This is a genomic window from Herbiconiux sp. J20-20 (assembly GCF_057365085.1).
The window spans coordinates 1,300,282-1,357,289 of record NZ_CP195122.1 but is presented as its reverse complement, the minus strand read 5'-3'; the positions used below and the strand labels follow the sequence as shown (position 1 = coordinate 1,357,289).

The following is a 57,008-nucleotide window of genomic DNA, read 5'->3' as shown; positions in this document are numbered from 1 at the left end:
CGACCCCCAGCCCGAGCGCCACGGCCACGGGCGACGGAGTCCTGCGGATCGGCACGCTCTTCCCGACCTCCGGTGACCTGGAATACCTCGGCGACGGTCAGGTCGCCGGCGTCAACGCCGCCGTGCGCCAGATCAACGACGAGGGCGGGGTGCTCGGCGCCAAGGTGGAGGTCATCCACCGCGACTCCTCCGACGCCGGCGAGAAGAAACTCGAGAAGAGCTTCGCCGAACTTGTCGACAAGGGCGTTGACGTCATCATCGGCCCGTCGACCTCCGTGCTGACGCTCCGCATCCTCGAACTGGCCGAAGAGGCGGGGATCCCGATCATCACCCCCGCCGCGACGTCGCCCCAGCTGACGACGTACGACACGGCCAACTGGGTGTTCCGCACCATCGCGAGCTACGACCACCAGGGCGTCGTGCTCGGCCGCGTGCTCCCGGAGCGCGAGCAGGAGCGCGTCGCCCTCATCTACGTCGACGGGCCGTACGGGCAGTCGCTGGTGTCGCCGCTGGCCACCTCTCTCGAGGAATCCGGGGGCGAGCTGGTCGCCAGCATCCGAATCACGAGCGACTCGAAGGTCGCCGACGTCGTCGAGGCGATTGCGGAGGCCGAGCCGGATGCTGTCGTGCTGGCGACCACCGACAACGGGAAGGTGACCCGCAGCTACATCACCGCGCTCACCAAGGCGAAGCTCGGCGGTTCGAAGCTGTGGCTGACCAGCCTCAACATGGCTGACTACTCGCAGTCGCTCGACTCCGGCGTGCTGAAGGGCGCCAACGCGATTCTCGAGGGGGCGCCCGGTGACAAGGCGTTCAGCGCTCTCATCAAGCGCGAAGACCCCAAGGTGACCGAGTACCGCTACTCCGTGGAGGCGTTCGATGCCACGGTGCTCGCGGCGCTCGCCGCCCTCACCGCGGGCAGTGACGACTCGCTGGCGGTGCGCGGGGCCCTCATCGACGCGAGCGTCGGCGGAATCAAGTGCACCAGCTTCGGGGAATGCGCATCCGTGCTCCGGACCGAGCCGGATGCCGACTACGACGGACTGAGCGGCGTGCTCAACCTGGACGAGAACGGCGACCCGACGCGCGGCTCGTACGGCATCTACGAGTACGGCTCCAAGAACACGGTCACGCGAAAGAGCACCGAAATCGGCTGATCGCGACGGAAGTCGTCGAATATAACGATTCGGACCGCGTTACACGCTTGTAACAGTGATGAATTGTTCGTTGTTGCTTCGCGCCGTAGCGTGAAACCCAGCAGTGCTGCTCTCGCGGCACCGCCCTGTCCTGAACACGATGAGGAGCAACATGACCAGCACGAAGGCTCACGCCATTCGTTCCCGGTCGCTGAAGACGTCGATCGGTGGTGTCGCGATTCTGGCGACGACCGCCCTCGTGCTCAGCGGCTGCGCCACGACCGACGAGGGAACGACCCCCGCAGGCGACCTGACGCTCAAGATCGGCACCGCGCTTCCGCAGACCGGTAACCTCGCGTTCCTCGGCCCGCCCGAAGAGGCCGGCGTTGCCTACGCGGCTTCCGAGGTCGAGGCCTACGCCGAGACCACCGGACTCAGCCTCGAGGTCGTCTACGGCGACTCGGGTGACACCGACAACAAGGCCTACGAGACCGAGATCCCGCGTCTCCTCGGCGAGGACGTCTCGGCGATCCTCGGCGCGGCGTCCTCCGGCGTCTCGCTCCAGTTCATCGACCAGGTCACGGGCGCCGGAGTCATCCAGTTCTCGCCGGCCAACACGTCGGACGCCTTCTCGACCTACGACGACAACGGGCTGTACTTCCGTACCGCTCCGTCGGACGTCCTGCAGGGCGAGGTTCTCGGAAACCTCATCGCTGAAGACGGCAACCAGACGCTCGGCATGATCGTGCTGAACGACTCGTACGGCACCGGACTCGCGAAGTACGTCACGGAGGCCTTCGAGGCCGCCGGTGGCACCGTCGTCGCGGCTCCGACCTACAACACGGGTGACACCACCTTCGACGCGCAGATCTCGGAGGTGCTCGCGGCGGACCCCGACGCGATCGCCCTGATCACGTTCGCCGAGGTTTCGACGATCATCCCGAACATCGTGAGCGAATTCCCCGCGGAGAAGCTCTACTTCGTTGACGGCAACCTCGCCAACTTCGGCGACGAGTTCGCCGAGGGCACCCTCACGGGCGCCAAGGGCACCCTGCCCGGCCTCAGCGTCGACACCCTGGGTGACTTCACCTCGGCACTCGACGCCTTCCTTGAGGCCGAGGGCTCGGCTGCGCTCGACGAGTACAGCTACGCGGCGGAGTCGTACGACGCCGTCATCCTCCTCTCGCTCGCCGCTCTCGCGGCCGGCTCGACCGAGGGTGCCGACATCGCGGCAAAGCTGCAGGAAGTCTCCGGTGGTTCCGGTGATGGTGAGAAGTGCACGACCTTCGCGGCGTGCGCCGACATCATTCTCGGTGGCGGAGTTGCCGACTACGACGGCATCTCCGGTGCGATCACGTTCGACGAGGTCGGCGACCCGACCGAGGCGTCGATCGGCATCTACATCTACGGTGACGACAACACCTACACCGCGTACTAAGCGGTAAGCGAGGGGCCCCGGTCTTCGGACCGGGGCCCTTTCGCGTCCCCCGCGGGTTGAGTAGCCGCCTCCGGCGGCGTATCGAAACCGCAAGGTTCTGCGGGTTGAGTAGTCGCTCAGCGACGTATCGAAACCCGACTTCCCCACACCCCGCGACATCCCGCGCCTCCGACGGCCAGCCCACCGCACCATCGACGCATGATGGGCGTCTACATCCTCCAGTGCGGTGACGGCAGCTACTACGTCGGCAGCTCGCGCAACATCGAGCACCGGCTCTGGCAGCACTCGACGGGCGCTGGGGGCGTCTACACCGCCAAACGCCAGCCGGTCGAGCTGGTGTTCGTCCAGGAGTTCGACCGCATCGACGAGGCGTACGCGCGGGAGAAGCAGCTCCAGGGCTGGTCTCGTCGCAAGCGAGAGGCGCTGATCGAGTCGCGCTGGGACGAACTTCCGGAGTTGAGTCGGAAGGTGCTCGGGCGGGGGTAGGGGGGGCGGGGGACTGGGGTTTCGATACGCGCCCGGAGGGCGCTACTCAACCCGCAGAACCTTGCGGTTTCGATACGCGCCCGGAGGGCGCTACTCAACCCGCAGAACCTTGCGGTTTCGATACGCGCCCGGAGGGCGCTGTTCAACCCGCGCGAGCTTGGCGGTCGAGTAGTCGCGGAGCGACGTATCGAGACCTGGTGAGCGGCCTGGGTTTCGATACGCGCCCGGAGGGCGCTACTCAACCCGCAGAACCTTGCGGTTTCGATACGGCGCCGGAGGGCGCTGCTCAACCCGCAGGGGCTTGGGGTTTCGATACGCCGCCGGAGGCGGCTACTCAACCCGCAGGGGGCTTGGGGTTTCGATACGCCGCCGGTGGCGGCTACTCAACCCGCAGGGGCCGTCAGGCGCCGAGGGTGCCGAGATAGAGGCCGATGACCTTGGGGTCGTTCAGCAACTCGCGTCCGGTGCCGGTGTAGGCATCCCGGCCCTGATCGAGCACGTAGCCGCGGTCGCAGATCTGCAGGCAACGACGGGCGTTCTGCTCGACCATGATCGTCGTGACGCCGGCCTTGTTGATCTCGGAGACGCGGATGAACGCTTCGTCCTGACGCACCGGCGAGAGGCCCGCGGAGGGCTCGTCGAGCAGCAGCACCTTCGGGTCCATCATCAGCGCGCGGGACATCGCGACCATCTGACGCTCACCGCCGGAGAGCGAGCCGGCGCGCTGCTTCAGCCGCGAGCCGAGCTCCGCAAAGATGCTCGTCACGAACTCCAGGCGCTCGTTGTACGCCTTCGGTCGCTGGTAGATCCCCATCTGCAGGTTCTCTTCGATCGACAGCGTCGGGAAGACGTTGTTGTTCTGCGGAACGAACCCGACACCGCGGGCGACCAGCTTGTTCGCCTTCAGCCCGGTGATCTCGTCGCCCTCGAGCGAGATGCTGCCGCTGCGGATCTTCACCTGGCCGAAGATCGCCTTCAGCAAGGTCGACTTGCCGGCACCGTTCGGGCCGATGATGCCGATCAGCTCGCCCTGGTTGGCGACCAGATTGGCGCCGTTCAGGATGTTGACGCCCGGAAGGTATCCGGCGACGAGATCTTTGACGTCGACGACCGCGGTCTTCGTCGCGGATGCAGGAGTGGCCATGGTCTCGCTCACTTCTTCTTGCGCTTGGAGGCGGGGGCTTCGGCGTCGACTTCGGCCTCGTACTCGGCCTCGATCTGCTCGGCGGCCTTCTTGCCGGTGCCCTCGGGGTCGGGGATGCGTCCGGTGACGATGCCCAGGTCGACATCCTGGTGGGCGCCGAGGTAGGCGTCGATCACCGCGGGATCCTTCATCACCGTGTCCGGCGGGCCCTCGGCGACGACCTTGCCCTCGGCCATGACGACGACCCAGTCGGCGATGTGTCGCACCATGTGCATGTCGTGCTCGACGAAGAGCACCGTCATGCCCTCTTCCTTCAGGTCGAGGATGTGATCCAGCAGCGACTGGGTGAGCGCCGGGTTCACGCCGGCCATCGGCTCGTCGAGCATGACGAGGGTCGGGTCCGACATCAGGGCACGGGCCATCTCGAGCAGCTTGCGCTGTCCACCGGAGAGGCTCGCGGCGAAGTCCTCGCTCTTGGCGTCGAGCTTGAACTTCTTGAGCAGCACCTCCGCCTTCTTCTCGATCTGCTCGTCCTGGGAGCGCCAGAGGAACGGGAACAGGCTGGGCAGGAACCGCTCGCCCTTCTGGCCCTTCGCGCCGAGCTTCATGTTCTCGAGCACGGTGAGCAGTCCGAGCGCCTTGGTCAGCTGGAAGGTGCGCACCTGGCCGCGCTGGGCGACCTTGAACGCGGGCACGCCCGAGATCGAGCGGCCGTCGAACGACCACTCGCCCTGGTCGGGCTTGTCGAAGCCGGTGAGCAGGTTGAACAGCGTCGTCTTGCCGGCACCGTTCGGTCCGATGAGGGCGGTGATCGCGTTGCGCGGGATCTCCAGGTGGTCGACGTCGACCGCGGTGAGACCGCCGAAGCGTCGCTGGATGCCGTCCATCACGATGACCGGGTCGACCTTCGCCACGCCGGGCTTGATCTCGCCCGTGTGCAGGCCCGTCGTCTTCTCGCGCGCGACGGGAGGCGTCTGATCGCTACTTGACAAAGGTCAGCTCCTTCTTGTTCCCGAGGATCCCCTGGGGCCGGAAGATGACGATGAGCATCAGGGCCACACCGACCAGCACGAAGCGGAGCGTCTGAGCCTGGATCGACGACATGAACGGCAGCACGCCCGCCTGCACCATGGCCGGCAGCACGTTGCTGAGCAGGGTCTGGATGACCCAGAAGATGACCGCGCCGATCACCGGTCCGAAGACGGTCGCCGCACCACCCAGCAGCAGCGCCGTCCAGACGAAGAACGTCAGCGAGGTGACGTAGACGCCGGGACTGATCGCCGAGGGGAGGGCGTAGACGATGCCGCCCGCCGCCGCGATCACGCCGCCGATGATGAGGGCCTGCATCTTGTACGAGAAGACGTTCTTGCCGAGGGCGCGCACCGCATCCTCGTCCTCACGGATGCCCTTGATCACGCGGCCCCACGGGCTGCGCATGAGCGACCAGACGAGCAGGATCGCCAGCGCGAGCGTGATGAGGCCCATGATGCGCACCCACCACTGAGTCTCGTTGTACTCCCACGGACCGAAGCCGTAGGTGCCCTGCGGGATCGGGTTCGACTCGCGGAAGCTCGAGTGGTAGCCGCTGAGGCCGTCCGCCGAGCCGGTGACGTCGTCGAACGCGGTGGTGAGGAACAGCAGACGCAGCACCTCGGCCGCCGCGATGGTCACGATCGCGAGGTAGTCGCCGCGAAGCCGGAGTGTCGGGATTCCGAGGATCAGCGCGAAGATGACCGCACCGATCAGGCCGACGAGCACGCCGCCCCACCACGGGAATCCGAAGGTCAGGATGGAGATCGCGTAGCCGTAGGCGCCGATCGCCATGAAGCCGGCGATGCCCATGTTGAGCAGTCCGGCGTAGCCGAAGTGCACCGCGAGGCCGAGCGCCGCGAGCGCGTAGGCGAGGGTGGCCGGACTCAGAATCGACGAGCCGGTGTTCGAGAGGATTTGCAGCCAATCCATGGCGGGCGCCTAACCTATTCTCTCTCGGCGACCCAGGATGCCCTGAGGTCGGAACAGCAGAACGATGATGAGCACGCCGAGTGCACCGACGTACTTCAGGTCGGCCGGGATCCACAGGCTCGACACCTCGACGAGCATGCCGACGATGATCGAGCCGATGAGGGCGCCGAACGCGGTGCCGAGACCGCCGAGCGTGACCGCGGCGAACACGAGCAGCAGGATCTGCGCGCCCATGTCCCACTTGATGCCGGGGCGGAAGTAGGCCCACAGCACGCCGGAGAGCGAGGCGAGCGTGGCGGCGACGATCCAGACCACGCGCACCACGCGGTCCACGTCGATGCCGGAGGCCGCCGCGAGCGACGGGTTGTCGGAGACGGCGCGGGTCGCCTTGCCCAGCCGGGTGAACAGCAGCCACCAGGCGAAGACCAGGATGACGACGATCGACAGCCCCATGCTCGCCATGTCGATCACGCTGAGAGACACGACGCCGAACAGCGGGATCTTCGGGGCGTCGGCGCCGGGAAGCTGAATGGTTCCGCCGCCGATGAAGAACTGGAAGACGTAGCGCGCGGTCAGCGACAGGCCGATGCTGACGATCATCAGCTGGACGATTCCGACGCCCTTCTTGCGCAGCGGTCTCCATAGGCCCGCATCGAGGCCCCAGCCGGCCGCGGCGCCCATCACCACGGCGAGCGGAATCGCGAGCCAGATCGGGAAGTTGAACAGCGTCGAGAACATCAGCGTCATCACGGCGCCGAAGGTCACCATCTCGGCGTGCGCGAAGTTCGAGATGCCGGTCGTTCCGAAGACCAGCGACAGGCCGATCGCGGCGAGGCCGAGCATCAGGCCGAAGTTCAGGCCGTTCACGAGGCGCTGCACCAACTGGTCGAAGAAGCTGGTGACGTTGCGCTCGCCCTCACCGATGAAGAAGTTCACCGTGACACGACCGCCCGCCCCGACGGCGGCTTCGCGCACGTTCGGGGTCTCGGAGGTCTCATCCACGACGGCGATGCCCTCGGGCAAGGTGTCCTCGTTGAGGGTGACCGTGTAGCTCACATTGCGCTCGGGGACGCCGACGGCCCACTGGCCCTCGGCATCCGTCTCGACCACCGTGTCGATGCCGTTGCCGGAGACGGTGAGCTCGACATCCTCGAGAGGGTTGCCGTCGAGTTGAACGTTGCCGCTCACCCGATAGTCGTAGGTGTCCGTGTCGACTTCGTCGGCGTAGGCCGGGGAAGCGGCGAAGAGTGCCATGGCCGCGATCACGGTCGCGAGCACTCCTGTCACGATGCGCACGCGGCGGCGCGTGGGTCGGTCGGCGGCGAGAGCCACGGGACCTCCAGTTCTCGGGTGAAAAGCAGGCGCGACGAGCGCAGAGACACACGAACGTCGTCATTGACGTTACTGAGCCTATGTTGCGTGAGTGTTTCCGTGCGAACTCAGTTTCGCCGGAATTCTCGACCCGGCGAGCCGTTAAGCTTTGTACACCCGTCTCCAGTGTTGTAGTCGGCGACCACAATCACGCCTTGCAGGAGCGACATGGACCAGCACGACCCCTTCGCCTTCGTCGGACTCACCTACGACGACGTCATGCTTCTGCCCGGGCACACGGATGTGATCCCGAGCGAGGCCGACACCTCCTCGCGCCTCACCAAGCGCATCAGCGTGACCGCACCGCTGGTCTCCAGCGCGATGGACACCGTCACCGAGTCGCGCATGGCGATCGCGATGGCGCGCCAGGGCGGCCTCGGAGTGCTGCACCGCAACCTCTCGATCGAGGATCAGGCGCGTCACGTCGACAAGGTGAAGCGCAGCGAGTCGGGCATGATCACGAACCCGGTCACGACGACGCCGGATGCGACGGTCGCCGAGGTGGACGCGCTCTGCGGGCAGTTCCGCGTCTCCGGCCTCCCGGTGGTCGAAGGCGACGGCACGCTCGTCGGTATCATCACCAACCGCGACATGCGCTTCGTCTCCGAGTTCGAAGCCAAGAACACCCTCGTGCGCGACGTCATGACGTCGGCGCCGCTGATCACCGCCCCCGAGGGCATCGATCCGGACGACGCGATCGCGATCTTCGCCCAGCACAAGATCGAGAAGCTGCCGCTGGTCGACGGCGCGGGGCGGCTGCGCGGTCTCATCACGGTGAAGGACTTCGACAAGAGCGAGAAGTACCCGAACGCGACGAAGGACGACGAGGGTCGTCTGCGCGTCGGTGCCGCGATCGGCTTCTTCGGCGATGCCTGGGATCGCGCCGGGGCGCTGCGCGACGCGGGCGTCGATGTGATCGTCGTCGACACCGCCAACGGCGACTCGAAGGGCGTGCTCGAGATCATCTCCCGCCTCAAGTCGGATCCGGCGTTCGCGGCGATCGACGTCATCGGCGGCAACGTCGCCACCCGCTCGGGCGCGCAGGCGCTCGTCGACGCCGGGGCCGACGCCATCAAGGTGGGTGTGGGTCCGGGGTCCATCTGCACGACGCGCGTGGTCGCGGGGGTCGGGGTGCCGCAGGTGACGGCGGTCTATGAGGCATCCCTCGCCGCGCGTGCCGCGGGCGTGCCGCTGATCGCCGACGGCGGACTGCAGTACTCGGGTGACATCGCGAAGGCGCTCGTCGCGGGCGCTGACACCGTGATGCTCGGCTCGCTGCTCGCCGGCACCGATGAGAGCCCCGGCGATCTGGTGTACCAGAACGGCAAGCAGTTCAAGAACTACCGCGGCATGGGCTCGCTCGGCGCGCTCTCGGATCGCGGCAAGAAGACGTCGTACTCGCGCGACCGTTACTTCCAGGCTGATGTGCCCTCCGACGCGCAGCTGATCCCCGAGGGCATCGAGGGACGCGTGCCGTATCGCGGCGCGCTCGGCGCGACCGTGTACCAGCTGGTGGGGGGCCTGCGGCAGTCGATGTTCTACGTCGGGGCGCGCAACATCGCCGAGCTGAAGTCGCTCGGCAAGTTCGTGCGCATCACCCCCGCCGGGCTCAAGGAGTCCCACCCCCACGACATCCAGATGACCGTCGAGGCCCCCAACTACACCCGCTAGTTGCTCGCGGCGGGGATGCATCCCTGACGCTGGCGAGTGCCGCGCGCGGCACGCGGTTCGGTTGCGAGCAACTCGTTCGCAGGGTCGGCGCTCCCCGCGGCCTCCCCAGTTGTGCCGCGTGGGCGCGCGCTGGGGCGACGCGGTTGACAGCGTGGCGGGATGCGAATCCCACCCGATCTCTCCCTCGAGCTTGCGCTCGCCGCCGACGAGCACGGGCTGCTCACCGTCGCCCGCTACCGTGAACTGGGCGGTGACCCGCGCGCGCTGCGCGTCGCCTGCGCGGCGGGAGTGCTCACTCGTGTGCGGCTCGGCGTCTACTGCGACAGCGCGCTGTGGCGCTCGCTCTCGGCGCGTGAGCAGCACATCGTCCGCGTGCGCGCGGCGCTGTCGCAGGTCGGTCCCGAGTTCTGTGCGGCCGGGCTCTCGGCGGCGGCCGTCTGGGATCTGCCGATCCTCGGCAGCTGGCCGCCGGCGGTGACCCTGCTCGGACCGTATCGCGGAGGTGGCCGCAGCGACCCCGGCGTGCGACGGGTGACCGCCGGGGTTGAGACGGCGCAGACCGTGGACGTCGGCGGCGTCCGGGCGACGACCCGCTCGCGCACCGCACTTCAACTCGCCGCCCGGGGTGACTTCCTCTCCGGCGTCATGGCGATGGATGCGGTGCTGCGCGCCGGTGCACCGCGCGCCGAGCTGTGGCGCGAGTTCGACGGCGCCGGGCCGCGACTGGCGACGCGCGCCGCCGCGCGGGCGATCGAGTTCGCCGACGGTGCGGCGGAGAGCCCCGGCGAGTCGGCGGCGCGGGCCGCGATCTTCCTGGCCGGGTTCGAGCCGCCCGAGCTGCAGGTCGAGTTCGTCGATGCGGAGGGGGTGATGCGCGCCGACTTCGCGTGGGCGGACGGCCGCATCCTGGGCGAGTTCGACGGCAAGCAGAAGTACGAGCGTGAGCGCAACGGCGGTGAGGATCCGCAGGCGGTGCTGTGGCGGGAGAAGCTGCGCGAGGATCGGCTGCGGCGGCAGGCGGACGCGGTGGTGCGGCTCGTGTGGGCCGACGTGATGAGCCGTGAGCGGCTCGTTCGGGTGCTCGACGCGGGAGGCGTGCCCCGGCGCACCGGCCTCAGCCCCCAACCGCGTGACTCGCGCCCCCACCGCGTGCCGCACGCGGCACGCGCCGACGCCCGGGATGCATCCCCGCCACAAGACACGGGGGTGGGTAGGGTTGGGGGGTGAGCGACATCGAGATTGGACGGGCCAAGCGAGCCCGTCGCGCGTATGCCTTTGACGACATCGCGATTGTGCCCAGCCGCCGCACGCGTGACCCGAAGGACGTCAGCGTCAGCTGGACGATCGACGCCTTCACGTTCACCATCCCCGTTCTCGCGGCGCCGATGGACTCCGTGGTGAGCCCCGCGACCGCGATCGCGATCGGCAAGCTGGGCGGCCTCGGCGTGCTCGACCTCGAGGGCCTCTGGACCCGCTACGACGACCCCGAGCCGGTGCTCGCGCAGATCCGCAAGCTCGCGCCGCACGAGGCCACCGCCGCGATGCAGCGCCTCTACGCCGAGCCGATCAAGCCCGAGCTCATCAAGGCCCGCCTGGCCGAGATCCGCACCGCGGGGGTGCCGGTCGCCGGCGCGCTCAGCCCGCAGCGCACCCAGGAGCACTACAAGACCGTCGTGGATGCGGGAGTCGACCTCTTCGTGATTCGCGGCACCACGGTGAGCGCCGAGCACGTCTCCAAGACGGTCGAGCCGCTCAACCTGAAGGAGTTCATCTACGAGCTCGACGTTCCGGTGATCGTCGGAGGCGCCGCCACCTACACGGCCGCTCTCCACCTGATGCGCACCGGGGCCGCGGGCGTGCTCGTCGGCTTCGGCGGCGGTGCCGCCTCGACCACCCGCTCGAGCCTCGGCATCCACGCCCCGATGGCGACGGCGGTCGCCGACGTGGCGGGCGCTCGCCGCGACTACCTCGACGAGTCGGGCGGCCGTTACGTGCACGTCATCGCCGACGGCGGCCTCGGCACGAGCGGCGACATCGTCAAGGCGGTCTCGGTGGGAGCCGACGCCGTCATGCTCGGCTCCGCCCTCGCCCGCGCCGACGAGGCGCCGGGCGGCGGCTGGCACTGGGGTGCGGAGGCGCACCACGCGGAGCTTCCGCGTGGGCATCGCGTCGAGGTCGGCACCGTGGCCCCGCTCGAGCAGATGCTGTTCGGGCCGTCGGACACCGCGGATGGCCGGGTCAACCTGATCGGCGCCCTGCGGCGCGCGATGGCCACGACCGGCTATTCGGATCTCAAGGAGTTCCAGCGCGTCGAGGTCGTCATCGCGCCGTATCGTCAGAGCTGAACCGTCAGAGCTGAATCGCGAGGAGCGTTCGCATGAGCCCTGCTTCTGTCACCCGGTCGAACAAGCTGGGTCCGGAGGAGCGGGCGGCCGCTCTGGCGAACATGCGCGCCAAAGAGCTCGACGTGCTCGTGATCGGCGGCGGCATCGTCGGCGCCGGCGCGGCCCTCGACGCGGTGACGCGAGGCCTGCGCACCGGCATGCTGGAGGCGCGCGACTGGGCCTCGGGCACCTCGAGCCGCAGCTCGAAGCTCGTGCACGGCGGCATCCGCTACCTGGAGCAGCTCGACTTCCCGCTGGTGCGCGAGGCGCTCATCGAACGCGGACTCCTGCTGCAGCGGATCGCTCCGCACCTGGTCAAGCCCGTGCGATTCCTCTACCCGCTGACCCAGCCGCTGCTGGAGCGCGCCTATGTCGGTGCGGGCATGCTGCTGTACGACATCTTCAGCTACACGGGGCTTCGTCCGCCGGGGGTGCCGCATCACCGCCACCTCAGCCGGCGGCAGGTGCTGCGAGCGGCGCCGAGCCTGCGCGCCGATGCGTTCGTCGGCGGGCTGAGCTACTACGACGCCCAGGTCGACGACGCGCGCTACGTGGCGACGCTCGCGCGCACGGCGAGCTTCTACGGCGCGCACGTCGCCAACCGGGTGAAGGTCGTCGGCTTCGTGAAGGTGGGGCAGCGCGTCGTCGGCGTGAAGGCGCACGACGTGGAGACCGGCGAGGACTTCGAGATCATGGCCAAGCAGGTCGTGAACGCGACCGGCGTCTGGACCGATGAGACGCAGGCGATGGTCGGCGAGCGTGGCCAGTTCAAGGTGCGGGCCTCGAAGGGCGTGCATCTGGTCGTGCCGCGCGACCGCTTCCACTCGAAGCTCGGTCTGCTGCTGCGCACCGAGAAGAGCGTGCTGTTCGTGATCCCGTGGGGTCGGCACTGGCTGATCGGCACGACGGATACCCAGTGGACCCTCGACAAGGCGCATCCGGCCGCCACGGCCGCCGACATCGACTACATCCTCGACCATGTCAACGAGGTGCTGGCGGTGCCGCTCACCCGCGACGACGTCGAGGGCGTCTTCGCGGGACTGCGCCCGCTGCTCGCGGGCGAGAGCGACGAGACGAGCAAGCTCAGCCGCGAGCATGTCGTCGCGCACGCGGTGCCGGGGCTGGTCGTGGTCGCGGGCGGCAAGTGGACGACCTACCGGGTGATGGCGAAGGATGCGATCGACGAGGCCGTCGCGGCGCTCGACGGTCGCACCGCCGAGTCGGTCACCGAGAACATCGGACTGCTGGGGGCCGAGGGCTACCAGGCGGCCTGGAACAAACGGGGCAAGATCGCGCGCGCCTTCGGCATCCACAAGTTCCGGGTCGAGCGTCTGCTCGACCGCTACGGGGTGATGACCGACGAGCTGCTCGATCTGATCCGCGCCCGACCCGAGCTGCTCGACCCGCTGCCGGGAGCCGACGACTACATCGGCGCCGAGGTGGTCTACGCGGCCAGCCATGAGGGCGCGCTGCACCTGGACGACGTGCTCGCACGGCGCACCCGCATCTCGATCGAGTCGTGGGATCGTGGCATCGCGGCGGCCCCGGTGGCCGCGCGGCTGATGGGCGAGGAGCTCGGCTGGGACGAGGCGCGCATCGAGCGCGAGGTGGCGCTGTACCGCGCGCGCGTCGAGGCGGAGCTGGACAGCCAGCGTCAGCCCGACGACGAATCGGCGGACCGCATCCGCCGTCAGGCGCCCGAATTCAGCCCCAACTAGACTGACCTCACCCGCGCCGAGAGGAGCCGTGAATGGTCGACGTTCGTCGAGTCAAGTTGCCCGGTGTCGGCGTGCTTCACACCTTCATCTCCGGCGACGGCGGAAAGGTCGGCGTCATCACGCACCGCTCGGGCCAGAGCGACCTGATCGCCTTTGCCGATGCGGACGAGGTGGACGACGGCAACAAGGTGTCGCTGCGCCTCGACGAGGATGAGGCGCACACCCTCGCCGAGCTGCTCGGCGGCACGCGCATCACCGAATCGCTCTCGGGCATCGACCAGATCCCGGGGCTCTCGATCGACTGGTTCCACGTCGACTACGAGGACCACATCGCGGGGCAGCCGCTGGGCAACATGGCGAGCCGCGGTCTGCCCGGCGTGACCGTGGTCGCGATCGTTCGCTCGGACGCGGCGAACCCGGCGCCGGCGGAGGACTTCAAGGTCTTCCCCGGCGACACCCTCGTGGTGGCGGGAAGCCCCGAGAAGGTGGCGAAGGCGTTCCAGTTCTACCGCACGGGCGAGGTCAAGGCGAAGACGCCGACGACGGCGATCCCGGTGCAGGACTCCCCGCCCGGGGAGTAGCGCATGCACGGCGAAGAACTCCTCGTCCTCGGCGTCCTGTTCCTCATCGCCTACGTGCTGGGACGGCTCGGCAAGTTCATCGGACTCCCGGCGATCCCGATCTACATGCTGGTGGGGCTGCTGGCGAGCCCCAACTTCGCGCTGTTCCCGCTGGACTTCAGCGCCGACGACGTCGAACTGGTCGCCATCTTCGGGCTGATCTTCCTGCTCTTCAGCCTCGGTCTCGAGTTCGACCTCGACGAGTTCTTCGGCAACGCGAAGGCGCTGCTGATCTCGGGCGGCACCCGCATCGCGATCAACTTCGGCGTCGGCTTCGCCTTCGGCCTGTTCCTCGGCTGGGGGTCCCGCGAGGCGCTGATCGTGGCGGGGATGACCGGTGTCTCCTCCAGCGCGATCATCACCAAGCTGCTGATCGAGCTGCACCGGCTGGCGAACCGCGAGACCCCGGTGATCCTCGGCATCGCCGTGGTGGAGGACGTGTTCATCGCGATCTATCTGGCGATCGTCGGCGTCGTGATCGGCGGCGAGACGGAGCTCTGGCCGATCGTCGTTGAGCTGGCGATCTCGTTCGCGTTCCTGGTGGCGATGTTCTCGCTCGCCCGCTTCGGCGGGCGCCTGGTGGCGCGTCTCGTGCAGACGCGCGACGACGAGCTGTTCACCATCCTGTTCTTCGGTCTCGCGGTCGCCTTCGGCGGAATCGGCGAGCTGCTCGGCGTCTCGGATGCGATCGGCGCGTTCCTGATCGGGCTGGTGCTCGGCTCGACGCATCTGCGGGCGCGCATCGAGCAGTTCACGCGGCCGCTGCGCGACGTGTTCGCGGCGTTCTTCTTCCTGGCCTTCGGACTCGCCCTCGACCCGTCCACCTTCGGCGAGGTCGTCTGGCCGGTGGTGGCGGCCATCGTCGTGACGCTCGTCATCAACACCGCGGGGGGTCAGCTGATCGCGCGCCTCAACGGGCTCACGGCCGCCCAGGGGCTCAACGTGAGCGCGATGCTGCAGACGCGCGGCGAGTTCGCGCTGATCCTGGCGACGCTCGCAGCCGCAGCCGGACTCGACGAGCGCCTGACGCCGTTCGCGGGGCTCTACGTGCTCTCGATGGCGGTCATCGGCCCCGTGCTCGCGGTGAACTCGGAGAAGTTCGGTGCGGTGCTCCGGCGGCGCCGTGCCGCGCGAGCGGGCGCCGCGGCCCCGGTCGATCCGCTCATCGCCTTCGCCGAGGAGATCATGGCGGCGGAGCCCGCCGAGGCGGAGGAGGCGTTCGAAGCCGCAGCCGGCGAGCGTTCCCCGGTCGAGCCGCCCGCGGGCGGGCGTTCCGTGCGGTCGGGCCCCGATGAGCATGATGAGGTGGATGCGGCGGCCGCGCGCGCAGCCCGGGCCGCCGAGCAGGGCGACGGCGTCGTGCCGCCGCGGGAGAGGGATCCGGAATATTGAACGACAGCAGGTCAACTCGCTTCTGGCGCCTCGCCCGGCAGCCGAAGTGGATCGCCGCGCTCGTGCTCGTGCTCGCGGTCGCGGCGGCTTTCGCCGGTCTCGGCCGCTGGCAGCTGGAGCGCAGCCTCGCGGCCAGCGTCGTCAACGAGATCGACACCGAGACGGTGATCCCGCTGACCGAGCTCGCGACGCCCGCGATGTCGGTGACCGGCGAGCAGCTCGGCAGGGTCGTCTCCGTCAGCGGCCGGTTCGCCCCGGAGGACACCCTGGTGCTCTCGTCGCGCCTGCATGACGGCGAGACCGGGTACTGGACGGTCGCGCGGCTCCTGGTGGAGGGAGCTGATTCTGCCGAGCCGGTGTCGCTCACCGTCGCGCTCGGCTGGTCGGCGACCGAGGCGGAGGCCCGTGCCGCCGCTCCCTCCGGCGACGCGGTCGTCGAGCTGCAGGGCCGCTACCTGCCGAGCGAGCCCCCCCGATCCGAGGATCTGGAGACGGGGGAGCGCTCGGCGGTCTCGATCGCCGAATTCGTCAACGTCTGGTCGGACTATCGCGGAACCGTCTACGGCGGTTATCTGATCTCCGACACCGCGCCCGACGGGCTGGCGCTGATCGACGCGCCGGCGCCGCTGCCCGAAGCGTCAGTGAACCTGCTGAACCTGTTCTACGCGCTCGAATGGCTGATCTTCGCCGGCTTCGCCTTCTACCTCTGGTACCGCCTCGTCATGGACGAGGTCGAGAAAGAGGTCGAAGCGGCGACCGTAGACTAGAGCCATGCCTGCCGGACCCAGCCTCTCTGACGTTCCCCGCATCCGCACGGTCCTCGCCGTGTACCGCGTCTCGGCGATGATCACCGGGTTCTTCCTGCTCGGACTGGTCGTGATGATGGTGTTCCGCTACGGATTCCACCTCGACATCGAGCTGGGCGGGCCGTTCGGCTTTCTCGCCCTCACCCAGGTGGGTCAGCTGACCGCGATCAACCTGTCGGTCGTGCTGCTGTCGGTGCACGGCTGGCTCTACGTGCTCTACCTCGCGCTCGACTTCATGCTCTGGCGGCTGCTGCGGTTCAGCTTCCTCCGGTTCCTGTGGATCGCGCTCGGCGGTGTCATCCCCTTCCTGTCGTTCTGGTTCGAATTCGAGGTGCCGAAGTTCGTGAAAGCTGAAATCGCCAAAGTCGAGGACGCCGCGAGCCCGGTCGAGGTGACCGCGTGACGCACACCCCGGATGCCGCTGCCGCCGAGCACGCCGAATCCCGCCCCGTCCTCGTCGTCGACTTCGGCGCCCAGTACGCGCAGCTGATCGCCCGCCGCGTGCGGGAGGCGAGCGTCTACAGCGAGATCGTGCCGCACACGATCACGGCCGCGGAGATCCGCGAGAAGAACCCGGTCGGCATCGTGCTCTCGGGCGGACCCTCGAGCGTCTACGAGCCGGGCTCGCCGAGCCTCGACCCGGAGATCCTCGAGCTCGGCATCCCGACGATGGGCATCTGCTACGGATTCCAGGTGATGGCCCAGCAGCTCGGCGGCGAGGTCGCCAAGACCGGCGCGCGCGAGTACGGCTCCACCGAGGTGCGCCTCGCCGGCGACGGCGGTGTGTTCCTGAACGAGCAGCCGCCCACCCAGAGCGCGTGGATGAGCCACGGCGACTCGGTCGTGAAGGCGCCCGAGGGCTTCGAGGTGCTGGCCTCCAGCGATTCCACCCCGGTGGCCGCCTTCGGCAGCGACGAGCGCAAGCTCTACGGCGTGCAGTGGCACCCCGAGGTGAAGCATTCGGCCTTCGGCCAGCAGGTGCTGGAGAACTTCCTGCACCGCGCGGCCGGGATCGCCCCGGAGTGGAACGCCGACAACGTGATCGCCGAGCAGGTGGCGCGCATCCAGGCCCAGGTCGGCTCGGGCCGGGTGATCTGCGGGCTCTCCGGCGGCGTCGACTCGGCGGTGGCCGCGGCGCTCGTGCACGAGGCGGTCGGCGACCAGCTGGTCTGCGTCTTCGTCGACCACGGTCTGCTGCGCCAGGGCGAGCGCGAGCAGGTCGAGAAGGACTATGTGGCCGCGACCGGCATCCGCCTGGTCACGGTGGATGCGGCGGACCAGTTCCTCACGGCGCTGGCCGGTGTCAGCGACCCCGAGACGAAGCGCAAGATCATCGGACGCGAGTTCATCCGCACGTTCGAGGCCGCGCAGGCGGAGCTCGTCGCCGAGTTCGCCGCCGAGGGCGACCCGATCAAGTTCCTGGTGCAGGGCACGCTCTACCCCGACGTCGTCGAGTCGGGCGGCGGCACCGGCACGGCCAACATCAAGAGCCACCACAATGTGGGCGGGCTTCCCGAGGATCTGCAGTTCGAGCTCGTCGAGCCGCTGCGCACCCTGTTCAAGGACGAGGTGCGCGCGATCGGTCGCGAGCTGGGGCTGCCCGAGGCGATCGTCGGGCGCCACCCGTTCCCCGGTCCCGGGCTCGGCATCCGCATCGTCGGCGAGGTCACCTTCGAGCGGCTCGAACTGCTGCGGGCGGCGGATGCGATCGTGCGTCAGGAGCTGACCGCGGCCGGCCTCGACGCCGAGATCTGGCAGTGCCCGGTGGTGCTGCTCGCCGATGTGCGCAGCGTCGGTGTCCAGGGCGACGGCCGCACCTACGGCCACCCGATCGTGCTGCGCCCGGTCAGCTCGGAGGACGCGATGACCGCCGACTGGACGCGACTGCCCTACGACGTGCTGGCGCGCGTCTCGAACCGCATCACCAACGAGGTCGACGGGGTCAACCGGGTCGTGCTCGACGTCACGTCGAAGCCGCCAGGAACGATTGAGTGGGAGTAGCCCGTGGGCGAAGGCCATTTCTGGCCTTCGCGGGCTGCTCCCCGAGCCCCGTCTCGGGGCTCGGCGCACCGGGTGACCCGAAGCTGTCCCGCTGAGTCGCAAACGAAAAGCGGCCCGAGCCTTCCCAGGCTCGGGCCGCTTTCGCGTTGTCGCGCTAGTTGCGCGGCATGAAGTAGCTGAGCAGTCGCAGCATCTCGAGGTACAGCCAGACGACGGTGGCGATGATGCCGAAGGCGCCGGTCCAGCCGTAGACGCGCGGGGCGCCCGACTCGATGCCGCGCTTGATGAAATCGAAGTCGAGCACGAGCGAGTAGGCGGCCATGATGACGACGAAGATGCCGAGGATCACGCCGAGCGGGATTCCGAGGATCGTGAAGTCGCGTGCGCCGAACATCGAGTCGGTGACGCCGAACAGCATGAGGCCGACGTTGACGAGCGAGAAGGCGAGGTAGCCGACCATCGCGACGAGGAAGATCTTCGTCGCGCGCTTCGAGGCGCGCACCTTGCCGCTGGCGAACAGCGCCAGGGTGACGGCGACCACGCCGAGGGTGCCGAGCACGGCGCTCGGGACGATGCCGTCCCACAGGCTCGCGTAGAAGGCCGAGATGCCTCCGACGAAGACGCCCTGAACACCCGAGTAGATGAGGATCAGCGCGGGGGAGGGCTGCTTCTTGAAGGCGTTGACGAGGCCGAGCACGAGGCCGACGACGGCGGCGGGAATCCACAGCGCGGGCACGAACCAGCCGACGGCCGCACCGACGAGGAGCACGGCGAACGCGCCCACGACCTTGGCGATCGTGTCCTCGTAGCTCATCCGCTCCATCTGGTCGGAGGTGGCGCTCGGCTGGGTGAACTGCTGGTTCAGCTGGGCCGCGGTCGGAATGACGGCGGCCGACGCGGCAGCAGCCTGCGGATTGGTGGGCATGTTGCGATAGGCGAACTCGGCCATGGTGTCCTGGTGTCCTCGATAATTCGGGGGCGAAGCGACGCGGCTGCGTCGCCGTTCCTAGTCTAGGAAATCTCGCGCTCGCGATCCTGACTTTTCGCCGCAGGCGGAGCGGTGTCGCGCTCGGCGCGAACTCGCGCGGGCACCGGCTTGGCGGCGCCCGCCGCGTGCAGCGCGCGGGCCGCCCACGACGAGAGCACCATGACCGCGAGGCCGGAGCCGAGGGCGACCGTCATGTACTCGTACTCGGTGAACACCGAGCGGCTGGTGACGATGCGCACGATCATCACGGAGGTGGCGATCACGAACAGCACCGTCGCGTAGCTGCGCAGCGGTCGGTGGCGCACCAGCAGCCACGCCAGGTAGGGCACGACGAGCACGCCGATGAAGCGCGGCCCGGTGAGCAGCAGCCAGGCGGCAAGCGTCGCCGGAAACAGCACGACGACGCGTCGCCAGCCCGCGGACGGCAGAATGCTCCACCCCGCCAAGTAGGCGGTGGTGCCGAGGCCGAGCAGCCACAGCGACCAGGTGTTCGATCCGGCGATGGCGACGCCTCCCGAGACGATCAGTCCCGTTCCCAGCGCGAGGCGCTCGCGATACCAGCCCCAGCGCAGCGGAATGAGCGAGGCGGGCTCCCGCCACGGCGACCGGCGCTCCGATGAGGTGGCGCGGTCGCGGGGAGCCATGATGCGGCCACACTATCGTGGCACCGTGACCTTCACCGAGCTCCTCGTGATCGGGCACCGCGGCGCGAGCGGCTACCGCCCCGAGCACTCCCGCGCGGCCTACGAGCTCGCGATCGCGCTCGGCGCGGATGCGGTCGAGCCCGACATCGTGAGCTCCCGCGACGGCGTGCTGGTCATCCGTCACGAGAATGAGATCTCGGGCACCACGGATGTGGCCGAGCGCCCCGAGTTCGCCGACCGGCGCGCCACCAGGGTTGTCGACGGGCAGAAGCTCACCGGCTGGTTCACCGAGGACTTCGACTGGGCCGAGCTGGCGACGCTGCGCACCCGGGAGCGGCTGCCGAAGCTCCGGCAGAGCTCGACCACCTTCGACGGGCACGAGCCGATCCTTCGACTCGTCGACCTGCTCGACCTGCTGGAGCAGGCGCGGGCGCGAACCGGACGCGTGATCGGGCTGGTGGCGGAGGTCAAGCATCCGAGCTACTTCGCGTCGATCGGCCTGCCGCTCGAGCGTGCGGTGGCCCGCGAGCTGGCCGCCTGGAGCGGGCGGCCGGAGCTCACGGTGGAGTGCTTCGAGCAGTCCGCGCTCACCGAGCTGCGCGACCTCGGGCTGCGGGCGCGATTCGTCTACCTGATCGAGAAGTCGGGCTCCGCGCCCGACCTGCGCGCGAGGTTCGGTCGCCAGGCGCCGGCCTACTCGACGCAGCTGACCACCGCCGGTCTCACGCGCCTCGCCGCCGAGGTCGACGGGATCAGCGTGAACAAGGAGCTGCTGATGACGTCTGAGGGTGACGGGATGAGGGCCACCGATCTCGTCACGCGCGCGCACGACGCCGGGCTTGAGGTCTACACGTGGACGCTGCGCCCCGAGAACCGCTTCCTCGCGCCGCCGCATCGCCGCGGGTCGTCGCCCTCCGCCTGGGGCGACTGGCAGCGCGAGTTCGAGCTTCTCATCGGCACAGGGCTCGACGGGGTGTTCGCGGACCACCCCGACCTGCCGCGCGCCCTGCGCCCTCGCACGTAAACGCGGCGTAATCGGAGCCGACAGGTCGCCGTCCGCGACGGCGGGAGTCCGTACCGTCCTTCTTCGGCCCGCGCATTTTCGCGGCCGCGCCGTTGTGCGCTCCCCTCCGCGAAAAGGACTGTCATGAGCACCGAAACCACCTCCCCTGAGCTCTCTCCCACCGACGCTGCCCCGAAGGATCGGGCCCGCCACCGGCTTTGGCCTTTGTGGGCCGTGCTCGCCGGAGCGCTCGGGTTCACCGCCACGATTCTGATGGACGTGCGCCCGATCACCGAGATGCAGGCGGTCGCCAACGGCATCCCCTACGAGGTGACGCCGGCCGACATGGATGACATCACCCGCACCAACAACTACCTCGGCTTCCTGCTCGGCTTCGTCGCGATCGCGGCGATGCTGGTCTTCCACGGCGCGTGGCGCGTGCGCGTCGAGAACGCCTACGCGAACTCGATCGCCGCCCGCGTCGTCAGCGGCGGGCTGCTCGCCTCCGCGGCCGGGCTCACGCTCGCCTACGGCTGGAAGGGCGCCCTCGCCAACTACGGCTTCGACGGCCCCGAGTCGGGTCTCTACGGCGAGGAGGGTCTCTTCGTCTACTACATGCTGACCGACTTCGGTCCGTACCTGCCGTGGCTCGGCGTCGTGATCGCGGCGGCGGCCGTCGCGTGGATGGCGTTCGTCGAGCGGAGCGTCTCGCGCGGACTCGGGGCGTTCTCGGGCATCCTCGCGATCCTGGTCGGTGGCGCGTTCGTCGTCTCCGGCGTGCCCGGTCTTAGCGGCCTGGTCGGCGGACTCTGGCTCGTCGTCGCCGGTATCTGGCTCGCGGTCGGGCGCAGCGCGATCACGCTCAAGCCCGCGGCGTAGCCGCAGACGACTCGGCGGTCGGTCTCGCTCCCTCCTGGGCGGGCCCGACCGCTGTTGTCGTCCCCGGCCCGCCGTAGACTCGACCGGTCATGAGCTTCCTCCCCACCGACTCCGTTCCCTTCGGTTCCGACCCGGAGGCCTGGATGCCCCCTGCCGAGAGCGCCGGCGGCCCGATCGCGGTCGATGAGGCGCTGCTGGAGGGGCTCAACCCGCGCCAGCGCGAGGCGGTGCTGCACCGTGGGCCGTCCCTGCTGATCGTCGCGGGCGCCGGATCGGGCAAGACGAGCGTGCTCACCCGCCGCATCGCCGGGCTCCTGCAGAGCCGGGAGGCGTGGCCGAGCCAGATCCTCGCCATCACCTTCACCAACAAGGCGGCGGCCGAGATGCGCGAGCGCGTCAACCAGCTCGTCGGCGGCGCCGCGGAGGGCATGTGGATCTCGACGTTCCACTCGGCGTGTGTGCGCATCCTGCGCCGTCAGGCCGAGGTGATGGGCATGACGCAGGGCTTCACGATCTACGACTCCGCCGACAGCCGCGCGCTCATCAAGCGGATCATCAAGGAGATGGATGCCGACACCTTCGGCTTCACCCCCGGCAACGTGAGCGCGAAGATCTCCAAGCTCAAGAACGAGCTCTCCGACGTCGAGACGTATTCGCGCAACGTCAACGCCGACGACCCCAAAGAGGTCATGTTCCTCGAGATCTTCCGCCGCTACACGGCGGGGCTGCGGCGCGCCAACGCGATGGACTTCGACGACCTGATCGGCGAGACCGTGCACCTGTTCCGCGCCTTCCCCGAGGTGGCGGCGCTCTACCAGCGCCGGTTCCGGCACGTGCTGGTCGACGAGTATCAGGACACCAACCACGCGCAGTACTCGCTCATCCGCGAGCTGGTGCGGGCCGTCAAGCCCGAGCATGTTCCCGCCGACACCCGCATGCGGCTCGCGCCGGACGGCGGGATCCCGGCGGCCTCGCTCACCGTGGTGGGCGACTCGGATCAGTCGATCTACGCCTTCCGCGGGGCCGACATCCGCAACATCGTCGAGTTCGAACGCGACTTCCCCGACTCCAAGGTGATCCTGCTCGAGCAGAACTACCGCTCGACGCAGAACATCCTCGACGCGGCGAACGCCGTCATCTCGAACAACTTCGACCGCAAGGCGAAGAACCTGTTCACCGATGTCGGGGCGGGCGATCCGATCGTCGGCTACACCGGGTACTCCGGGCACGACGAGGCGCAGTTCGTCGCCGACGAGATCGCCACCCTGCACTCGGCGGGCATGCGCTACAGCGACATCGCGGTGTTCTACCGCACCAACTCGCAGACGCGAGCGCTGGAAGAGATCTTCATCCGCTCGGGGCTGCCCTACCGGGTGCTCGGCGGCACCAAGTTCTATGAGCGCGCCGAGATCAAGGACGCGATGGCGTACCTGATCCAGGTGGCGAACCCGGCGGACGACCTGGCGCTTCGCCGCATCATGAACACCCCGAAGCGCGGCATCGGCCCGGCGACGGAGGCGGCGCTGCAGGCGCACGCCGACCGCCTGGAGGTTCCGCTGCGCGAGGCGCTGCGGGATGCCGACCAGCTGGGACTCGGGCCGAAGGTGACCGCCGCGATCCTGACGCTTGCGGCGACCCTCGACGAGGCGACACGCATCGCGACGACGCCCGGCGGCGGTCGGCCCGGCGGCGCTCCCGCCGACGTGCTGACCTTCCTGCTCGACAAGACCGGCTACGTGGAGGCGCTGCGCGCCACCCGCGATCCGCAGGACGAGGCGCGCATCGAGAACGTCGAAGAGCTCGTCGCGGTGACGAAGGAGTTCGGGCGCAACAACGCCGAGGGTGGCCTGATCGACTTCCTCACCGAGGTGGCGCTCGTGGCCGCCGCCGACGACCTGGACGACAGTTCGGGCACCGTCTCGCTGATGACCTTGCACACCGCGAAAGGCCTCGAGTTCGAGGCGGTGTTCCTGACCGGCGTCGAGGAGGGGCTGCTGCCGCACCAGATGTCGGCGGGCGAGCCGGGCGGGCTCTCCGAGGAGCGGCGGCTGTTCTACGTCGGCATCACGCGGGCGCGCAAGAAGCTGCACCTGTCGCTCGCGATGAGCCGGTCGACCTTCGGCGAGACGACCGTCGCGATGCCCTCGCGCTACCTGCAGGAGATCCCCGCCGGCCTCATCGAGTGGCGGCAGAGCCCGGGCGATGCGACCTCGCGCGGCGGCCTGCGTCCGCGCGCGCTGAATGCGCGCAGCCCGCGGGAGGACCGCTTCTCCTACTCGACCTCGCTGCCGCCCGCGCGGGCCAAGACCGAGTGGACCAGCCCGGTCACCAACAAGGTGCGCGACAACGGCGACCTCGCCCTCGCGGTCGGCGACCGCATCCGGCACGCCGACTTCGGCGAGGGCCGTGTCACCGACGTGTCGGGCACCGGCCCGAAGTCGGTGGCCGAGGTGCAGTTCGAGTCGGCCGGGCGCAAGCGCCTGCTGATCAAGATCGCGCCGATCGAGAAGCTCTAGGCGCGCTCCGCACCCCTCCTGCTCCGCCCGCCGCGCATCCGCGTCGAGCTCAGTGTGTCGTTTCTCCGGAGGTTCCCGCCGCCCCGCCCCGCGCGAGTGTGTCGTTTCTCCGGAGGTTCTGCGGCGGATGCCCGCAACTCCGGCGATGTCGGGCGTCGCGCATCCGGAAACTCCGGAGAAACGACCCACTGCGAGGGGTGGGGCAGGGGAGGCGCGGCGAAATCTCCGGAGAAACGACACACTGCGCGGCGCGGCGCGGGCCGGGCGGGTCAGTCCTCGGGCTCGGCGTGCACCGGCACGTGCGGGGCATCGGCGCGCGAGCGGATGCCGCGGGCCAGTACGACGATGCCGAGCGCCCCCGCGATCAGCAGCAGGGCGCCGGCATCGATGGCGAGCGCTCCGCTCACCCCGACGATGCCGCCGAGGATGCCGACCAGCACGCCGCTGCCGGCGCGGAACCCGAAGCCGGTGACGCTGGAGGCGCCGACGAAGCGACCGCGCTCGTCGGTCGGGGCATCCAGCTGCACGACGGTCTGGCCGGAGGACTCCGACCAGATGAGCGCGAATCCGGCCAGCAGCAGCATCGGAAGCGAGACCAGGTACTCGCGCGAGACCGCGAAGATCAGCAGGCACGCGGCGTAGACGATCGCGGCGCCGACCGCGAGGCCGACCCCGGTGCGGATGCGCCCGATGGCTTCGAGGGTGAGGCCGCCGATCACGGCGCCCGCGGCCATCGACACGATCAGCAGCCCGTAGCCGAGGCCCGAGTCATCGAGCCCGAGCAGGTTGCCGAACTCGGGGAACAGCGGCAGCAGGGCCGCCCCGATGAACAGCCCGGTCGCGCCCTGCACGATCATCACGATCAGGATCGACGGGTAGCGGGGGAGCTTCTTGACCACCGCGAACACGTCGCGCACGTGCACCCGCGGACGCGGGGTCGTGCGGTGCTGGTGCCCGTCGAGGGGGGTGAGGGCGAGGTAGACGACGAACGGCAGGTACATCGCCATGTTGAGAAGCATCCCGATGCCGGGTCCGACGGTGAAGAGCATCGCCGCCCCGAAGGCGGGTCCGACGAGCTGGCCGAGGCTCAGCCCGGTCGCCATCAGGCGCACCGCGCTCGGCAGGTCGCGCGGCCCGACGATGTCGTAGATCATCACTTGGTCGGCGGGTCGCCACAGGGCGCTGGCGAAGCCGTGCAGCAGAAGCAGCAGGATGCAGTGCCACACCTCGAGCGCGTCGTTCAGGATCAGCACGCCCCAGATCAGTGAGGCGAGCATGAACATGCCGCAGGAGATCTGGATGATGCGCCGATTGTCGAAGCGGTCGGCGAGCGCGCCGAACGGGATCGAGAAGAACAGGTGCGGCACCCAGTGGCTGACGACGGCGAAGCCGGCGAGCAGCGGGGATTCGAAGAGCTGCCACATCACCCAGTAGGTGAGGGCGTGCTCGGCGTTGTCGCCCGCCATGAGCAGGCTGCCCCCGGTGAGATAGCCCTTGTACCAGCGGGCGCGCAGCGCAGCGAATCTCACGCGGACAGCCTAGGGGTCTTGCGGGCGATCTATTAGCGATATATCGTTGACCTATCGTACGAACAGTGTTGCGATCCTTGAATTTCGGGAGACACCATGAATCACCACTCTCACCCCGCCTGGCAGTCCCGCGGGCGCCGCCCCGGATTCGACTCCGGCTTCAGCGGCGGACCGGGCTTCGGTCCCGACGCCTTCGACTTCCCCTTCGGCCCGCGCGGTCGACGCGGTGGGCCCGGTGGTCGCGCGCGCCGCGGCGACGTGCGGGCCGCCATCCTCGGGCTGCTCGCCGAGGAGGCCGGCTCCGGCTATTCGCTCATCAAGCGGATCCAGGAGCGCTCCGACGGCGCCTGGCGGCCGAGCCCCGGGTCGATCTACCCGACCCTGCAGCAGCTCGTCGATGAGGAGCTCATCGCGTCGACGGGCGGCGGAGGTCGCGCGAGCGAGTTCGCGCTCACCGACGAAGGTCGCGTCTACGTCGAGCAGCACGCCGACGAGATCGCGAGCGCGTGGAATGTCGGCGCCGACCGCGCCGATGCTCGCGCCGAGCTGCGCGAATACCGCGACGCGGCGGGCCGTCTGATGCGCGCGCTCTGGCAGTTCCCCCACGAGGCCACTGCTGAGCAGCGCACGCGCGCGATCGCCGAGATGGAGGCACTGCGCAAGTCGCTTTACGGCATCCTGGCGGAGTGAGAGCGCCCGGCGATCAGCCCGCGCAGCAGGAGACGTGACGGCAGGCGCCGCAGCGGCCCCGGCGTGACCCGGACGAGCGTGCGCGCTCGCCGCAGTGCGCGCGCATGCCGCACCGGATCCTCGGTGAGCCCGAGCGGCGCGCGCACCGACGGCGGCGCGAGCGCCGCCGTCACCTCGATCACGAACGGCATCGCGCGGCGCAGCCACCACGGGCCGGCCGGGTGCATCAGCTGCTCGGCGACGGTCAGCGCCTCGGGCGTGAACGCCAGGCCCGCGACGCGCTCGGCCCAGTACTCCTCGAACGCGTCGCGCGTGCCCGGCCAGGCGTTCTCGGGCAGCTGAAGCGCGCTGCCGAGCCGAGCGCTCGCCGCGAGGATGTCATCCCGTGTGGTGTCGGCGATCGGGCCGACCAGGCGCTCGTAGGTCTCGACGCCGACGGCGTAGAGGGTTGCCGCCACCCACAGCTGGTGCTCGGCCTCGCGCGCCCCCGGCACCCCCGCGTGGGCGCGGTTGACGTGCTGGCGGGCGAGTCGCTCGTGCTCATCGCGGCCGAGCCGGATCGCGTAGACGTACTCGAGGGTGCGCCGCAGTCGGCCGAGCGGATCGTGGGCGAAGCCGCTGTGGGCCGAGACCCCACGGGCGACTACCGGATCTCCGAGCTGCAGCAGGATCGCGAGCACCCCGCCGAACAGCAGAGCGCCCTCCCGCGTGTAGCGGTCCAGCTCGCGATCGCGCCTCGGCATGCCTCATGGTCGCATCCGGGCGGCAAGAAACCCTGAACTTTCCAACCGCGGACCGGCCCCTTCGGAAACACGCTCCGGTTCGAGCAGGTAGAGTGCCTGTTGGCCCAACTGTCTTGATATCGAACTATCTCGACATCAAGGCACCGCACCCCTCCACTGCAACGGAAGAAGCAAAAGCGTGGATCTTTTTGAGTACCAGGCCCGTGACCTCTTCGAGAAGTACGGGGTTCCCGTACTCCCGGGGATCATCGCCGACACCCCCGCCGAGGCCCGCGCGGCCGCGGAGAAGCTCGGCGGCGTGACCGTCGTCAAGGCGCAGGTGAAGGTCGGAGGCCGCGGCAAGGCCGGCGGCGTCAAGGTCGCCAAGACCCCCGATGAGGCGGAGGCCGCCGCCGAGGCGATCCTCGGCCTGGACATCAAGGGCCACGTCGTCAAGCGCGTCATGGTCGCAGCGGGCGCCGACATCAAGGAGGAGTACTACTTCTCCGTCCTGCTCGACCGGGCCAACCGCTCCTACCTCTCGCTCTCGAGCTACGAGGGCGGCATGGAGATCGAGCAGCTCGCCGAGGAGCGCCCCGACGCCCTCGCGCGCGTCGAGGTCGACCCGGGCGAGGGTCTTGACCTCGCCAAGGCGAAGGAGATCGCGATCGCCGCGAAGTTCCCCGCCGAGCTGGTCGACCAGGTCGCCCCCGTCTTCGTCACCCTCTACGAGGTGTACGTGAAGGAAGACGCGACGCTCGTCGAGGTCAACCCGCTGATCCTCACCGGAGCCGGCGCGATCCTCGCCATCGACGGCAAGGTCTCGCTCGACGAGAACGCGGCGTTCCGTCACCCCGAGCACGAAGAGCTCGAGGATGCGGCCGCCACCGACCCGCTCGAGGCGAAGGCCAAGGAGCACGACCTCAACTACGTGAAGCTCGACGGCCAGGTCGGCATCATCGGCAACGGTGCAGGGCTCGTCATGTCGACGCTCGACGTGGTCGCCTACGCGGGCGAGAACCACGGCGGCGTCAAGCCCGCCAACTTCCTCGACATCGGCGGCGGAGCCTCGGCGACCATCATGGCGGCCGGTCTCGACGTCATCCTCGGCGACGAGCAGGTCAAGAGCGTCTTCGTCAACGTCTTCGGCGGCATCACCTCGTGCGTCGCGGTGGCCGACGGCATCGTCAAGGCGCTGGAGATCCTCGGCGACGCCGCGACCAAGCCCCTCGTGGTGCGCCTCGACGGCAACCAGGTGGAGGAGGGCCGGGCGATTCTCGCCGCCGCCAACCACCCGCTCGTCACGATCGCCGAGAACATGGACCAGGGCGCCGACAAGGCCGCCGAACTCGCCGCGGCGTAGCCCGCCGGTATCCCGCTGATTGAGTAGCCGTTCGCGGCGTATCGAACTCCAGAATCGAGAAACAGAATGTCGATCTTCCTGAACAAGGACTCCAAGGTCATCGTCCAGGGCATCACGGGCGGCGAGGGCACCAAGCACACCGCCCTCATGCTCAAGGCCGGAACCCAGATCGTCGGCGGCGTCAACGCGCGCAAGGCCGGCACCACGGTGGAGCATGACGGCGGCGTGAGCCTGCCCGTCTTCGGCACCGTCAAGGAGGCGATGGCGGCCACCGGCGCCGACGTCTCGATCGCGTTCGTGCCGCCGGCCTTCACCAAGGACGCGATGGTGGAGGCGATCGACGCCGAGATCCCGCTGCTCGTGGTGATCACCGAGGGCGTGCCCGTGCTCGACACGGCCGAGGCCTGGGCCTACGCCAAGGCGAAGGGCAACAAGACCCGCATCATCGGCCCGAACTGCCCCGGCATCATCACGCCCGGGGAGTCGCTCGTCGGCATCACCCCGAACAACATCACCGGCAAGGGACCGATCGGCCTCGTGTCGAAGTCGGGCACCCTGACCTACCAGATGATGTTCGAGCTGCGCGACCTCGGCTTCTCGACCGCGATCGGCATCGGCGGCGACCCGATCATCGGCACCACGCACATCGACGCTCTCGCGGCGTTCGAGGCCGACCCCGAGACCAAGGCGATCGTCATGATCGGTGAGATCGGCGGCGACGCGGAGGAGCGCGCGGCCGAGTTCATCAAGGCGAACGTCACGAAGCCGGTCGTCGGATACGTCGCCGGCTTCACCGCGCCCGAGGGCAAGACCATGGGTCACGCGGGCGCGATCGTCTCCGGCTCGGCGGGAACCGCTCAGGCCAAGAAGGAAGCCCTCGAGGCGGCCGGCGTCAAGGTCGGCAAGACGCCGAGCGAGGCCGCGGCCCTGATGCGCGAGATCATCGCGGGCCTCTAGAGCACGAGCCCCGCTGAGGCGCTCACCGCACCGTGAACGGTGCGGTGAGCAGCACCTCGTCGCGTGACGACGGGCCGACCAGCAGCTCGAAGGTGCCGGGCTCGACGAGTCTCCGTGCGCCCGCGTCGACGATCGAGCAGTCCGCCACCGCGACCTCGACGGTCACGACGCGGGACTCGCCCGGGGCGAGGTCGACGAGCCGATATGACTTGAGCTCCTTGTCGGCCCAGCTCACCGAGGTCACCGAGTCGCGGATGTAGACCTGCACGACCTCGCGGGTGGGCCGCGACCCGGTGTTGGTCACGCGCACCTCGGCCCGCACGATGTCGCCGAGCTCGTAGGAGTCGTCCAGCACCCGAAGCCCGTCGTACTCGACGGTCGTGTACGAGAGGCCTTCGCCGAAGGCGTGCGCCGGGCTCTGCGTGAGGTCGGCGTAGCGGTCGCCGTGCTGGCCGCGGATCTGGTTGTAGTACGTCGGCTGCTGGCCGACGTGACGCGCGAACGAGATGGGCAGGCGGCCGGTCGGCTCGGTGAGCCCGAGCAGCACCTCGGCGATCGCGCGACCGCCCTCCATGCCGGGGTTCGCGGCCCAGAGCAGCGCAGAGGCGCGCTCGGCCGACGGCGGGAGCACGAGCGGCTTTGAGGCGAGCAGCACGACGACGAACGGCGTCCCGGTCTCGGCAATCGCATCGAGCAGCGCGATCTGGCCGCCGATGAGCTCGAGGGTCGCGGTCGAGCGACCCTCGCCGACGAGTTCGATGCGGTCTCCGACGACGACGACGGCGACGTCGCTTTCGCGCGCGGCGGCGACGGCGTCCTCGATCAGCGCCTCGTCTGGCGCGCACGGCACGACGACCTGCGGTCGCGGCTGGCCATCGGGGAAGAACTCGCCCGCCGGGTCGTTCTCGAGGGTCAGGATGCGCGCCCCCTCCGCGTAGTCGACGGTCCAATCGGCGGGCGCCGTCTCCCGCAGTCCGTCGAGGACGGTCGTGATCATGCTCCGCGGGTGCCCGTTCGGCAGCCAGTCGGCCTGACCGGAGGAGCCCGCCCAGTCGCCGAGCTGCGTCTGCGCGTCATCGGCGAGCGGACCGATCACGGCGGCGCGACGCGGGGTGCTGGTCGTCGCATCGAGCGTGGGCTCGTCGAGCAGCGGCAGCGTGCCGTCGTTGCGCAGCAGCACGAGCGAGCGCCGGGCCACCTCGAGGTTGAGCGAGGCGTGCGGGGCGCTGCCCACGATCGCGTCGATGCGGGCAGCGTCGGGCAGCCGCGGGTTCTCGAACAGTCCGAACTCGAACTTCAGGCGCAGGATGCGCGAGACGGCCGGGTCCAGCTCCTCGTCCGTCAGCAGCCCCGTCTCGATCGCCTCGAGCGCGCCGCGGAAGAAGCCGGGGGTCGTCATGACCATGTCATTGCCCGCCTTGACGGCGGCGGCCGCGGCGTGAGCGTAGTCGGGCTGCACCTGCTGCTCCCACACCATGCGCCCGACGTTGTCCCAGTCGGTGATGAGGGTGCCGGTGTAGCCCCACTCGCCGCGAAGCACGTCGTTCAGCAGCCAGTCGTTGACCGTGATCGGCACGCCGTCGGTGGTCTGGTAGCCGAGCATGAACGTGCGGCAGCCTTCCCTCGCCACCCGCTCGAACGGCGGGAGGAACCAGGAGTGGAGTTTGCGGCGCGAGATGTCGGCCTCGCTGGCGTCGCGTCCGCCCTGCGTCTCGGAGTAGCCAGCGAAGTGCTTCGCGGTGGCGAGGATCGCCGTCTCGTCGCTCGCGCCGCCGCCCTGATAGCCGCGCACCATGGCAGAGGCGAGCTCCCCGATGAGGAACGGGTCCTCGCCGAAGGTCTCATCGACGCGCCCCCAGCGGAGGTCGCGCGTGATGCACAGTACCGGCGAGAAGGTCCAGTGCACTCCGGTCGCGGCGACCTCCTCGGCGGTCGCCCGGGCGACCTTCTCAAGCAGTTCGGGGTCCCAGGACGCGGCCATGCCGAGCTGGGTTGGGAAGATCGTCGAGCCTTCGAAGAACGAGTGGCCGTGGATGCAGTCCTCCCCGACGAGCAGCGGGATCTGCAGCCGGGTCTGCGCGGCGAGCTCGTGCGCCAAAGCGAGCCGTTCGGGCGAGGCGTGCAGGATCGAACCGACGTGCTGCTCGTGCACCTGCTCCTGGAGGTTCTCGCGCGCGTCGAGCTGCATCATCTGCCCGACCTTCTCCTCGACGGTCATGCGCGAGAGCAGGTCGGCGACCCGGACCTCGATGGGGCGCGTTGCGTCGAGGTAGGCCGGGGCAGTGGGGGCGGTGGTCACGAGGTCTCTCCAGGGGTAGTTGCCGGGCGAACGACGGTGACGGTGTCGTTGACGTTCATGCCCTTCTTCTTCATGGCGCGCGCTCGCTCACCGGCGGATCGCAGGCGCGGGTTGACGTATTCGTCGATGCCGAAATTGATCAGCGAGAGGGCGACACCGATGGCGGCGATGCACAGGCCCGGGGGCATGTACCACCACCACTGGTCCTGCCGGAAGGCGCCCTGCGCGCCGGCCCAGTTCAGGATCGTTCCCCAGTTGTAGGTGGTGACCGGGATCACGCCGATATACGAGAGCGTCGTGAGCCCGAGGATCGCGGCCGTGACGGTGCCGACGAAGCTGGCGGCGATCAGCGCCATCAGGTTCGGCAGCATCTCGATCAAGATGATCCGGCGCAGCGGCTCGCCGTTGGCGCGCGCCGCCTGGATGAAGTCGCGGTTGCGCAGCGACATCGTCTGGGCGCGCAGGACGCGCGCGCCCCAGGCCCATCCGATCAGGCCGAGCACCGCAGCGATCAGCACCAGCGGCGGCTCCTCGAACATCGAGGCGACGATGATGATGAGCGGCAGCCCGGGGATCACGAGGAAGACGTTGGTGAGTGCCGACAGGCCCTCACTGCGCCAGCCGCGCAGGTAGCCGGAGATCACGCCGACCGTGATCGCGATCACGGTGGCGATGATCGCGGCCAGGAAGCCGACCACGATGACGCCGCGCGTGCCGTGAATCACCTGGCTCAGCACGTCCTCGCCGATGTGGGTGGTGCCCAGCCAGTGCTCGGCCGACGGCGGCTGGAAGCGGGCCGTGTTGTCGATCGCGGTCGGCGAGTACGGCGCCAGCACGTCGGCGAAGATCGCGACGAGCACGAAGAACCCGAGGATCGCGAGGCCCGTGATCGACTTGCGGTTGCGGAACATCGCGAACGCCGATCCGAGCTTCGACCAGAACGTCGGCTTGTCGGGGTCGGCGCCGCGGCGTCCCCGGCGGCCCGAGACGGTGTTCAGCAGCGCGGTCGCGGGCGCCCAGGGGAGGCGGTCCGTCGAGCGGTCGGTGGTGTGGGTGGTCATGGATCAGTCTTCCGTCTGGCGCGTGCGCGGGTCGAGGAATGCGTAGGCGACGTCGGCGAGGACGTTCGCGAGGAGCACCGAGAGCGTGATCACGAGGAACACGCCCTGCATGAGCGCGTAGTCCTTGGCGTTGGTCGCATCCAGCAGGAGCTTGCCGACTCCCGGGTAGCTGAACACCACCTCCATCACGATCGTGCCGCCGACGATGAACCCGATCGAGAGGGCGAAGCTTTGGATCTGGGGCAGCACCGCGTTGCGGGCCGCGTAGCGCCACAGCACCCGGCCGTGCGGCATGCCCTTGGCCTGCGCGACCATCACGTAGTCCTCGTCAAGCACGGTGAGCATCATGTTGCGCATGCCGAGCATCCACCCGCCCAGCGAGGCGATGACGATCGTGGCCGCGGGGAGCGTGCCGTGGTGGATGACCTGGCCGATGAACTCGAACGACCACTCCGGGGAGACCCCGACGCCGTAGGCCTTGCCGATCGGGAACCAGCCGAGGTTCACCGAGAACAGCGCGATCGCGAGCAGCCCCAGCCAGAAGTAGGGGATGGTGCTCAGGAAGGTCGTGATCGGAACCAGCGCGTCGAGGCGGCTTCCGCGCCGCCAGCCGACGATGGCACCGCCGATGGTGCCGATCGCGAACGAGATGAGGGTCGCAAAGCCGACCAGGCCGATCGTCCAGGGCAGCGACTGGCTGATCACCTCGGTGACCGGGCGCAGCCCGTGCAGCAGCGAGACGCCGAGGTCGCCGCGCAGCAGCAGCGCCCAGTAGTCGAGGTACTGCTCGAAGATCGATTTGTCGGTGTCGAGGCCGAGCAGGGCGCGCAGCGCGTCGGCGGCCTCGGGGCTGACGTTGCGATTGCGCGCGAGGTACTGCGTCACGGCATCGCCCTTCATCAGGCGCGGCAGGAAGAAGTTGATCGTGATTGCGGCCCACAGCGTGAACAGGTAGAACGCGGCGCGCCCGCCGAGGAACCGCCACGGGATGCGGGAGCGGCTCTTCACAGCGGTCGTTGCGGTCGTGCCGAGCTCGACCGCGTCGGCCGTCGGGTGGGGGGACGGGGTCGTGGTCACCGGGTGCCTCCCTGGGGGCCGGATGCGGTCTGGAAGTGCTTGTCGGGATCCGGGGATGCCGCGCGGAGCTCCTGCGTGTACGGGTGCTGCGGTCGCAGGATCACGTCATCGGCGGAGCCGCGCTCGACGACGCGGCCCTGATTCAGCACCAGGATCTCGTCGCTGAAGTGGCGCGCCGTGGCGAGGTCGTGCGTGATGTAGAGCACGCCGAGGCCCTCTTCGCGCTGGAGGTCGGCGAGCAGGTTGAGGATGCCGAGTCGGATGGAGACGTCGAGCATCGAGACCGGCTCGTCGGCGACGAGGAACTGCGGCCGGGAGGCGAGCGCGCGCGCGATCGCGACGCGCTGGCGCTGGCCGCCGGAGAGCTCGTGCGGCCGTCGGTCGATGACCGAATCCGGATCGAGGCGCACGCGGTCGAGAAGGCGCCGCACCTCGTCGTCCACCTCGGCCTTCGGCACGACATTGTCCAGTCGCAGCGGGCGCTGGATGTGGTAGCCGATCGAGTGGTACGGGTTCAGTGACGCGAACGGGTCCTGGAACACCATGCGGAGCTGCTGGCGGTAGGCGCGCAGTCCGGCACCGCGTCGCGGGATCGGCTGCCCGCCGAGCCGCACCTCTCCGCTGGTCGGGGTCTCGAGCTGGGTCAGGATCTTCGCGATGGTCGACTTGCCGCTGCCGGACTGCCCGACAAGGCCGATCGTCTGCCCCGATTCGAGCGTGAAGCTGACGTCGTCGAGGGCCTTGATCTGGCCGGCGCCGCGCACCGAGTACACCTTGGTGACGGCGTCGAATTCGAGGGTCGTCATCGCGCGACCACCCCTTTCTCTCCGGTGAGGCGCGGGAATGAGGCCAGCAGCGATTTCGTGTAGTCGTCCTGGGGGTCGGTCCAGATGCGCTCGGCGGTCGCGAGTTCCACGATCTCGCCCTCGCGCATGACGGCGATCCGGTCGCTGATCTCCAGCAGCAGCGGAAGGTCGTGGGTGATGAAGATCACGGAGAAGCCGAATTCGTGGCGCAGCGCGGAGATCTGCTTGAGGATCTCCCGCTGCACGAGCACGTCGAGGGCGGTGGTCGGCTCGTCCATCACCATCAGCTGGGGGCGGAGGGCGAGCGCCATGGCGATCATCACGCGCTGGCGCATGCCCCCGGAGAGTTCGTGCGGGAACGAGCGGAAGCGCTGCGCGCCGACCTTGACGATCTCCAGCAGCTCCTCGACCGCGGTGCGGCGCTGAGCCTTCGTGAGGCTCGGGCGGTGGACCTCGAAGACGTCCTCGAGCTGAGAGCCGATCGTCGCCACCGGGTTCAGCGAGTTCATCGCGCCCTGGAAGACCATCGAGATCTTGTCCCAGCGGAATCGGCGCATCTCCTCGGAGTCGAGGCGGTTGACCTCGACGTCCTCCCCGCTGGCGTCATGGAAGACGACCGAGCCGCTGGTGATCACGGCCGGCGGCTTCAGCAGACGCTGGATGCCGTAGGCGAGGGTGGTCTTGCCGCACCCGCTCTCGCCCGCGAGCCCGAGGATCTCGCCGCGCTGGAGTTCGAGGGTGACGTTCTTGACCGCGGCGACGGGCGGGTCGACGTCGTAGACGACCGAGAAGTCGTCGACGGAGAGCAGGGGTTCGCTCATAGGGGAGGTTCGCTTTCGTGGGGCGGGGTGTTGTGGGGGCGGACGCACGGAGCGCATCCGCCCCCACGGTTCGGGGTCAGCTCGCCGGCTGCAGCTTCGACAGGATCAGGACGATCCCCGGCTGAGTCGGGTCGGCCGACGCGTACTGGTCGGACTCCGTCGGGAACCCGACGTAGTTGCGGGTGTTGTACTCGCCGAGCAGGGGATGCGACCCCAGCGGAATGGCGGGCACGTTCTCGACGAACGCCGTCTGCATGACCGCCAGCGCGGCCGCGCGCTCCTCGTCGGATGCCGCGTTGGCGTACGTGTTCAGCGCGGCGGTGACCGCCGGGTCATCGAAGCGACCGAAGTTGAACTGGGCCTTGTCGTCGACGATCCACTTGGTGTCCATCGTCGAGGTGTACAGGCCGTACGCGTTTCCGGTGTCCTCCAGCCAGTGGATGATAGCCTGGAAGGTGCCCTCCTGGCGGGCGGCGTCCCAGCCGCCCCAGTCCGGCTGGTCGACCTTCACGTCGATGCCGAGACCCTGGCCGAGCTCTTCGGCGATGAGCGCCTGCTCGGTGTTCCAGTCGCTCCACCCGGCCGGGACCGAGATGGAGAACGAGACGGCGTCGCCATCGGGGTCGATCAGCTGCTCGTCCTTCCAGGTGTAGCCGGCGTCGGTGAGGATCTGGCGGGCCTTGTCGACGTCGACCTCGTAGTTCTGGCCGCTGTACTCGGGCAGGATCTCGCCGGCGAGCAGGTCGCCGAGTCCGGTCACGCTCCAGATTGCCTCGCTCGCGCCTTCGCGCGCGATGTCGACGTAGGCCTGCCGGTCGATCGTCCAGGCGAGGGCTTCGCGCAGGGCGGGGTCGTTGAACGGCTTCGTCTGCAGGTTCATGAACAGCGTGCCGGCGCCAGCCGTCGGCGAGGCGAGGAAGTGGTTGTCCTCGTCGGCGGACAGGTAGCTCGACTCGATCTGGGGGATGAACGCCTGAGCCCAGTCGGCCTCGCCCGAGACGAGCGCGGTCGTGAGGGCCGCATTGTCTCCGTACGAGACGTAGTGCAGCTGCGGAACCGCCAGCTCACCGCCCCAGTAGGTGGGGTTCGCGGTGAGGGTGACCGACTCGGTCGACCAGTTGTCGAGCACGTACGGGCCGGTGCCGACCGCGAGCCCGTCGCCGGTCAGCGGGTCGGTGTTGGGGTCGTCGATGTTCTCCCAGATGTGCTTGGGCACGATCGGGGTGTGGAGCACACGGCCCTGCGAGACGAACTTGGAGTCGGCGAAGGTCAGCGTGATGGCGTCGCCGTCGACGGTGGCGCCTTCGTACTTGAGGCCACCGGTGTCGGCGAGCTTGCCGCTCAGGAACAGATCGAAGGTGAACAGGATGTCGTCACCGCTGAACTCGGTGCCGTCGCTCCAGGTGACGCCGCTGCGGGGCACGACGGTGAGTTGCGTGTAGTCGTCGCTCCACTCGACAGACTCGGCGAGCCACGGCGTGGTGCTGAGGTCGCCGGTGGGGTTCACAAGGGCGAGCGGCTCGAAGATGACCTTCGCGTAGCCGTACTTCGAGGCGGAGGAATCTCCCAGGTACGGGTTGTGGGACTCCGTGGTGATGGCGCCGTCCGGCTTGGCGATCGTGAGCGCCGCGCCGCCGCCGGATGCGCCATCGGTGGTCGCGGTGCAGCCGGTGAGGACCAGTGCTGCGGCGATTCCGATGACGCCAAGAGTTGTTCTAAGCCTCATTGCTTTCTCCTTCGAATGTGTGCACGACAGCGTGCGGGTCATCGCTCGATGGTGGTCGACTCCGAAGGTCGACCACGTTGTCGGGCGAGTTTCGAGTTACCTTACAATCAAGTAAGTAAGTTAATCAAGCGCTCCGGGGCCGCCAGCGACGCGCGTCCTGAATAGACTTCAATCCGGACGCGAACGAGGGGGTGGCACACCATGTCGACACCGCGCCGACAGCCGCGCTCACGGCCCGAGACCCTCGCGCGCCGGCGCGACATCGTCGAGGCCGCCGCCGATATCTTCGGCAGCAAAGGGTTTACCGGCGGCACGCTCCAAGAGATCGCCGACCAGGTGGGAATGACCCACGCGGGGATCCTGCACCACTTCGGCTCCAAGGACCGGCTGCTCCTCGAAGTGCTTCGCCATCGCGACCAGGCCGACGTCGCGCACTTCGAAGAGCAGCACATTCCCGACGGGTTGGAGCTGTTCCGCCACCTCGTCCAGACGGCCTTTCTCAACGCGCATCGTGCGGGCATTGTCCAGGCCTACGCGGTGCTGTCGGCCGAGTCGGTCACCGACGACCACCCCGGCCGCGAGTTCTTCGAGACCCGCTACAAGACGCTGCGCGCCGAGGTCGCCCACGCGTTCGAGGTCATGTGCGCCGAGCACGGCGTCACTGAGCGCGACACCATCGAACTCGCCTCGGCGAGCGTGCTCGCCGTCATGGACGGGCTGCAGGTGCAGTGGCTGCTGGATCCGGAGGCGCTCGACCTCGGACGGACGACGCAATTCGCTATCGAGGCGATCGTCGACTCGGTGATCTCGCCCGCGCCGTCACCGCTCGCGGCCGAGCCCTCCTAGTCGTCGTCCGGCTGCGGCGCGGCCCCGCTCGGGGCGCGCGGCGGCCAGGTCGATGCGCCCAACTCGCGCGAGATGTTGCGCGCGGTCTCGCGCAGATCGTTGAGCACCGGATCCTCCGGCGGCCATTCGCTCGTCGGCACGACCACGGCGACCGCCGCGACCACATTGCCGGAGGCATCCGAGACGGGGGCGGCGACGCTCGACTCGCCGAGCACGGCTTCGTCCTCTTCGGTGGCGAGCCCGCGGCTGGCGATCTGAGCGAGCCCGAGCGAGAGCTTGGCGGCATCCGTCACCGTGTCGCCGGTGAGGCTGCGCAGCGGCTTGCCGAGCACCTCGGCCGCGTAGTCGGCGTCGTAGGCGAGCAGGATCTTTCCCATCGACGAGGCGTGCGCGGGGATGGTGAGCCCGGTCTCGAGCATCTGCTGGCTGCCGTCGGGTCGGCGGTTGTGGTGGATGACGATCACCTCGTCGAACAGCTCGGCACCGAGTCGGACGGCGAGCCCGGTGCGCCGCGAGAGCTCGCGGGTCCAGCGCATCGCGCGGGCGCGCACGTCGAGCGTGTCGAGGTAGACGTTGCTCAGCTTCAGCAGCGCCGGGCCGAGCATGTAGCGGTTGCTGCCGCGCTCTTTCGCCACCAGGCCGTGCTGCTGCAGCGACTTCACGATGCCGTGCACGGTTGACGGCGGCAGCTCGAGCGCGGCGGCGAGTTCGGTGATGCCGAGGTGCCGCGCGCCCTGCAACGAGCTCAGCACCTTTGCTGCGCGGTCAATGGCTTGGATCACCGCCACCCCTTTCGACAAGGTCTCCATTATGGGCGCGGTCGGCGCCCTTGCCGTTCACTCCGGGGGTTGACAACACCCTCAATACCGGAGCATATTCGACATTATCGAATGGCGTTCCGAAAAGAAATGCCTGCGGATCCCCCGCATCGAGAGAAAACCGCATGTCCAAAGGAGTACATATGGATGAGAACAGCACGTGGCAGAAGCTTGCCGCGGAGTTCCTCGGCACCGCCTTCCTCGTTTTCGTCGGCGTCGGCTCCGTGCCGGCGCTCGCGATGGTGAGAGGGGACGGACCGTTCACGGGTGGCGACCTTGGCTTCATCTCGCTGTCCTTCGCCACGATCGTTGTCGTCACGGTGTACGTGTTCGGCTACATCTCCGGCAACCACATCAACCCGGCCGTGACCCTCGGTCTCGCCGTCACCGGCAAGTTCCCGTGGAAGTCGGTGCCCGGCTACCTCATCGCCCAGGTGCTCGGTGCGACCGCCGGTGCGTTCGCCATCGTCGGCGTGCTCGGCATGCGGGCCAGTGAGCTCGGACTCGGCGTCGCCGCGTTCAACCCCGAGGTCGTGTCGGTGCCGCAGGCGCTGTTCGCGGAGTTCATCGGCACGTTCCTGCTCGTCTTCGCGGTCTTCGGTGTCATCCACCGCAAGGCGGCGCCCGGGTGGGCAGGTCTCGCGATCGGCCTCGTCGTCTTCGCCGCGATCATTCCCGTGGCCCCGGCGACCGGCGCCTCGATCAACCCGGCCCGCACCACTGGCCCGATGATCGTGCAGTCTCTCCTCGGCGGCAGCGTCGCGTGGGAGCAGTACTGGGTGTACATCGTCGCCGAGGTGCTCGGCGGAATCGTCGCCGCACTCCTGTTCGGTGCCATCTCCAAGACCCAGGCCGACAAGACCGGCCTGAAGACCGCCCTCACGGAAGAGAAGTCCAACGCATGAAGAAGCTGATCAACGCTCCGGAAGCGGTGCTCGCTGACGCCCTCGTCGGCGTCGAGGCCGCCCACGCCGACCTGAAGGTCGACCACACCAACCGCATCATCTACCGCGCCACCCCGAAGGCGGACGGCAAGGTCGCCCTCATCTCGGGTGGCGGTTCGGGTCACGAGCCGCTGCACGGCGGATTCGTCGGCCTCGGCATGCTCGACGCGGCCTGTGCCGGTGAGGTCTTCACCTCGCCGACGCCCGACCAGATGCAGGAGGCGACCAAGGTCGCCGACCGCGGAGCGGGCGTGCTGCACATCGTGAAGAACTACACCGGCGACGTCATGAACTTCGAGATGGCGGGCGAGCTCGCTGCCGCGGAGTCCGGCGTCGAGGTCGCGACGATCGTCACCAACGACGACGTCGCGGTGCAGGACTCCACCTGGACCGCGGGTCGCCGCGGCGTCGGCGTGACCGTCCTGCTCGAGAAGATCGTCGGTGCCGCGGCGGAGGAAGGACGCGACCTCGCGTCGATTCTCGCCCTCGCCAACAAGGTCAACGACTCCGGCCGCTCGATGGGCATGGCGCTCACGAGCTGCACGGTGCCCGCGGCCGGCAAGCCGACCTTCGACCTGCCGGAAGACATGATGGAGATCGGCGTGGGCATCCACGGCGAGCCGGGACGCCACCGCGTGCCGCTCGCTGGCGCGCACGAGATCGCGCAGCAGCTCGTCGAGCCGATCCTCGCCGACCTCGACTTCACGTCGGGACCGTCGATCGTGATGCTCAACGGCATGGGCGGCTCGCCGCTCATCGAGCTGTACCTGATGTACGGCGAGGTCGCCAAGCTGCTCGAGAAGGCGGGGGTGAAGATCGCCCGCAACCTGGTGGGCAACTACATCACCTCGCTCGACATGGCCGGCTGCTCGGTGACGGTGCTCAAGGCAGACGACGAGCTGCTCGGGTTGTGGGATGCTCCCGTCAACACCTCGGGCCTGCGCTGGGGCGTCTGAGTTACACACGCAAGGAAACGGAAGAACTGACATGACGAACAGCACGGTCCCCCTCGCCCAGTTGGTGGCATGGCTCGAGAACTACCGCACTCAGGTGACGGAGCAGCGCGCCTATCTCACCGAGCTCGACTCCGCGATCGGCGATGCCGACCACGGGGCCAACATGGCTCGCGGCTTCGCCGCAGTCATGGCGAAGCTGGACGAGGGTGCTCCCGCCACCGCTGACGAGCTCTTCAAGAGCGTCGGGATGACCTTGGTCACCTCGGTCGGCGGCGCGAGCGGTCCGCTGTACGGCACGTTCTTCCTCCGGATGGGCATGACCGCGGGCGCCGTCACCGAATTCGACGGTGCGGCGCTCGCGGCGGCCCTGCGGGCCGGGCTCGACGGCATCGTCGCGCGCGGCAAGGCGGAGCTCGGCGACAAGACGATGTTCGACGCGCTGTCTCCCGCCCTCGACGCCTTCGACGCCGCGCTGGCCGACGGCAGGTCCCCGGCCGAGGCCGCGAGTGCCGCGGCGGACGCCGCGGAGAAAGGCCGCGACGCCACCGAGCCGCTCGTCGCCCGCAAGGGGCGCGCGAGCTACCTCGGGGAGCGCAGCGCTGGCCACCTCGACCCGGGCGCGGCCTCGAGCGCGCTCCTGCTGCGCTGCCTGGCACAGACACTCGAGAGCTAGAACATGATCGGCCTCGTCGTCGTCTCGCACAGTCTGAAACTGGCCGAGGCGGCCCTCGAACTTGCCCTCGCGATGGTGCCGAACGGGGCGCCGCGCGTGGTGCTCGCCGCCGGTGCCGGGACGGATGCCGACGGCACCCCCATCATCGGAACCGACGCCATGAAGGTCGCCACGGCGATCGATGAGCTCGCTGACACCGACGGTGTGCTGGTGCTCATGGATCTCGGCTCCGCGGTGCTGAGCGCCGAACTGGCGCTCGAACTGCGGATGAGCGACGTCGAGGTGACGCTGTCGGCGGCCCCCTTCGTCGAAGGCCTGCTCGCTGCCGTGGTGCGCGCCGCCGGAGGCGCCACGCTCGCCGAGGTCGCCGCCGAGGCCCGCGGCGCGCTCGCCCCGAAGAGCGGACAGCTGGGGGAGGTTGACGCCGCCCCCGCGGCGGCGCCGGAGGCGCCCAGCGCGGCCGAATCGGACCGCGTCACCCGACGGCTGACGCTCCGCAACCCGCTCGGCCTGCACGCCCGCCCCGCGGCGCTAGTGGCCACCGAGGCGGGCCGCGCCGAGAACGCGCGCCTCGCCCTGTTGCGCACCGGTGCGACGGTCGCCGCCGCGAGCCCCACCGCCCTCATCGGGCTCGGAAGCCGCGGCGGTGACGAGATCGAGATCTCGGCCGCCGGACCGGACGCCGCTGCCGTGCTCGACCGCATCCAGACGCTCGTCGACGACGGCTTCGGCGAGCTGAACGCGCCGCCGCCCGCCGCCGCACCGGCGCCCGCCCGGGCCGCCGGACCGCTCGGCGTCAGCGCGGGCCGCGCCGTCGGCCACGTCGTGCACGTGGCGGCGCCGATCGCCGAACCCGCGCGCGGTGAGGCGCTTGCCGAATCCGCCCGCGCCGCCGAGGCGACGCGACTGCGGGAGGCCGCGACCGAGATCGCGTCGCAGCTCACGGCGCGCTCCGAGGCCGCCTCGGGCGAGGCCCAGCAGATCCTGCAGGCCACTGCGCTCATGGCGACCGACCCGGGACTCATCGACCCGGCGGTCGCCGCGATCGAGACCTCGGGCATCCCCTCCGCGAACGCCCTCTGGGCTTCCGCCGGCGACCTCGCCGACATGCTCGCGGGGCTCGGCGGTCGCACCGCCGAACGCGTCGCCGACGTGCGCGACGTGCGCGACCGCATCGTCGCGACGCTCCTCGACCTGCCGGTGCCGGGAATCCCGGAACGCGACGAGCCCTTCATCCTGGTCGCGCGCGACCTCGCCCCGGCCGACACCGCGACGCTCGACCCCGCCACCTGCCTCGCGCTCGTGACCGAGGAAGGCGGGCCGACCTCGCACACCGCGATCATCGCTCGCTCGCTCGGGATCCCCGCGGTCGTCGCCGCGCGCGGCGCCCTCGACCTGCCCGAGGGAATGCTCGTGCTGGTCGACGGCGAGACCGGCGAGGTGAGCCCCAACCCGGATGCCGAGGAGGTCGCGCGTGTGCGCGAGACTGCCGCGGTGCCCGAGTTCTCCGGCGTCGGCGCGACGGCGGATGCGCATCCGGTCGCCCTGCTGGCGAATGTCGGCGGCGGCGCCGACGCCCGCGCCGCGGCGGAGGGCCGGGCGGAAGGGATCGGACTGTTCCGCAGCGAGTTCCTGTTCCTCGACCGCGCCGAGGCGCCCAGCGTCGAGGAGCAGCGCACCGCCTACCGCGAGGTGTTCGCCGCGTTCCCCGGCCGCAAGGTCGTCGTGCGCACCCTCGACGCGGGCGCCGACAAGCCGCTGCCGTTCGTGACGGCGGCGGGGGAGGAGAACCCGGCGCTCGGCGTGCGGGGGCTGCGCACCTCGTGGCGCCGGCCCGAGATCCTCGTCGACCAGCTGCGGGCGATCGCCGAGGCCGCGGCCGAGGAGAGCGCCGAGGTGCAGGTGATGGCGCCCATGGTCGCCACCGTCGAGGAGGCCGCCGCCTTCGTGGCGCTCTGCCGCGAGCACGGCATCGAGCGCGCGGGCATCATGATCGAGACCCCGGCGGCGGCGCTCAGCGCGCCCGAGCTCGCCGAGGTCGTCGACTTCGTGAGCCTCGGCACCAACGACCTCACGCAGTACACGATGGCCGCCGATCGTCAGCTCGGCGAGCTGGCCGAGCTCAACGACCCATGGCAGCCGGCCGTGCTCCGTCTGATCCGCACCGTCGGGTCCGCGGGTGAGGCGACCGGAACGCCGGTCGGTGTCTGCGGCGAGGCGGCGGCCGACCCGGCGCTCGCCGCCGTGCTCGTCGGACTCGGGGTGACCTCCCTGTCGATGTCGGTGCGCGCGATTCCGCGCGTCGCCCAGAAGCTCGGCGGTCTGACGCGTGACGATTGCCGTCGGCTGGCGGACGCCGCCGCGGGGGCGTCCAGCCCGGCCGCGGCGCGCGAGGCGGCCCGAGCCGTCCTCGGCTGAGCGGGGAACCCCGCCTAGGCTGGTCGCGGGCCGCGCGAGACTCGCGCCGCCCGCGAGGAGGCCCCGTGTATCGACCGCGCATCGTCGCCGCTACCGCCGTGGTGGCGGCCGTCGGCATGGTCTTGAGCGGATGCTCGCTCATCTCGCTGTTCGGCGGCCAGACCACGAGCGGCGGCAACACGCCGACCGGCGAGGAGGTCGCGGCGGAGCTCGAGCAGTACTACACGCAGGAGCTGACCTGGTCGTACATCGACACCCGCGTCGATGAGACCCGAGTGACGGTGCCGCTGGACTGGAGCGACCCGGGCGGCGCCACGATCGAGATCGCCGTCTCGCGGCACAGCGCCCCCGGCACGCCGACCGGTTCGCTGCTGATCAACCCGGGCGGGCCCGGCGGCTCCGGCTTCGACTTCGTCGTCAACTCGGCCGCCTACGTCGTCACGAACGATGTGCTCGCCAGCTACGACGTCATCGGCTTCGACCCCCGCGGCGTCGGCAGCTCGACGCCCGTCGTCTGCTACACCGATCCCGCCGACCAGGACGAGCTGCTCTACGGCACCTACGACGTCGACTACGGCACGCCCGCGTGGATCGATGAGCTCACCGAGCGCGAGCTCGACTGGGCGAACGCGTGCCTCGAGAACACCGGCCCGCTGCTCGGCCACCTCGACGCCGCGAGCGTCGCGCGCGACATGGATGTGATCCGCGCGCTGCTCGGCGACAGCGCCCTCAACTACCTCGGCTACTCCTATGGCACCTACCTCGGCGCCGTGTACGCGGAGCTGTTCCCCGAGAAGGTGGGGCGGATGGTGCTCGACGGGGCCGTGGATCCGCAGGTGAGCGACCTCGAGGCGCTCGCCACCCAGATGGCCGGCTTCGACAGTGCGCTGGCGTCCTACATGGCGTGGTGCCTGTCCGACGGCGACTGCCCGTTCACCGGCAGCGTCGACAACGGGCTGCTGCAGGTGCGCGACCTGCTCGACAGCATCGACGACCTCGAACTGGTCGGAAGCGACGGACGACAGCTCGACTCCGCCACGGTCGGCACCGGCATCGCCTACACGCTGTACTCGGAGTGGAGCTGGCCCTCGCTGACCGGGATGTTCGCGGCGCTCGCCGTCGGCGATCCGGACCCCGCCTTCGACAACGCCGACGCCTATTACGGCCGCTACGGCGGGTGGTACGACGGCAACGGCAATGAGGTCTACACCGCCGTCACCTGCAACGAGGGCGACCTCGGCACCGACGGGGTGACCCCCTTGGAGGGCGTCGAGATCATCGACGACCGGGCGCCGATCCTCGGCCGCTATTTCGCTTACGACGACTACGCCGTGCTCGACGTCGCCTGCTCGAATTGGCCGGTGCCGGTTGCCGACCTGCCGACCTCGTTCAGCGCGGCGGGCGCGCCGCCCATCCTGGTGATCGGCACGACCAACGACCCGGCGACCCCGTACGCCAACGCGGTCTCGCTCGCCGAGCAGCTGTCGAGCGGGGTGCTCATCACCTATGAGGGGGAGGGGCACACGATCTACGCGCAGGGAGTTTCGTGCGTCGACGACGCGGTGGATGCGTACCTGCTGCGCGACGAGGTGCCCGCCGCCGACCCGATGTGCTGAGACGGGCGGCGGTCTCGCCGCCGTCCCTCTCCTCACGAAATGCAGGAGTCGCGGAGGCTCTCCCCTGCGCACAGGGGGAGCCGCGGCCTCGCCCGCGCAGAATCTCCTGCATTTCGTCGAATGGCGGGGCGATGAGAGGTGGCGGGGCCGCGAGCGGCTGCGCGACGAGACGGCACGCGGGATGCGCGCGAGGCGCCCCGGTCGGGCCGCGGCTCGGCGGTAGGGTCGCACCGTGAGCCGCCGCCTGACCGTCCTGTTCTCGATGTTCGAGGCGGCACTCACGGTCGCGATCGGCATCGCGCTGCCGCTGGTCCCGCTCACGATCCTGTGGGCGGCCTACTTCGGCTTCGGCGTCGACTGGCTCGTCTTCTGGCGCGGCGCCCTCGACGTGTGGCTGCTCGGGCACGGTGTCGACGTGACGTTCCGGCTCGACGAGGTGACCGCATCCGTGCTGGGCATCGCCGGAGCCGAGGTCGCCGTGCCGGTGACGATCTCGCTGCTCGGCGGCGCGCTCCTGACGGCGCTGCTGGCGGCGCGCGCCGGACATCGCATCGCCGAGGCGGGGCATCGGATGCTCGGCGCCCTCGGCGCGATCCTCGCCGTCGCGCTCCTGAGCTTCGGCCTCACGGTGGTGAGCCTGCACCCCGATGCGCGGCCCTCGCTCGTGCAGGCCGCGATCCTGCCCGCCCTGGTCTACGCCCTCGGTCTCGCGTTCGGGATGCTGCGCGAGCGCGCCCGGCGCCGCCCGGCACCCGAGGTGCGGTGGGTGGGGCGCATTGACCCGAGCCTGCGCGCCGCAGCACTCGGTGCGGCGCGGGCGGGCCTCGGTGCGGCCGCTCTGACTCTCGCGGCCTCCGCCGTCGTGTTCGCCGCGGCTCTGCTGCTGCGCTACGCGGAGGTGATCCGGCTCTACGAGTCGCTGCACGGCGAGGTGCTGGGCGGCGCGGTCGTCACCGCCGCCGAGTTCGCGATCCTGCCGAACCTCGTCATCTGGACGGCCAGCTGGCTGCTCGGGCCCGGCTTCGCGGTCGGGATGGGGTCGGCGGTCTCCCCGCTCGGAACCGTGCTCGGACCGGTCCCCGCGCTCCCGATCCTCGGAGCCATCCCGCCCGAGATCGGCGCGTTCGGCTACCTGGGCCTGCTCGTGCCGGTCGTCGCCGCATTCCTGGTCGGCGCCGCGGCGCGGCGGCGGATGCTCCGCGACGCGGCCGAGGATCGGGCGGCGCCCGTGCGCGGGGTGCTGTCGCTGACGGCGACCGTGCTCGCCGCCGGAGTCCTCGGTGCGCTGGTCATGGCGGGGCTCGCCGCCGCCTCCGGCGGTTCGGCGGGCCCGGGGCGGCTGGCCGAGGTCGGCCCCGACGCTCTCACCGTCGGCATCGTGGCGCTGATCGAGTTCACGGTGGCGATCGGGCTCGGCTTCCTCGTCGCCGACCGCCGCCGCCGCGACTGACCCGCGGCGCGGGTCCGTCCCGCGCGTGAGTGTGTCGCTTCTCCGGAGAAAGTGCGCCTGAGAGCGGATGCCTCCCCGGCATCCCGGGCTGCGTCGCCAAAACCTCCGGAGAAACGACACACTCGGCGGCGGGACCGCGGGGACCTCCGGAGAAACGACACACTCGCGAAAGGGAGGGGAGCGCAGCGGGCGCGGAGCGACGTCGCGTGCGAGCGCGAGTAGGCTGGGGGCGTGCTCCGCCTCGTCGTCCTCATCTCGGGGGGCGGGTCCAATCTCCGGGCCCTGCTCGACGCCAGCGACGACGCCGAATTCCCGGCGCGGGTCGTCGCGATCGGCGCCGACCGCGATGCCGACGGCCTCGAGCACGCCGAGCACTACGCGATCCCCAGCTTCGTCGTGCCGTTCCAGGCCTACCCCGACCGCGAGGCGTGGGGTGAGGCGCTCGTGGAGCAGATCCGCCAGTGGGATGCCGACCTGGTGATCCTCTCCGGCTTCATGCGCCTGCTGCCCGCGAGCGCGGTGCGCGCGCTGGCACCCAACCTGATCAACACGCATCCGGCCTACCTGCCCGAGTTCCCCGGCGCGCACGCGGTGCGCGACGCGCTCGCCGCGGGCGCCACCCAGACCGGGGCGAGCGTCATCGTCGTCGACGAGGGCGTCGACTCCGGCCCCGTGATCGCGCAGGAGCGCGTGCCGATCCAGCCCGGCGACACGGAAGAGATCCTGCACAACCGCATCAAGCGGGTCGAACGCGAACTGCTCCTGCAGGTCGTGCTCGACATCGCCAACTCGCACATCGACCTCAAGGAACTGTGATGTCCGGCCCCGCCATCGACCCCGCCGAGTACCGCGACCGCGACGTCGTCCCGATCACGCGCGCGCTGATCGCCGTGAGCGACAAGACGGGTCTCGTCGAGCTCGCGAGCGCGCTCGTCGAGGCGGGCGTCGAGATCGTCTCGACCGGCGGCACCTCGAAGGCGATCGCGGATGCGGGACTCCCCGTCACCCAGATCGGCGACGTCACCGGATTCCCCGAGCACCTCGACGGCCGCGTGCGCACCCTGCACCCCGCCGTGCACTCGGGCCTGCTCGCCGACCTGCGCCTGGAGCGGCACGAGAAGGAGCTGGCCAGCTTCGGCATCGCCCCCTTCGAGCTGGTTGTGGTGAACCTGTACCCGTTCCGCGAGACGGTCGCCTCGGGCGCCGAGCCGAACGCCGTGGTCGAGCAGATCGACATCGGCGGCCCGGCGATGGTGCGCGCGAGCGCCAAGAACCACGCCAACGTCGCCGTCGTCACGAGCCCCGCCCGCTACGCCGCCCTCGTCGAGGCGGTCCGTTCCGGCGGCACCACGCTCGCCACCCGCTTCGAGCTGGCCCGGGAGGCGTTCCGGCACACCGCCGACTACGACGCCGCCGTGGCCGCCTGGTTCGAGAGCACCGCGCTGCTGGCGGAGGCGGAGGCGGTCGCCGACGGCACCGTGCCCGCCGCGAGCGCCGCGATCGAGTTCGCGCCGACGTTCACCCTGTCGGCGGAGCGTGCGGCGACGCTGCGCTACGGCGAGAACAGCCACCAGGCGGGCGCGCTGTACACGGTCGCCCACTCGGCGGGCATCGCCCAGGCGACCCAGCTCGGCGGCAAGGAGATGTCGTTCAACAACTACGTGGATGCCGACGCCGCCCTGCGCGCCGCCTACGACCACGAGACGCCGACCGTCGCGATCATCAAGCACGCGAACCCCTGCGGGATCGCCACGGCGGAGACGATCGCCGAGGCTCACGCGCTCGCGCACGCCTGCGATCCGGTGTCGGCCTTCGGCGGCGTGATCGCCTCCAACCGGCCGATCACCCGCGAGGCGGCCGAGTCGATCGCCCCGATCTTCACCGAGGTGATCGTCGCGCCCGGCTTCGACGACGGCGCTCTGGAGGTGCTGCAGGCGAAGAAGAACCTGCGCCTGCTGCAGCTGCCGGCCGACTACCGCCGCGAGCCCGCCGAGTTGAAGCAGATCTCCGGCGGCCTGCTCGTGCAGGAGGTCGACGCCCAGTTCGCGCCCGCGAGCGAGTGGACCCTCGCCGCAGGCCCCGCGGCCGATGAGGCGACCCTCGCCGACCTGGACTTCGCCTGGCGCGCCTGCCGTGCCGTCAAGAGCAACGGCATCCTGCTGGCGACGAACGGCGCGAGCGTCGGCGTCGGCATGGGCCAGGTCAACCGGGTGGACTCCTGCAAGCTCGCCGTGGAGCGCGCCGGTGAGCGCGCCGCGGGCAGCGTGGCCGCCTCCGACGCGTTCTTCCCGTTCGCCGACGGTCCGCAGATCCTGCTCGACGCGGGCGTGCGCGCGATCGTGCAGCCGGGCGGCTCGGTGCGCGACGACGAGACGATCGCGGCGGCGAACGCCGCGGGCGTCACCATGTACTTCACGGGCGAGCGGCACTTCTTCCACTAGACCGCCGCACCACTTGCCGGGCGCGCGTCGCGCGCCTACTCTGGAAGGCTGCCCGCTCGGGCCGCGACATCTTCTCAGCTATGTTGACGCGTCGGCGTCTCCTAAGGACCACTGCAATGCCTTCTTCGTCCCCCGTGACTCCGCGCCCGCGCGGCACCGTCGCGACGCTGCTGCGCCTGGTGCCGTTCGTGCGCCCGGCCATCCCGCGGATCGGGCTCGGCGGCGCCGCCGCCCTGCTGGCCGGCGTGGTCGCGCTCGTGATCCCGGTCGTGCTGCAGGGGCTGGTCGACGGCCCGCTGGCGGCGGGGGATCCGGGGCTGATCTGGCCGGCCGCGCTCGCCGTGCTCGGCCTCGGTGTGCTCGAGGCGGTGTTCATCGCCCTGCGCCGCTGGTTCGTGCTGACCCCCGGCACCCACGTCGAGGCGACCATGCGCAACACGCTCTACGCGCAGCTGCAGGATCTGCCGGTCGCCTTCCATGACCGCTGGCAGTCGGGACAGCTGCTCTCGCGCGCGATGAGCGACCTGGGGCACATCCGCCGCTGGCTGTCGTTCGGCCTGGTGCTGCTCGTCGTCAACGTGGTCACGATCGTGATCGGCTTCGGCGTGCTCATCTACTGGAGCTGGATGCTCGGGGTGCTGTTCCTGGTGCTGTCGATCCCGCTCTGGATCACCGGCTACCTGTTCGAGCAGAAGTACTCGATCGTGGCGCGGCGCAGCCAGGATCAGCAGGGCGATCTGGCCACCGCGGTCGAGGAGAGCGTGCACGGCATCCGCGTGCTGAAGGCGTTCGGGCGCGGCAAGTACTCGCTTGAGAAGTTCACCCGTCAGGCTGAGGAGCTGCGCGGCACCGAGCTGGAGAAGGCGCGCGCGGTCGCCGGCATCTGGTTCTGGCTGCTGCTGGTGCCCGATGTCGCCTTCGCGCTGTGCTTGCTCGGCGGCGTGTGGCTCGCCTCGATCGGCGAGCTGAGCGTCGGCGAGCTGTTCGCCTTCTTCGCCACGGCGACCGTGCTCCGCTTCCCGATCGAGTCGATCGGCTTCCTGCTGTCGATGACCTTCGACACCCGCACCGCCGTCGACCGCCTCTTCGAGGTGCTCGACGAGACGAACACCATCACCGACCCGGAGGCGCCCGCGACGGTCGCCGAGCCGCACGGCCGGCTCGTCTTCGACGACGTGCACTTCCGGTATCAGGATGCGCCGGACGGCGCCCGCGACCTGCTCGACGGCATCCGGCTCGAGCTCGAACCCGGCGAGACGATGGCGCTGGTCGGGCTCACCGGCTCCGGCAAGACGACGCTGACCGCGCTCGCGACCCGGCTGTACGACGTCACCGGCGGACGCATTCTGCTCGACGGCGTCGACATCCGCGACCTCACCCGCGACGAGCTGCGCCGCCACATCGCGATGGGCTTCGAGGACGCCACCCTGTTCTCGGCCTCGGTGCGCGACAACGTGCTGCTCGGGCGGCCCGAGTTCGACGAGGGCGCACGACGCGACGAGGGCGATGCCGTGCTTGCCGAGGCGCTCGAGATCGCGCAGGCCGACTTCGTGCACGAGCTGCCCGAGGGCGTCAGCACGCTCATCGGCGAGGAGGGGCTCAGCCTCTCGGGTGGTCAGCGTCAGCGACTCGCGCTCGCCCGCGCGGTCGCCGCCGCCCCGGCGGTGCTCGTGCTCGACGACCCGCTCTCGGCGCTCGACGTCGACACCGAGGCGCGCGTCGAGGCGGGCCTGCGCCGCGTGCTCGCGACGACCACGGCGCTCATCGTGGCGCACCGGCCCTCGACCGTGCAGCTCGCCGACCGGGTCGCGCTGCTGCAGGACGGGCGGGTCACGGCGGTCGGCACCCACTCGGAGCTGCTGGCGCACAACGAGCACTACCGCTACGTCATCTCGTCGCTCGACGACGACATCCCGCCGGGCCGCGAACGCGACGTGCCAGACGAGATCGTGCCCGCGACGACCGCGCCGATCTCGACCGAGACCGGCACCATCACGATCCCCGGGGGAGGTGCGCGATGAGCGTCAGCGGTGTCACCGGTGAGGAGCGCGACGACTACACCAAGGCGGAGTCCCGCGAGATCCGCCAGCGCTCGCTGCGGCTGCTCGGCTCGCTGCTCGCCCCGCTGAAGCTGCGGGTCGCGCTGACGATGCTCGTGGTCGTGGTCAGCACGGGCGCGCAGGTCGCGGGTCCCGCGCTGATCGCGTTCGGCATCGACCGGGGCCTGCCGGCGCTGCTTCAGAGCCAGGACTGGATGCCCGTGCTGCTCATCGTGGCCGCGTATCTGATCACCGGGCTGATCGGCGCGATCCTCATCGCGCAGTACACCGTGCTCTCGGCGCGGATCAGCCAGGCGATCCTGTTCGACCTGCGCCGTCGGGTGTACCTGCACGCGCAGCGGCTGAGCCTGGAGTTCCACGAGAGCTACACCTCGGGCCGCATCATCGCGCGCCAGACAAGCGACCTCGACTCGATCCGCGAACTGCTCGACTCGGGCATCAACGGCCTCGTGCGCGGCGTGCTCTACATGGTGTTCATCGCGGCCGCCCTCGTCATCCTCGACCCCGTCTCGGGGCTCGTGCTGGCGGGGTCGTTGCCGCCGCTGCTGCTGCTCACGCGCTGGTTCCAGACCCGCTCGCAGCGCGCGTTCCGGCGCACCCGAGTCGCCTCGGCGAAGGTGATCGTGCACTTCGTCGAGACGATGACGGGCATCCGCGCGGTGAAGGCGTTCCGCAAGCAGCCGCGCAACGCCCGCGAGTTCGGCGCGCACGTCGAGGACTACCGCGAGTCGAACGCGCGCGTCATCCAGCTCTTCGGCATCTTCGATCCGGGGCTGGTGCTGATCGGCAACGTCGCGGTCGCGGTCGCGCTGCTGTTCGGCGGCTTCCGGGTGATCGACGGCAGCCTGGCGGTCGGCGCGCTGCTCGCGGTGCTGCTGTACGTGCGCCGCTTCTTCGACCCGATGGAGGAGATGGCGATGTTCTACAACTCCTACCAGTCGGCCGCGGCGGCGCTGGAGAAGATCTCCGGCGTGCTCGAGGAGCGGCCTAGCGTGCCGGATCCGACGGACCCCATCGACCTGTGGGAGGCCGAGGGCAAGCTCGACTTCGAGAAGGTGCGCTTCGCCTACCGCGCCGACCGGGTCATCCTGCCCGAGTTCGACCTGCGCATCCCCGCGGGGCAGACGATCGCGCTCGTCGGCTCCACCGGGGCGGGCAAGTCGACCCTCGCCAAGCTGGTGGCGCGCTTCTACGATCCGAGCGAGGGTCAGATCACGCTCGACGGCGTCGACCTGCGCCGGCTGCATCCGAAGGATCTGCGCCGCGCGATCGTGATGGTGACCCAGGAGGCCTACCTGTTCAGCGGCACGGTCGCCGAGAACATCGCGCTCGGCAAGCCCGGCGCGACCTTCGACGAGATCATCCAGGCGGCGAAGGCCGTCGGCGCGCACGAGTTCATCGAGGAGCTGCCGAACGGCTACGACACCGACGTGAACAAGCGCGGCGGCCGCGTCTCGGCGGGGCAGCGCCAGCTGCTGTCGTTCGCGCGCGCGTTCCTGGCGAACCCGGCGGTGCTGATCCTCGACGAGGCGACCGCCTCGCTCGACATCCCGAGCGAGCGGCTGGTGCAGGAGGGGCTGACGACGCTGCTGGCTGACCGCACGGCGATCATCATCGCGCACCGGCTGTCGACGGTGGCGATCGCCGACCGGGTGCTGGTGATGGAGCACGGCCGCATCGTGGAGGACGGCGCACCCGCCGACCTGATCGGCGGCACCGGGCGCTTCGCGAAGCTGCACGCCGCCTGGCGCGACTCGCTGGTCTAGCGCGGCGACCAGCGGGCGGACGGCGCGACACGGTACGCGCTGCCGTCGGCCGCCCAGATGAGCGGGGTGCCCTCGGCGCGGAAGTGCTCCAGGGCGCGCGCCTCGTGCCCGACCGCGGGATGGCCGGAGGAGCGGATGACGCGCCACCAGGGCACGTCGGCACCGGAGCGGGCCATGACGGTTCCGACCGCGCGCGCCGCACGCGAGCCGAGCACGGCGGCAACGTCGCCGTAGCTCATGACGTGCCCGGCCGGGATGTCGGCCACCAGGTCGAGCACGGCCGACGCGAAGTCGGGCTGCGGCTGGGTCACGCGGCGGCTCGGGAAGGCACGGCTAGAGCTTGAGCGCGCCGAGCTTCTCGCCGTACGGGGTCTCGCCGATGATCTCGAAGCCGACCGCCTTGAAGAACTCCTCGGGGCCGTCGTCGCCGCTGGCCCACACGACGGTCACGTGGTCGAAGCCGCGCTGGCGCGCCTCGTCGGCGAACGCCTTCACCGCGAACCGGCCGACGCCCGTGCCCTGCGCCTCGGCGGCGACGTGCACGCGCCACAGGGCAGCGCGCAGGTATTCCTCGCTCGCGTCGGCATCGAAGGCGCCCATGATGTAGCCGACCACGTGGTCGTTCTCGTCGAGCACGACGCGGGGCCAGGAGCCGGAGGCGTCGAGCTTGTCTTCGGCGGCGGTGTAGGTCTCCGGCTCGATGAACGCCTCTTGACCGGGCTTGAGCGTGAGGCTGTTCGCCGCCGCAATGGTCTGGGCGGTCAGGTCGTGCAGTCTCAGCTCTGCCATAACGACAGGGTAACGCCCCGCGACGATTCGCGGTGGAATCTCTCGATGTCGAGATAGTTCTGAGAGCGGGTAGTCTGTGATGGGCCGGATCCGGCCCCCAGACAGTCTCCCGAAAGGACGCGGCGTGGTCGACAAGATCAAGGTCGAAGGCAAGGTCGTCGAACTCGACGGCGACGAGATGACGCGGATCATCTGGCAGTTCATCAAGGACCGCCTGATCCACCCCTACCTCGACATTGAGCTCGAGTACTACGACCTCGGGATCGAGCACCGTGACGCGACCGACGACCAGGTCACGGTCGACGCCGCCCACGCCATCCAGAAGCACGGCGTCGGCGTGAAGTGCGCGACGATCACGCCCGACGAGGCGCGCGTCGAGGAGTTCGGCCTCAAGAAGATGTGGCGCAGCCCCAACGGCACGATCCGCAACATTCTCGGCGGCGTGATCTTCCGCGAGCCGATCATCATCTCGAACATCCCGCGACTGGTTCCCGGCTGGAACAAGCCGATCATCATCGGCCGTCACGCCTTCGGCGACCAGTACCGCGCCACGGACTTCGTGTTCAAGGGCAAGGGCAAGCTGACGGTCGAGTTCACCCCCGAAGACGGCTCCGAGCCGATGAAGTTCGAGGTCTACGACGCGCCCGATGACGGCATCGCGCAGGTGCAGTACAACCAGGATGCGTCGATCCGCGACTTCGCGCGCGCCTCGCTGAACTACGGCCTGGCCCGCAAGTACCCGGTCTACCTCTCGACGAAGAACACGATCCTGAAGGCCTACGACGGCCGGTTCAAGGACATCTTCCAGGAGATCTACGACGCCGAGTTCAAGGAGCAGTTCGAGGCCGCCGGCATCACCTACGAGCACCGCCTCATCGACGACATGGTCGCCTCGGCCATGAAGTGGGAGGGCGGCTACGTCTGGGCCTGCAAGAACTACGACGGCGACGTGCAGTCGGACACCGTGGCGCAGGGCTTCGGCTCGCTCGGCCTGATGACGAGCGTGCTCACCACGCCCGACGGCAAGATCGTGGAGGCGGAGGCTGCGCACGGCACCGTCACGCGCCACTACCGCCAGCACCAGCAGGGCAAGCCCACCTCGACCAACCCGATCGCCTCGATCTTCGCGTGGACGCGGGGGCTCATGCACCGCGGCAAGCTCGACGGCAACCAGGCGCTGATCACCTTCGCCGAGACGCTGGAAGACGTCGTCATCACGACGGTCGAGAGCGGCAAGATGACGAAGGACCTCGCGCTCCTGGTCGGCCCCGAGCAGGAGTGGCAGACCACCGAGGACTTCCTCGCGACGCTCGACGAGAACCTCAAGGCCCGCCTGGGCTAAGTCGCCCCGCGACGGTCTCATCGTCAGCGCCCGTGCCTCTGCGCGGGCGCTGACGCCGTTAACGAGGCCGCGCCCCGGCGGTCCGCCGGGAACCCGAGTAGCGTCGAGGCATCCGCGGCGCGGACGTGCGGCGGAGTCGACGACCCATTCGCGGAGGTTCTCATGGCACGCATCCTGGTGATCGGCGGCCACGGCAAGGTGGCGCTGCTGCTGGCCCCGATTCTGGCCGAGCGCGGTGACGCGGTCTCGGCGGTCATCCGCAACCCCGAGCACTCAAGCGACGTCGAGGCGCGCGGTGCGACGCCGGTCGTCTGCGACGTCGAGACGGCGGAGGTCGACGAGCTGGCCGCCCTCGCCCGGGGGCACGACGCGGTCGTCTGGTCGGCCGGGGCGGGCGGCGGCAACCCGGACCGCACCTACGCCGTTGACCGAGATGCGGCGATCCGGATGATGGACGCGGCGCTCGCCGCGGGCGTGGCCCGGTTCGTGATGGTCTCCTACTTCGGCGCCGGGCCCGATCACGGCGTTCCCGACGACAACCCGTTCTTCGCCTATGCCGAGGCCAAGTCCACCGCCGACCAGTTCCTGCGCGCGAGCGCGCTGGAGTGGACGATCCTCGCGCCGAGCGGTCTGACCCTCGATGAGCCGACCGGCGAGATCGACGCCGAGGCGCCGAGCGCGGGTTCGGTGAGCCGCGGCGATGTCGCGGCGGTGATCGCTCAGACGCTGGTCGAACCGCGCACGATCCACCGCACGATCCGCTTCAACACGGGGCGCACCCCGATCGTCGAGGCGCTGGCTGGCTGATCCGCTCGCACGAGAACGGACCCGGATGCGGGGGGAGCATCCGGGTCCGCGAACGTGGGCGCCTTAGGCCTTGACCTCGGCCTTGCCCGAGTGCTTCGCCTGGATCTCGATCTTGCGCGGCTTGGCCTCTTCGGCCACCGGGATCAGCACGCTCAGCACGCCGTTCTCGTAGCTCGCCGAGATCTTGGCGGTGTCGATGCCCTGCCCGAGGTTGAGCTGGCGCAGGAAGCTGCCGGCGGGACGCTCGCGCGTCAGCCACTTGACGCCCTCCTGCGAGCGCGGGGTGCGCTCGGCGCGGATGGTGAGCAGCTGGCCATCGACGTCCATGTCGACGCTGCCCGGGTCGACGCCCGGGAGGTCGGCGGTGAGCACGTAGTGGTCGCCGTCGCGGTAGAGGTCCATGGGCATGAGCCGGGGCCCTTGACGGCTGTCGAGCAGCCGCTCGGTCGCACGGTCCAGCTCACGGAAAGGGTCGAAGAGAAGTGTCATCCGGTCCTCCTAGGGGTAGTTCAATAGTTGAGTCGCTCTGACTCAACTGTGAAGAATTTAGCACTCTCCCCCCGAGAGTGCCAACGACTCTCGGCGAACTCTCGGAGTGCTCGCTCCGGGCGAAACCGCTGGTCAGGCCAGGCTCCGCTTACTGGAAATCCGGCCACAACAGGCGTAAGCAAGGCACATGAGACGTGTCGTGGGCTTCTTCGTCCGGTACCCGCTGGTGGGCGTCACGCTCGGCGTCGGCGTGGTCGGACTGATCCTGCTGGCGACACCGCTGAGCGCGGCGGTGCCGTGGCTCGTCGGCGGATTCGCGGGGCTGGTGGCGCTGCGCGAAGGCATCAGCATGGTGCGCAGCCTGCTGCGGCGCGAGTTCGGAC

At 69.7% G+C, this 57,008-nt stretch carries 50 protein-coding genes and 1 pseudogene (2 of these 51 only partly in view); 33 read left to right on the top strand and 18 right to left on the bottom strand.

What is annotated here, in order from left to right:
- The 3 genes from ACR3ZA_RS06485 to ACR3ZA_RS06475 form a co-directional block, all read left to right on the top strand.
- Positions 1-1,157 carry the 3' portion of an ABC transporter substrate-binding protein gene (locus tag ACR3ZA_RS06485; protein WP_473661194.1) on the top strand. It extends 100 nt beyond the left edge of the window, so 1,157 of the gene's 1,257 nt are visible here — the last part of the coding sequence; its start codon lies off the left edge, out of view; its stop codon occupies positions 1,155-1,157.
- A gap of 151 nt (positions 1,158-1,308) precedes the next feature.
- Positions 1,309-2,574 carry an ABC transporter substrate-binding protein gene (locus ACR3ZA_RS06480; RefSeq protein ID WP_473661193.1) on the top strand — a complete coding sequence of 422 codons (1,266 nt, stop codon included), beginning with the start codon at positions 1,309-1,311 and terminating at the stop codon, positions 2,572-2,574.
- A 198-nt stretch (positions 2,575-2,772) separates the two neighbouring features.
- Positions 2,773-3,060 carry a GIY-YIG nuclease family protein gene (locus tag ACR3ZA_RS06475; protein ID WP_473661192.1) on the top strand — a complete coding sequence of 96 codons (288 nt, stop codon included), beginning with the start codon at positions 2,773-2,775 and terminating at the stop codon, positions 3,058-3,060.
- 400 nt (positions 3,061-3,460) lie between these two features.
- On the opposite strand, the gene ACR3ZA_RS06470 is transcribed toward ACR3ZA_RS06475, so the two are convergent.
- Genes ACR3ZA_RS06470 through ACR3ZA_RS06455 form a run of 4 tightly spaced genes read right to left on the bottom strand, consistent with a single transcriptional unit; the run spans position 3,461 to position 7,456 of the window.
- Positions 3,461-4,204 (bottom strand): ATP-binding cassette domain-containing protein, encoded by a 744-nt coding sequence (locus ACR3ZA_RS06470; protein WP_473661191.1) that lies wholly within the window; start codon positions 4,202-4,204, stop codon positions 3,461-3,463.
- 8 nt (positions 4,205-4,212) lie between these two features.
- Complete coding sequence (locus tag ACR3ZA_RS06465) at positions 4,213-5,196, bottom strand: ATP-binding cassette domain-containing protein (protein ID WP_473661190.1); 984 nt, start codon at positions 5,194-5,196, stop codon at positions 4,213-4,215.
- Complete coding sequence (locus ACR3ZA_RS06460; RefSeq protein ID WP_473661189.1) at positions 5,186-6,166, bottom strand: ABC transporter permease subunit; 981 nt, start codon at positions 6,164-6,166, stop codon at positions 5,186-5,188. Before ACR3ZA_RS06460 ends, ACR3ZA_RS06465 begins: the two co-directional genes overlap by 11 nt.
- Positions 6,167-6,175: 9 nt before the next feature.
- Positions 6,176-7,456, bottom strand: coding sequence for an ABC transporter permease subunit (locus ACR3ZA_RS06455; protein WP_473662293.1), 1,281 nt, complete (start codon positions 7,454-7,456; stop codon positions 6,176-6,178).
- Between the two features lie 249 nt (positions 7,457-7,705).
- Here ACR3ZA_RS06455 and guaB point away from each other — a divergent pair, with 249 nt between their 5' ends.
- The 9 genes from guaB (at position 7,706) to guaA (ending at position 18,129) form a co-directional block, all read left to right on the top strand.
- The gene (gene guaB, locus ACR3ZA_RS06450) at positions 7,706-9,208 is read left to right on the top strand and encodes an IMP dehydrogenase (RefSeq protein WP_473661188.1); all 1,503 of its coding nucleotides are present in this window, start codon (positions 7,706-7,708) and stop codon (positions 9,206-9,208) included.
- Between the two features lie 159 nt (positions 9,209-9,367).
- On the top strand, positions 9,368-10,435 hold the full coding sequence (locus ACR3ZA_RS06445) for a hypothetical protein (RefSeq protein ID WP_473661187.1): 1,068 nt from the start codon (positions 9,368-9,370) through the stop codon (positions 10,433-10,435).
- Complete coding sequence (locus tag ACR3ZA_RS06440; protein ID WP_473661186.1) at positions 10,432-11,553, top strand: GuaB3 family IMP dehydrogenase-related protein; 1,122 nt, start codon at positions 10,432-10,434, stop codon at positions 11,551-11,553. The genes ACR3ZA_RS06445 and ACR3ZA_RS06440 overlap by 4 nt, the downstream gene beginning before the upstream one ends.
- A gap of 32 nt (positions 11,554-11,585) precedes the next feature.
- Complete coding sequence (locus tag ACR3ZA_RS06435; protein ID WP_473661185.1) at positions 11,586-13,310, top strand: FAD-dependent oxidoreductase; 1,725 nt, start codon at positions 11,586-11,588, stop codon at positions 13,308-13,310.
- A 32-nt stretch (positions 13,311-13,342) separates the two neighbouring features.
- Complete coding sequence (locus tag ACR3ZA_RS06430; protein ID WP_473661184.1) at positions 13,343-13,891, top strand: cation:proton antiporter regulatory subunit; 549 nt, start codon at positions 13,343-13,345, stop codon at positions 13,889-13,891.
- 3 nt (positions 13,892-13,894) lie between these two features.
- Positions 13,895-15,322: a cation:proton antiporter domain-containing protein gene (locus ACR3ZA_RS06425; RefSeq protein WP_473661183.1), complete on the top strand. Its 1,428-nt coding sequence runs from the start codon at positions 13,895-13,897 to the stop codon at positions 15,320-15,322.
- Positions 15,319-16,089 carry an SURF1 family cytochrome oxidase biogenesis protein gene (locus tag ACR3ZA_RS06420; protein WP_473661182.1) on the top strand — a complete coding sequence of 257 codons (771 nt, stop codon included), beginning with the start codon at positions 15,319-15,321 and terminating at the stop codon, positions 16,087-16,089. The genes ACR3ZA_RS06425 and ACR3ZA_RS06420 overlap by 4 nt, the downstream gene beginning before the upstream one ends.
- Positions 16,090-16,093: 4 nt before the next feature.
- Positions 16,094-16,531 (top strand): DUF3817 domain-containing protein, encoded by a 438-nt coding sequence (locus ACR3ZA_RS06415; RefSeq protein ID WP_473661181.1) that lies wholly within the window; start codon positions 16,094-16,096, stop codon positions 16,529-16,531.
- Entirely contained in the window at positions 16,528-18,129 is a 1,602-nt protein-coding gene (guaA, locus tag ACR3ZA_RS06410; RefSeq protein ID WP_473661180.1) for a glutamine-hydrolyzing GMP synthase, read from the top strand. The genes ACR3ZA_RS06415 and guaA overlap by 4 nt, the downstream gene beginning before the upstream one ends.
- A gap of 154 nt (positions 18,130-18,283) precedes the next feature.
- On the opposite strand, the gene ACR3ZA_RS06405 is transcribed toward guaA, so the two are convergent.
- Together ACR3ZA_RS06405 and ACR3ZA_RS06400 are read right to left on the bottom strand one after the other, a co-directional pair.
- Complete coding sequence (locus tag ACR3ZA_RS06405; protein WP_486179527.1) at positions 18,284-19,054, bottom strand: Bax inhibitor-1/YccA family protein; 771 nt, start codon at positions 19,052-19,054, stop codon at positions 18,284-18,286.
- Positions 19,055-19,140: 86 nt separating this feature from the next.
- Positions 19,141-19,761: a hypothetical protein gene (locus tag ACR3ZA_RS06400; protein WP_473661178.1), complete on the bottom strand. Its 621-nt coding sequence runs from the start codon at positions 19,759-19,761 to the stop codon at positions 19,141-19,143.
- Positions 19,762-19,786: 25 nt separating this feature from the next.
- Here ACR3ZA_RS06400 and ACR3ZA_RS06395 point away from each other — a divergent pair, with 25 nt between their 5' ends.
- The 3 genes from ACR3ZA_RS06395 (at position 19,787) to ACR3ZA_RS06385 (ending at position 24,159) form a co-directional block, all read left to right on the top strand.
- Positions 19,787-20,785, top strand: a complete 999-nt coding sequence (locus ACR3ZA_RS06395; RefSeq protein WP_473661177.1) for a glycerophosphodiester phosphodiesterase family protein — start codon at positions 19,787-19,789, stop codon at positions 20,783-20,785.
- Between the two features lie 123 nt (positions 20,786-20,908).
- Positions 20,909-21,643: a hypothetical protein gene (locus tag ACR3ZA_RS06390; RefSeq protein WP_473661176.1), complete on the top strand. Its 735-nt coding sequence runs from the start codon at positions 20,909-20,911 to the stop codon at positions 21,641-21,643.
- Positions 21,644-21,786: 143 nt separating this feature from the next.
- Positions 21,787-24,159: a UvrD-helicase domain-containing protein gene (locus ACR3ZA_RS06385; RefSeq protein ID WP_473662292.1), complete on the top strand. Its 2,373-nt coding sequence runs from the start codon at positions 21,787-21,789 to the stop codon at positions 24,157-24,159.
- Positions 24,160-24,428: 269 nt separating this feature from the next.
- Here ACR3ZA_RS06385 and ACR3ZA_RS06380 read toward each other — a convergent pair whose 3' ends face one another.
- The gene (locus ACR3ZA_RS06380; RefSeq protein ID WP_473661175.1) at positions 24,429-25,688 is read right to left on the bottom strand and encodes an MFS transporter; all 1,260 of its coding nucleotides are present in this window, start codon (positions 25,686-25,688) and stop codon (positions 24,429-24,431) included.
- Positions 25,689-25,784: 96 nt separating this feature from the next.
- Between ACR3ZA_RS06380 and ACR3ZA_RS06375 the strand changes: the two genes are divergently transcribed.
- Positions 25,785-26,378, top strand: coding sequence for a helix-turn-helix transcriptional regulator (locus ACR3ZA_RS06375; RefSeq protein WP_473661174.1), 594 nt, complete (start codon positions 25,785-25,787; stop codon positions 26,376-26,378).
- Here ACR3ZA_RS06375 and ACR3ZA_RS06370 read toward each other — a convergent pair.
- Positions 26,357-27,121, bottom strand: a complete 765-nt coding sequence (locus tag ACR3ZA_RS06370; protein ID WP_473661173.1) for an oxygenase MpaB family protein — start codon at positions 27,119-27,121, stop codon at positions 26,357-26,359. The genes ACR3ZA_RS06375 and ACR3ZA_RS06370 overlap by 22 nt on opposite strands.
- Before the next feature lie 178 nt (positions 27,122-27,299).
- Between ACR3ZA_RS06370 and sucC the strand changes: the two genes are divergently transcribed.
- A complete protein-coding gene (sucC, locus tag ACR3ZA_RS06365; protein WP_473661172.1) occupies positions 27,300-28,463 on the top strand; it encodes an ADP-forming succinate--CoA ligase subunit beta in 1,164 nt (387 codons plus the stop codon).
- Positions 28,464-28,529: 66 nt separating this feature from the next.
- The gene (sucD, locus tag ACR3ZA_RS06360; RefSeq protein ID WP_473661171.1) at positions 28,530-29,420 is read left to right on the top strand and encodes a succinate--CoA ligase subunit alpha; all 891 of its coding nucleotides are present in this window, start codon (positions 28,530-28,532) and stop codon (positions 29,418-29,420) included.
- A 22-nt stretch (positions 29,421-29,442) separates the two neighbouring features.
- Here sucD and ACR3ZA_RS06355 read toward each other — a convergent pair whose 3' ends face one another.
- From ACR3ZA_RS06355 to ACR3ZA_RS06330, 6 genes are all read right to left on the bottom strand, one after another.
- Positions 29,443-31,719: an exo-beta-d-1,3/1,6-glucosidase gene (locus ACR3ZA_RS06355; RefSeq protein WP_473661170.1), complete on the bottom strand. Its 2,277-nt coding sequence runs from the start codon at positions 31,717-31,719 to the stop codon at positions 29,443-29,445.
- The gene (locus ACR3ZA_RS06350) at positions 31,716-32,630 is read right to left on the bottom strand and encodes an ABC transporter permease subunit (RefSeq protein WP_473662291.1); all 915 of its coding nucleotides are present in this window, start codon (positions 32,628-32,630) and stop codon (positions 31,716-31,718) included. The genes ACR3ZA_RS06355 and ACR3ZA_RS06350 overlap by 4 nt, the downstream gene beginning before the upstream one ends.
- A gap of 153 nt (positions 32,631-32,783) precedes the next feature.
- Positions 32,784-33,857, bottom strand: a complete 1,074-nt coding sequence (locus ACR3ZA_RS06345) for an ABC transporter permease subunit (RefSeq protein WP_473661169.1) — start codon at positions 33,855-33,857, stop codon at positions 32,784-32,786.
- Positions 33,854-34,663 carry an ATP-binding cassette domain-containing protein gene (locus ACR3ZA_RS06340; protein ID WP_473661168.1) on the bottom strand — a complete coding sequence of 270 codons (810 nt, stop codon included), beginning with the start codon at positions 34,661-34,663 and terminating at the stop codon, positions 33,854-33,856. The genes ACR3ZA_RS06345 and ACR3ZA_RS06340 overlap by 4 nt, the downstream gene beginning before the upstream one ends.
- On the bottom strand, positions 34,660-35,484 hold the full coding sequence (locus ACR3ZA_RS06335) for an ATP-binding cassette domain-containing protein (RefSeq protein ID WP_473661167.1): 825 nt from the start codon (positions 35,482-35,484) through the stop codon (positions 34,660-34,662). The genes ACR3ZA_RS06340 and ACR3ZA_RS06335 overlap by 4 nt, the downstream gene beginning before the upstream one ends.
- A 76-nt stretch (positions 35,485-35,560) precedes the next feature.
- Positions 35,561-37,210, bottom strand: coding sequence for an ABC transporter substrate-binding protein (locus tag ACR3ZA_RS06330; RefSeq protein ID WP_473661166.1), 1,650 nt, complete (start codon positions 37,208-37,210; stop codon positions 35,561-35,563).
- Positions 37,211-37,411: 201 nt separating this feature from the next.
- On the opposite strand from ACR3ZA_RS06330, the gene ACR3ZA_RS06325 reads away from it, so the two are divergent.
- Positions 37,412-38,056, top strand: a complete 645-nt coding sequence (locus tag ACR3ZA_RS06325; protein ID WP_473661165.1) for a TetR family transcriptional regulator — start codon at positions 37,412-37,414, stop codon at positions 38,054-38,056.
- On the opposite strand, the gene ACR3ZA_RS06320 is transcribed toward ACR3ZA_RS06325, so the two are convergent.
- Positions 38,053-38,838, bottom strand: coding sequence for an IclR family transcriptional regulator domain-containing protein (locus ACR3ZA_RS06320; protein WP_473661164.1), 786 nt, complete (start codon positions 38,836-38,838; stop codon positions 38,053-38,055). The genes ACR3ZA_RS06325 and ACR3ZA_RS06320 overlap by 4 nt on opposite strands.
- A gap of 179 nt (positions 38,839-39,017) precedes the next feature.
- Here ACR3ZA_RS06320 and ACR3ZA_RS06315 point away from each other — a divergent pair, with 179 nt between their 5' ends.
- The 11 genes and pseudogenes from ACR3ZA_RS06315 (at position 39,018) to ACR3ZA_RS06265 (ending at position 53,198) form a co-directional block, all read left to right on the top strand.
- Positions 39,018-39,779 (top strand): aquaporin, encoded by a 762-nt coding sequence (locus ACR3ZA_RS06315; RefSeq protein WP_473661163.1) that lies wholly within the window; start codon positions 39,018-39,020, stop codon positions 39,777-39,779.
- Positions 39,776-40,774 (top strand): dihydroxyacetone kinase subunit DhaK, encoded by a 999-nt coding sequence (gene dhaK, locus ACR3ZA_RS06310; protein ID WP_473661162.1) that lies wholly within the window; start codon positions 39,776-39,778, stop codon positions 40,772-40,774. The genes ACR3ZA_RS06315 and dhaK overlap by 4 nt, the downstream gene beginning before the upstream one ends.
- A 31-nt stretch (positions 40,775-40,805) precedes the next feature.
- Positions 40,806-41,447 carry a dihydroxyacetone kinase subunit DhaL gene (dhaL, locus tag ACR3ZA_RS06305; protein ID WP_473661161.1) on the top strand — a complete coding sequence of 214 codons (642 nt, stop codon included), beginning with the start codon at positions 40,806-40,808 and terminating at the stop codon, positions 41,445-41,447.
- A 3-nt stretch (positions 41,448-41,450) separates the two neighbouring features.
- Positions 41,451-42,107, top strand: a pseudogene (locus tag ACR3ZA_RS06300) (PTS sugar transporter subunit IIA domain-containing protein); the annotation flags it as partial.
- Between the two features lie 75 nt (positions 42,108-42,182).
- Positions 42,183-43,865 carry a phosphoenolpyruvate--protein phosphotransferase gene (gene ptsP, locus ACR3ZA_RS06295; RefSeq protein WP_473662290.1) on the top strand — a complete coding sequence of 561 codons (1,683 nt, stop codon included), beginning with the start codon at positions 42,183-42,185 and terminating at the stop codon, positions 43,863-43,865.
- A gap of 65 nt (positions 43,866-43,930) precedes the next feature.
- Positions 43,931-45,481 (top strand): alpha/beta fold hydrolase, encoded by a 1,551-nt coding sequence (locus ACR3ZA_RS06290; protein ID WP_473661160.1) that lies wholly within the window; start codon positions 43,931-43,933, stop codon positions 45,479-45,481.
- A gap of 232 nt (positions 45,482-45,713) precedes the next feature.
- Positions 45,714-46,931 carry a cell division protein PerM gene (locus ACR3ZA_RS06285; RefSeq protein WP_473661159.1) on the top strand — a complete coding sequence of 406 codons (1,218 nt, stop codon included), beginning with the start codon at positions 45,714-45,716 and terminating at the stop codon, positions 46,929-46,931.
- 231 nt (positions 46,932-47,162) lie between these two features.
- A complete protein-coding gene (gene purN / locus ACR3ZA_RS06280; RefSeq protein ID WP_473661158.1) occupies positions 47,163-47,747 on the top strand; it encodes a phosphoribosylglycinamide formyltransferase in 585 nt (194 codons plus the stop codon).
- Entirely contained in the window at positions 47,747-49,372 is a 1,626-nt protein-coding gene (gene purH / locus ACR3ZA_RS06275; RefSeq protein ID WP_473661157.1) for a bifunctional phosphoribosylaminoimidazolecarboxamide formyltransferase/IMP cyclohydrolase, read from the top strand. The genes purN and purH overlap by 1 nt, the downstream gene beginning before the upstream one ends.
- 116 nt (positions 49,373-49,488) lie before the next feature.
- The gene (locus tag ACR3ZA_RS06270; RefSeq protein WP_473661156.1) at positions 49,489-51,393 is read left to right on the top strand and encodes an ABC transporter transmembrane domain-containing protein; all 1,905 of its coding nucleotides are present in this window, start codon (positions 49,489-49,491) and stop codon (positions 51,391-51,393) included.
- Positions 51,390-53,198, top strand: coding sequence for an ABC transporter transmembrane domain-containing protein (locus ACR3ZA_RS06265; RefSeq protein ID WP_473661155.1), 1,809 nt, complete (start codon positions 51,390-51,392; stop codon positions 53,196-53,198). The genes ACR3ZA_RS06270 and ACR3ZA_RS06265 overlap by 4 nt, the downstream gene beginning before the upstream one ends.
- Here ACR3ZA_RS06265 and ACR3ZA_RS06260 read toward each other — a convergent pair.
- Entirely contained in the window at positions 53,195-53,509 is a 315-nt protein-coding gene (locus ACR3ZA_RS06260) for an MGMT family protein (protein ID WP_473661154.1), read from the bottom strand. The genes ACR3ZA_RS06265 and ACR3ZA_RS06260 overlap by 4 nt on opposite strands.
- 22 nt (positions 53,510-53,531) lie before the next feature.
- Positions 53,532-53,987, bottom strand: coding sequence for a GNAT family N-acetyltransferase (locus ACR3ZA_RS06255; RefSeq protein ID WP_473661153.1), 456 nt, complete (start codon positions 53,985-53,987; stop codon positions 53,532-53,534).
- A 178-nt stretch (positions 53,988-54,165) separates the two neighbouring features.
- Between ACR3ZA_RS06255 and ACR3ZA_RS06250 the strand changes: the two genes are divergently transcribed.
- Positions 54,166-55,329: an NADP-dependent isocitrate dehydrogenase gene (locus tag ACR3ZA_RS06250; protein WP_473662289.1), complete on the top strand. Its 1,164-nt coding sequence runs from the start codon at positions 54,166-54,168 to the stop codon at positions 55,327-55,329.
- Positions 55,330-55,491: 162 nt separating this feature from the next.
- A complete protein-coding gene (locus tag ACR3ZA_RS06245) occupies positions 55,492-56,136 on the top strand; it encodes an NAD(P)H-binding protein (protein WP_473661152.1) in 645 nt (214 codons plus the stop codon).
- A 63-nt stretch (positions 56,137-56,199) separates the two neighbouring features.
- Here ACR3ZA_RS06245 and ACR3ZA_RS06240 read toward each other — a convergent pair whose 3' ends face one another.
- A complete protein-coding gene (locus tag ACR3ZA_RS06240; protein ID WP_473551858.1) occupies positions 56,200-56,625 on the bottom strand; it encodes an Hsp20/alpha crystallin family protein in 426 nt (141 codons plus the stop codon).
- Positions 56,626-56,812: 187 nt separating this feature from the next.
- Here ACR3ZA_RS06240 and ACR3ZA_RS06235 point away from each other — a divergent pair, with 187 nt between their 5' ends.
- Positions 56,813-57,008: the beginning of a heavy metal translocating P-type ATPase gene (locus ACR3ZA_RS06235; protein WP_473661151.1), read on the top strand. 1,718 nt of this gene lie beyond the right edge of the window; 196 of the gene's 1,914 nt are visible here — the first part of the coding sequence; it begins with the start codon at positions 56,813-56,815; the stop codon falls past the right edge of the window.

Excerpts from the sequence above, each read along its gene's own strand:
- ACR3ZA_RS06385 (WP_473662292.1), top strand. The coding sequence starts at position 21,787 with ATGCCCCCTGCCGAGAGCGCCGGCGGCCCGATCGCGGTCGATGAGGCG.
- ACR3ZA_RS06240 (WP_473551858.1), bottom strand. The coding sequence starts at position 56,625 with ATGACACTTCTCTTCGACCCTTTCCGTGAGCTGGACCGTGCGACCGAG.
- ACR3ZA_RS06265 (WP_473661155.1), top strand. The coding sequence starts at position 51,390 with ATGAGCGTCAGCGGTGTCACCGGTGAGGAGCGCGACGACTACACCAAG.
- ACR3ZA_RS06375 (WP_473661174.1), top strand. The coding sequence starts at position 25,785 with ATGAATCACCACTCTCACCCCGCCTGGCAGTCCCGCGGGCGCCGCCCC.
- ACR3ZA_RS06270 (WP_473661156.1), top strand. The coding sequence starts at position 49,489 with ATGCCTTCTTCGTCCCCCGTGACTCCGCGCCCGCGCGGCACCGTCGCG.
- ACR3ZA_RS06415 (WP_473661181.1), top strand. The coding sequence starts at position 16,094 with ATGCCTGCCGGACCCAGCCTCTCTGACGTTCCCCGCATCCGCACGGTC.
- ACR3ZA_RS06245 (WP_473661152.1), top strand. The coding sequence starts at position 55,492 with ATGGCACGCATCCTGGTGATCGGCGGCCACGGCAAGGTGGCGCTGCTG.
- ACR3ZA_RS06445 (WP_473661187.1), top strand. The coding sequence starts at position 9,368 with ATGCGAATCCCACCCGATCTCTCCCTCGAGCTTGCGCTCGCCGCCGAC.
- ACR3ZA_RS06400 (WP_473661178.1), bottom strand. The coding sequence starts at position 19,761 with ATGGCTCCCCGCGACCGCGCCACCTCATCGGAGCGCCGGTCGCCGTGG.
- guaB (WP_473661188.1), top strand. The coding sequence starts at position 7,706 with ATGGACCAGCACGACCCCTTCGCCTTCGTCGGACTCACCTACGACGAC.
- dhaL (WP_473661161.1), top strand. The coding sequence starts at position 40,806 with ATGACGAACAGCACGGTCCCCCTCGCCCAGTTGGTGGCATGGCTCGAG.
- ACR3ZA_RS06325 (WP_473661165.1), top strand. The coding sequence starts at position 37,412 with ATGTCGACACCGCGCCGACAGCCGCGCTCACGGCCCGAGACCCTCGCG.
- ACR3ZA_RS06250 (WP_473662289.1), top strand. The coding sequence starts at position 54,166 with ATGACGCGGATCATCTGGCAGTTCATCAAGGACCGCCTGATCCACCCC.
- ACR3ZA_RS06475 (WP_473661192.1), top strand. The coding sequence starts at position 2,773 with ATGATGGGCGTCTACATCCTCCAGTGCGGTGACGGCAGCTACTACGTC.
- purH (WP_473661157.1), top strand. The coding sequence starts at position 47,747 with ATGTCCGGCCCCGCCATCGACCCCGCCGAGTACCGCGACCGCGACGTC.
- ACR3ZA_RS06435 (WP_473661185.1), top strand. The coding sequence starts at position 11,586 with ATGAGCCCTGCTTCTGTCACCCGGTCGAACAAGCTGGGTCCGGAGGAG.
- ACR3ZA_RS06460 (WP_473661189.1), bottom strand. The coding sequence starts at position 6,166 with ATGGATTGGCTGCAAATCCTCTCGAACACCGGCTCGTCGATTCTGAGT.
- ACR3ZA_RS06330 (WP_473661166.1), bottom strand. The coding sequence starts at position 37,210 with ATGAGGCTTAGAACAACTCTTGGCGTCATCGGAATCGCCGCAGCACTG.
- ACR3ZA_RS06470 (WP_473661191.1), bottom strand. The coding sequence starts at position 4,204 with ATGGCCACTCCTGCATCCGCGACGAAGACCGCGGTCGTCGACGTCAAA.
- ACR3ZA_RS06335 (WP_473661167.1), bottom strand. The coding sequence starts at position 35,484 with ATGAGCGAACCCCTGCTCTCCGTCGACGACTTCTCGGTCGTCTACGAC.
- dhaK (WP_473661162.1), top strand. The coding sequence starts at position 39,776 with ATGAAGAAGCTGATCAACGCTCCGGAAGCGGTGCTCGCTGACGCCCTC.
- ACR3ZA_RS06370 (WP_473661173.1), bottom strand. The coding sequence starts at position 27,121 with ATGCCGAGGCGCGATCGCGAGCTGGACCGCTACACGCGGGAGGGCGCT.
- sucD (WP_473661171.1), top strand. The coding sequence starts at position 28,530 with ATGTCGATCTTCCTGAACAAGGACTCCAAGGTCATCGTCCAGGGCATC.
- ACR3ZA_RS06480 (WP_473661193.1), top strand. The coding sequence starts at position 1,309 with ATGACCAGCACGAAGGCTCACGCCATTCGTTCCCGGTCGCTGAAGACG.
- ACR3ZA_RS06315 (WP_473661163.1), top strand. The coding sequence starts at position 39,018 with ATGGATGAGAACAGCACGTGGCAGAAGCTTGCCGCGGAGTTCCTCGGC.
- ACR3ZA_RS06340 (WP_473661168.1), bottom strand. The coding sequence starts at position 34,663 with ATGACGACCCTCGAATTCGACGCCGTCACCAAGGTGTACTCGGTGCGC.
- ACR3ZA_RS06350 (WP_473662291.1), bottom strand. The coding sequence starts at position 32,630 with ATGTTCCGCAACCGCAAGTCGATCACGGGCCTCGCGATCCTCGGGTTC.
- ACR3ZA_RS06255 (WP_473661153.1), bottom strand. The coding sequence starts at position 53,987 with ATGGCAGAGCTGAGACTGCACGACCTGACCGCCCAGACCATTGCGGCG.
- ACR3ZA_RS06405 (WP_486179527.1), bottom strand. The coding sequence starts at position 19,054 with ATGCCCACCAATCCGCAGGCTGCTGCCGCGTCGGCCGCCGTCATTCCG.
- ACR3ZA_RS06425 (WP_473661183.1), top strand. The coding sequence starts at position 13,895 with ATGCACGGCGAAGAACTCCTCGTCCTCGGCGTCCTGTTCCTCATCGCC.
- ACR3ZA_RS06390 (WP_473661176.1), top strand. The coding sequence starts at position 20,909 with ATGAGCACCGAAACCACCTCCCCTGAGCTCTCTCCCACCGACGCTGCC.
- ACR3ZA_RS06430 (WP_473661184.1), top strand. The coding sequence starts at position 13,343 with ATGGTCGACGTTCGTCGAGTCAAGTTGCCCGGTGTCGGCGTGCTTCAC.